The following is a 47,286-nucleotide window of genomic DNA, read 5'->3' as shown; positions in this document are numbered from 1 at the left end:
CTTTTCAAAGGGTTCCCTTTCCCCCTTCCCCCGGCCGCCGGAGGCGAAAAAAAAAGGGTGGACGCGCAGCGCGCGTCCACCCTTTGTATTGGCAATGTTTCCGACTACGACTTGGGCGGGTCGGGGAGGGCGAGGATGGGGGCGATGACTTGTTCCAAGGCTTTGCCGGTGGCGGTATCGCGGTGGACTTTCATGAAGGGGTAGCCTTCGTCGCCGGAGTCGGCCACGGCCGGGTCCAGGGGGATGCGGCCGAGGAAACGGACGCCGGATTCCTTGGCCAGTTCCTCGCCGCCGCCGGATTTGAAGATCTGGTGCACCTTGCCGCAGTCGGGGCAGGCGAAGCCGGACATGTTTTCGACGATGCCGAGCACGCGGTTGCCGACCTCGCCGACAAAGGACACGGAGCGGCGCACGTCGTCGATGGCCACGCCCTGGGGGGTGGTGACGATGACGGCCATGGCGGTGGGTCCGAGGGTCTGGAGGGTGGACAGGGGTTCGTCGCCGGTGCCCGGGGGGCAGTCGACGATGAGGTAGTCGAGGTCGCCCCACATGACGTCTTCGACGAATTGCTTGATCAGGCCGATCTTGACCGGGCCGCGCCAGATGACGGCCTGGCGGTCGTCCTGGAGCAGGAAGCCGAGGGACATGACCGAGAGGTTCTTGCTCCACGGCACGGGTTCCATGACCTGGTCGCCGATGTGGGGCTGCTGGCCCTTGAGGGAGAGGAGCCGGGGAATGCTCGGGCCGTGCACGTCCACGTCGAGCAGGCCGACCTTCTTGCCTGCCAGGGACAGGGCCACGGCGATGTTGGCGGCCACGGTGGACTTGCCCACGCCGCCCTTGCCGGACATGACCACGATCTTGTGTTTGATGCGGCTCAGGGTCTTTTGCAGTTTCTGGTCTTCGGGCTTGTCGCAGCCCGTGGCGCTGGTGCAGGTTCCGTCAGGCGAGGCGGACGCACATCCTTCACAACCACTCATATGCTTCTCCTGGATAAACGGCGACCCGTAGCCGCCTAGAAGTACACGTAGAACCCGGCCGGCGAACGCCCGCGGCCGGGTTACAAAGAAATAATCATAGTGGGAGAAATGTCAAACCGTGACCCCGGGCATGGTCAACTCGGCCAGCCCGCCGCGCAAAAAGCCTTCGAGCACCTGGCAATCGGTGCCGGTCAGCCAGGGGATGACCGTGATTCCGGCCCGCTCCAGGGCGTGCCGGGTGCGGTTGCAGATGGCCCCGCACAGGAAAATGGTTACCCCGCAGGCCAATATGGCGGATGTCCTGTCCATAGGGTCCTTTGAGGGAAGGGATAGGAGGCCTGCGGGGTAAGATTTTTGATCACGTATTTCAAATAGCTTGTATCCGTCCGCGTTCTCGCACACGGAGGCCAGTCGGTCCTGGTAGCACGCCAGGCAAATCACCTTGGCGGAATCCGATCGCATCATCGCTCTCCAAAAAAATCCGGCAGGACCCGCACCGGTTACGTCTTTATGAGCACAGACTGTGCCAAACAAAATAATCAATTAATACGGTATATTATCGGTGAGACGAAAGAATGAAAGGGCGAGTTTTGCGCCCGTTTTGCGCAATCTGGGGCGAATTATTCGCCCGCTTCCGGCTCGGCCAGCAGGCGGCGGAGAGTGTCCTTGGTGATGCCCAGCTCGCGGCAGGCGGCCATGCGCTTGCCATTGTTGCGGCGCACGGCGAGCCTGGCGGCGCGGCGCTTGATGGCGTCCATGGTCCCGGACAGCCCGTCGGGCGCATCGAGGCATTTCTCTGCGGGGTGGAGGTATTCCGGGAGGTGCTCCACCTGGATGAACCCGTCCGGGCAGAGGATGAAGGCGTATTCGAGGATGTTTTCCAGTTCGCGCACGTTGCCGGGGAAGTCGTGGCGCATGAGTACGTGCAGGGCGTCCTCGCTGACACCGAGGATGGCCTTGTTGCGCGAGCTGTTGAACTCCGCGAGGTAGTGGTCGATGAGCAGAGGCAGGTCCTCCTGGCGCTCGGTCAGGGGCGGCAGGGTCAGGGTGACCACGTTGAGGCGGTAGAAGAGGTCCTGGCGGAAGGTCCCTTCGGCCACGGCCTCCTCCAGGTCGCGGTTGGTGGCGGCCACCACGCGCACGTCGGCGTGGACCGGGGCGACGCCGCCCAGCGGTTCGAAGGTCTTCTCCTGGAGGAAGCGCAGCAGCTTGACCTGGAGGTTCTGGGGCATGTCCCCGATCTCGTCCAGGAAGACCGTGCCGCCGTGGGCCAGCTCGAACCGGCCCGGCTTGTCAGTGCGCGCGTCGGTGAACGCGCCCGCCTTGTAGCCGAACAGCTCGGATTCGAGCAGGGTGTCGGGCAGGGCCCCGCAGTTCACGGCCACGAACGGCCCGTCCTTGCGCGGGCTCAAGGAGTGGATGGCCCGGGCGAAGAGTTCCTTGCCCGTGCCGCTCTTGCCCAGGAGCAGGGTGGTCGCCTCGGACCGGCTGATCTGGGGCAGGATGCGGAAGATCTTTTCCAGGGCCTGGGAGCGGCCCACGATGTTCTCGAAGCGGTAGATGTCCTTGGCCTGCTGCCGGGCGACGTGGATGTCGGTCAGGTCGCGGAAGGTCTCCACCCCGCCGACCACGTTGCCCGCCTTGTCCTTGAGCGGCGAGGCCGAGATGGACACGGGCAGGGTGGTGCCGTCCGAGCGGACGATGAAGATGGACTTGTTGACGATGCGTCCGCCCTGGCGGACGCACGCCTTGAGCGCGCATTGACCGTCGCACAGGGACGAGCGGAACACGGCCCAGCACTTGCGCCCCAGGGCGTCCTCCTCGGAGATGCCGGTGATGCGCTGCGCGGCCTCGTTGAAATAGGTCACGTTCCAGTCGGCGTCCACGGTGAACAGCCCGTCGGCGATGGAGGCGAACACGGCCTCGAGCGGTAGGTTCTTCGGAAACGGCATGGGGCCACCGTACAACCGGCGTCCGGGGTTGCCAACAAAAACCGGGCGAAAAATTCGCCTGATGTCAACGGGCCCGACCGGGGCGGATCAGCCGCCGTTCTGCCGCAGGAATTCCTGGATGTATTGGTACAGCCGGTCGTGGATGGCCTGCCGGTCGCTGCCGTAATCCATGCAGACGAACTCCGCGTCCTCCTCGGCCAGGATCTTCAGCGCGCCCGGCTTGCACAGCTGCATGAAACTGAAGTGGGAGGCTTCCGGTATTTCCCTGTAGAAGACCTTGCGCGGGAACTCCGGCAGCCGGGGGTAGAAGTGGGTGGAGGGCGGGATGTTTTGGTCCTTGCCCCCGCCGACGATCAGGACCGGGATGGCGATGGCCTTGATGGACTGGTCCGTGAACGCCTCCACGAATCCCGGCGCGATGGCCACGGCGGCGGTGAACCGCTTATCCCTCAGGTCCCGCGCGGCCTCGGCGAAGTCCTGCTCCGTCAGGCCCGGCAGGGCGGCCTGGAAATAGCGGCACGAGCGGTCCTGGTTCTCGGCGCAGAAAGCGGGGTAGCGGCGCAGGTCGAGCCGGGCCCCGGCCAGTGCCAGGGCGCTGTAGCCGCCCAGCGAATAGCCCACGGCAAAGACCTTGGCCGGGTCGATGTTCTCCTTGAATCGGGAGCGCAGCATCTCCCGCGCCAGGAAGCTGGCGTCCAGGGGCTGGTCCCAGACGCGGATGACCGTGGCCGGGGTCGCGTCGCCCGAGGTGTAGCCCGGATGGTCGGCGGCGCAGACCACCCCGCCGTTCTCGGCCAGGCGCGCCGCCAGCCAGGAGAGATTGCGCCAGTTGCCCGTGGTCCCGTGGAGCAGGATGTACAGGGGGTATCTGCCGGGCCTGAGGGGGCCGTCCTTGACCGCGTCGATCCCCTCGAAGACCGCGTTCTCCGCGAAGCGCGCGGCCGGGCCGCCGTCGCTCGGATACCAGATGTGGGCCTTCAGGGTCCGCCCGCGCTGCGCGTCCTTGAACTCGGCCTCGGTCATGCCCACCCCGGCCAGGGCGGGGGCGGTCCAGAGCAGGCAGAGGAGGAGCGGGAGGGACGGAAAGAGCACCGGTCTTTTCATGGAGTTCTCCTTGGGCGGTTTTCCGGAGCATAGCGCGGGGCGAATGGGCCGGGCAACCGCAAAAGAAAAGGGCCGCCCGTTCGGGAGGCCCTTGAGAGTCGGTGTCGCGCTGCCGCCTACAGCTTTTCGGCGCGTTTTTTCCGAAGCCAGTCGTACCACTGCTCCAGGTTCTCGCCGGTGCGGGCGGAGATGGGCATGACCTCGATGTCCTTGTTCAGCTTCCTGGCGTGGTTCTCGGCCTTTTGCAGGTCGAAGTCCACGTAGGGCAGCAGGTCCACCTTGTTCAGCAGCATGACCGCGGAGATGTGGAACATGAAGGGGTATTTCTCGGGCTTGTCGTCGCCCTCGGCCACGGACAGCAGGGTGACCTTGTAGTCCTCGCCCACGTTGAACTCGGCCGGGCAGACCAGGTTGCCCACGTTCTCGACAAAGAGGATGTCCAGGCCGTCGGTGTCGATGGCCTTGAGGGCGTCCATGACCATGCCGGAATCCAGGTGGCAGCCGCCCTCGGTGTTGATCTGCACGGCCTGGGCGCCGGTGGCGGCCACGCGCTGGGCGTCGTTGTCGGTCTGCAGGTCGCCCTCGATGACGGCCATGTTGAACTCGTCCTTGAGGTCGGTCAGGGTCCGTTCGAGCAGGGTGGTCTTGCCCGCGCCGGGCGAACTCATCAGGTTCAGGCACAGGATCTTCTTGACCCGGAAATTCTTCTGCAGCTCGTCGGCCAAGCGGTCGTTGGCCTCAAGCACGTTGCGGACTATGGTCACTTCCTTGGACATGGTCACTCCTTCTCTTTATTGCTGGTCGTCCACTTCGATGGAGTCGATGAGCAGTTCCTTGCCTTCCAGCACCTTGTGGCCCAGCAGAGCCTCGCACTTGGGGCAGGGCATGCACCGGGTGTGCTCCGGGCTGAATACCTCTCCGCATTCGCCGCAGGCCACCTTCACCGGCACCTCGATGATTTCGAGCTCGGCCCCGTCGAATTCCCCGCCGGGAATGAGCGCCTCCCAGGCGAATTGCAGGGACTCGGTGACCACCCCGGCCAAGCGGCCGTTCTTGAGGGTCACCTTCTTGAGCTTCTGGCCGTCATACTTGACCATCTCTTCGCGCAGGATGCCGAGGATGGATTCGACAATCGACATTTCATGCATGGCTGTGAGCACTACACCGAAAAACGGATGTGGGCAAGGCTGTCGGGCCGCCGAGCCGTCCTGGCCGCACGAAAAAATGCCCTTGATCAGCGGGGGATACGCCCCTGTCCGAGGCCGCCCGAAAAAACCCGCCGAAATGTGCCGGTATTGGTTGACTTGCAAGTCAGTTCGGTCTTATGGCTAAAGCCAACTTGTTCTCAGGGCGGGGTGGAAGTCCCCACCGGCGGTGATCCGGCGTATGCCGGTGAGCCCGCGAGCGCCCCTCCGGGTGGAGGGGGTCCAGCAGACCCGGTGCGAATCCGGGGCCGACGGTAACAGTCCGGAATGAAGAGAATGAGGCAGTCCAGCAGCCGTTGCCGGGCGGTTTCCGCCACGGCCGTAGGTTGCCGCGGCGAGCGCTTGCGTTCGTCCGCCTGTCTATGCGCCCTGATTCATTCATACTCTTTATTCAAAGGAGCTCCATGATGGATCAGCCAATCCTCAAACAGTTCGGCGGCCCCATCTCGAGGGTCGAGAAAGCGCTCAAGTCCCTGCGCAAGGGCAACGGAGTGCTGGTTACGGACAACGCGGACCGCGAAAACGAGGGCGACCTTATCTTCGCGGCCAAGACCCTCACCAACGAGCAGATGGCCATGCTCATCCGCGAGTGCAGCGGCATCGTCTGCCTGTGCTTGACCGAAGACAAGATCAAGTCGCTGGGCCTGCCCATGATGGTCGAAAACAACACCAGCGCCTACAACACGGCCTTTACCATCTCCATCGAGGCGGCCCAGGGCGTGACCACCGGCGTGTCCGCCGCGGACCGGGTGACCACCGTGAAGGCGGCCATCGCCCCGGACGCCACGCCCGCCAGCCTGGCCAGCCCCGGCCACGTGTTCCCGCTCTGCGCCAAGCACGGCGGCGTGCTTGAACGCGGCGGCCACACCGAGGCCACCGTGGACCTGAACCGGTTGGCCGGTCTGGAGCCGTGCGGCGTGCTCTGCGAGCTGACCAACCCGGACGGGACCATGGCCAAGCTGCACGAGATCGTGGCCTTCGCCATCAAGCACCAGATGGCCATGTGCACGGTCCAGGACATCATCGCCTACCGCGAGCACATCGGCGACATCAACGCCGAGATGGTCATACCCGAGAACAGTTCGGCCGTGGTCAAGCCCACCCGGACCTTCCCCCGCAGCACCTTCGCCTCGGGCCGGTAGAATAGATCATAGACCGACAACCTTTAGCCTTCTCCTCCTGAAAACACAGGCCCCGCCGTTTCGCCCGGCGGGGCCTTTTCGTTTCCGGGCCGTCACGGCGCGGCGGGCCTGCCCGTGGCCCAGCCCGCGTACAGGGGGACGTGGGTGTCCGTGGAGAGGCGGTGGAGCTGGCCGGGCTTGGCGTTGACGCCGAAGAGGTCCAGGAAGGTGGCGAAGTCGTTGAACCACTGGCGGGTGGGGCTGAAGGAGTGGACCAGCATGATCGCGGCCCGGGCGTGGAAGCGCCGCGCCTCGATGAGCGCCGAGGCCGCGCGGTGCAGCAGTTGGTAGCGCACCGAATCCGGCAGGGTGCCCGGCAGGCCGAGGAGCGCCTGGAGGTGGCCGAGACGCCGCCGTTTGCCGTCCGAGGCGTTCCGCCGCCACTGGCCCAGCGGCTGGCCGAAGGGTTCGGCCGCCTTGCCCTCGACCATGATCGCCACCGGCCCGGACCCGTTCCCGGCCAGGACGAAGAGGTCGTTCTGCGACGGATTGCCGGGGCCCGGCAGGGGGACCTTGTGTTCGGGGATGGCCAGGGTCATCTCCAGATCGGCGAAGTCGGGGTCGCTCTTGAGCAGCGCGGCCACCTCGGGCGGCCAGCCGTCGGCGGACTCCCAGGCATAGGCCAGCTCCTTGGCCGAGTAACCGGCTTTCCATTGTTTGTCGGGGGACGCCAGGAACTCGCGCCAGTCTTCGGGGGAGTGGGTGGGCTTGTAAATCCGATGCATTGTGTGCGCTCCTTGGGGGAAACAGTGGCAGCCTGCATACCATTATAGACGCATGGGCGCGCAGAAACGCACGGAAAAAAACGGCGGGCGGTTAAAAAAGTTGACAGGCCGCCCTTATCGGTAGTGAACTGACTGCCCGAATTTCCGTAACCCGAGAGGTATTGTGATGCGTAGCAAGAAGATGACTGGTGGATTGGAGAAGGCCCCGCACCGTTCGCTGCTGTATGCGAGCGGGTTGTCCAAGGAAGAGATGGACAGGCCGCTGATCGGCGTATGCAACGCCCAGAACGAGATCATCCCCGGTCACGTGCATCTGGATACCATCGCCGAAGCCGTGAAGGCGGGCATCCGCATGGCGGGCGGCACCCCGCTCGAATTTCCGGCCATCGGCGTGTGCGACGGCCTGGCCATGAACCACGAGGGCATGAAGATGTCCCTGCCCAGCCGCGAGATCATCGCCGACTCGGTGGAGATCATGGCCACGGCGCACCCGTTCGACGCCATCGTCTGCATCCCCAACTGCGACAAGATCGTGCCCGGCATGCTCATGGCCATGCTCCGGCTGAACATCCCGGCCGTGCTCGTGTCCGGCGGCCCCATGCTGGCCGGCCACAAGAAGACCTCGGACCTGATCACCGTGTTCGAGGGCGTGGGCAAGGTCCGCGCGGGCAAGATGACCGAGGAGGAGCTGGAGGAATACACGGCGGGCGCCTGCCCCACCTGCGGCTCGTGCGCGGGCATGTTCACGGCCAACTCCATGAACTGCATGGCCGAGTCCATCGGCCTGGCCCTGCCCGGCAACGGCACCATCCCGGCGGTCATGTCCGCCCGCATCCGCCTGGCCAAGAAGGCGGGCATGCAGGTCATGGAAATGCTCGAGCGCGACATCCGGCCGCGCGACATCGTCACCGAGAAGTCCGTGCACAACGCGGTGACCATGGACATGGCCCTGGGCTGTTCGACCAACACCACCCTGCACCTGCCCGCCCTGTTCGCCGAGGCCGGTCTCGATCTTTCGCTTCAGATGTTCAACGAAATCAGCATGAAGACGCCCAACCTGTGCAAGCTGGCCCCGGCCGGTCCGCACTACATGCAGGACCTGGACGAGTCCGGCGGCATCCCCGGCGTCATGAGCGAACTGGTCAAGAAGGACCTGCTCAACCTCGACGTCATGACCGTCACCGGCAAGACGCTGGGCGAGAACCTCAAGGACCTGGACGCCAGGGTGACCAACCACGAGATCGTCCGGCCCATCGACAACCCCTATTCCAACGAGGGCGGCATCGCCATCCTGTACGGCAACATCGCGCCGGAAGGGTGCTGCGTGAAGCAGTCCGCCGTGGCCCCCGAGATGATGCGCAACACCGGCACCGCGCGGGTCTTCAACAGCGAGGAGGAGGGCGTGGAAGCTATCCTGGGCAACGAGATCAAGCCCGGCGACGTGGTCGTGATCCTCTACGAAGGCCCCAAGGGCGGACCTGGCATGCGCGAGATGCTCACCCCGACCTCGGCCATTTCCGGCATGGGGCTGGGCGAGTCCGTGGCGCTGATCACCGACGGCCGGTTCTCCGGCGGCACGCGCGGCGCGGCCATCGGCCACGTCTCGCCCGAAGCCGCGGCGGGCGGCCCGGTGGGGCTGATCCGCGAGGGCGACAGGATCGAGATCGACATCCCGGCCCGCAAGATCAACCTGCTGGTCGACGAAGCCGAGCTCGAGGAGCGCAGGAAGACCCAAAAGCCCGTGGTCAAGGAGATCACGTCGCCGTTCCTGCGGCGCTACGCCAAGCTGGTCACCTCGGCCTCGCGCGGCGCGGTCTACGAGAAGTAATCCGGCGCGTTACGCCAAAGAAGAAGCCGGTTCGGGGTTGCCCGGACCGGCTTTTTTCGTGCTCAGTTCTTCTTGTCGCGCCACGGGAGCCGCTCGTCCAGGGGCGGCTTTACGCCGGGATACCACTGGCTCAGGATGGCGGCCAGGGTCCCGTCGTCGCGCATGGCCCGGAAGGCCCGCTGCCAGGCCTCCACGGTGCCGGGAGCGGTGTCGCGCGACAGGGCCACGTACAGGTCCACCTCCTTGAGCGGGAAGACCGACTCGAAGCTGTCCGGGTCGATCCCGGCCGCGTCGGCCATGGCCGCCACCCCGGTGTCGCTGCCCACGATGAGGTCCAGCCGCCCGTATTCCAGCTTGCGGTAGTTGGTCGCGTCGCTCGCCGCCCGTTGCAGGTTGGTGAACCCCAGTCCGGCGAGATAGCGGTCCCGCGCGTCGCCGAAATAGGTGCCGATGGACCCGACCTTGCGGGCGTCGTCCAGGCTGTGGATGGCGATGCCGGACCCCCTGCGGGCCAGGAAGCACCAGTGCACCCGGAAGATCGGCCCCACCCAGTGGAAGTGCGGGTCGCGCTCCTCGGTCCGGGTGGTGGGGAACAGGACCACGCCGGGCCTCGCCAGGGCGATGTCGTAGGCCCGCGCCCACGGCATGGCCTCGATGGCCGCCTTGCAGTGCGTCCGGTCCATGATCCCGCGCACGATCGCCACCGCCCATCCGTCCAGTCCGCCGTTCCGAGTCTGGACCGCCCGGCCGTTGGGCTCGGCCAGCACCCGGAGGTCGGCCGAAACGGCAGCCCGGACCGGGTCTGGAAGCGCCAAGAGGGAAAAAACGAGGAAAATAGCCGTGAAAAAGCGTGACAACCAGTTCATGGACGCCTGATAGCAGGAAAGCCGGTTTTCCGCATCCGTAAAATACAGTGGCGGGAAATAGCCCTTCCCAAAACGAGAAAGGCCTCCTTGCGGAGGCCTGTGACTTTCTCGGTGCAAAAGAAGGAAGATGCTTTCCTTATAGCACCGATCGTGCCAAAGCCTTGGGTCTTGCACAGATATTTTTTTATTCATTATATTACAACGTATTACGTACACAAATTGGTTGTGTGTTTCAACGCCGCCGGAAGGGCGGGGGGTACAAGAATTTGGACTTTCCCGCCGGAAGGGGGTGGCGGGACAAAATTTTTTAACCTCGACCGGGCCTCATGAAACGTGCGTTTTAATTCTCAGCCTCTATATCGAAATTGACGAATCTTTATAAAAGTTGGTCGGTTATGAGAGATGTTGTGGTGAATATGCCGCAAGTATGCGTATAGAACAGCAAGGACTATAAAAAATGGAGGGAGGCTATGACGCTTTCGAACATAGGAATCGGGCAACGGTTGGTTGCCGTGTTGGCCCTGCTGATGCTCGCCCTGGTCGTCTTTTTCCTTGTCTCGGTATCCTTCGGAACCAAGGGTCTGACCCTTTCCATCGTCAACAAGACCCTGAGCCAGAACACGCGCAGCGTCACCGCCACCCTGGACGGGTGGATCGAGGACCGGATGCGCTTCCTCGGCCTGGCCGCCTCTTCGGATGAGGTCGTCGAGGCCGCCTCGGACGGCGACTGGCAACGGGCCGAGGCCTGGCTGCAAAAGGCCAAGGCCCAGGACCCCATGCTGGAATCCCTGTTCGTGCACGACGCCAAGGGCGTCAGCGTGGTCACCACCAACGAGGGCGGCCGGGGTAAGGACTACAGCTCGCGGCCCTACTATAAGGCCATCATGACCGACGGCAAGGACGAATACATCTCCGAAGTGACCCTGTCCCCGGCCACCAACAAGCCGAGGATCGCCTTCGTCCGCGCCGTCAAGCGCGACGGCAAGACCGTCGGCTACGTGGGCATGTCCGTCCAGGGCGAGGCGTTTTCCAATTATCTCGCCCCGATCAAGGTCGGCGAGGGCGGCTACTGCTACATGTACGACGACAGGGGCAAGATCCTGGCCCACCCGGATTCCTCCCTGATATTCAAGGACCTGAGCGATACGAGCTTCATCCGGGAGGGGCTGCGCGAAAAGAACGGTTTCCTCGAGTACGAATGGAAGGGCGCCATCAAGTACATGGCCTTCGGCCAGGTCAAGCGCACCGGCTGGATCGTGGCTTTGACCGCCGAACGGTCCGACTTCCTGCATGAGGCCACGCAACTCCAATACCGCCTGATCGTCGGGGGCGGCGTGGCTCTGATCGTCATACTCGGCCTGGTCTTCGTCATCATCCGCAACCTCGTGTCCAGGCCGCTCGGCGTCATCGTCGAAAAGTCGGAACAGGTCAGCCGGGGCGATCTGTCCGTGGACTTGTCCGGCCGGTACTCCGGCGAACTGGCCCGCTTGCGCGATTCCTTCGAAGCCATGGTCGCCAGCATCGGCGAGGTGGTCGAGGACATCCAGTCGGGCAGTGAAAACGTGGCCTCCGGGGCCGAGGAGCTGTCCGCCACGGCCGAGGCCCTGGCCCAGGGAGCCACCGCCCAGGCCGGCGGCGTGGAACGCCTGTCCAGCGCCATCGAACAGATCAGCGCCAGCATCGAAACCACCGCATCCAACGCCAAGGCCACGGAATCCCTGGCCGCCCAGGCCGCCAGGGATGCCCGGGAAGGCGGCGAGGCCGTGGCCGAAGCGGTCGAAGCCATGGGCCACATCGCCGAAAAGATCTCCATCGTCGAGGACATCGCCCGCCAGACCAACCTCCTGGCCCTCAACGCCGCCATCGAGGCTGCCCGCGCCGGCGAACACGGCAAGGGCTTCGCCGTCGTCGCCGCCGAGGTGCGCAAGCTCGCCGAACGGTCCGGCATCGCCGCCAACGAAATCAGCGAGCTGTCCGTCTCGAGCATGGACGTGGCCAACCGGGCCGGGAAGATGCTCGAACGGCTCGTCCCGGACATCCAGAAGACCTCGGAACTCATCCAGGAGATCACCGCCTCCACCCAGGAACAGAACTCCGGCGCGACCGACATCAATACCGCCACCATGGAACTCGACCGCGTCATCCAACAGAACGCCGCGGCCTCCGAAGAGACCTCCTCCACCTCCGAGGAACTCTCGGGACAGGCCGTTCAACTGCAGCAGACCGTCAGCTACTTCAAGCTGCGCCGAAGCGCCGGACCGGCCCGGACGCCCAGGCGCCCGGTGGTCACCCGCACCCCGGCCTCGGCCCTGACCGGCGACGGCGGGAGCGACGAAGGCGACTTCGAAAAGTTCTGATTTCGAAAACCTTCCGCATATCAGGCGCGCCCCGACAACGGGGCGCGCCTTTCGCGTGCGCGAGAGGGGGATGCCTCCGGCGGCCGGGGCGCTGCCCCGGACCCCGCCAGGAACCCTTTGAAAAGGGTTCCCTGGACCCTCCCAAACTTTTTGTGTCGCCTGCGGCGAAGGGGAGGCGGGCAGGGGGGACGGTTGCCTACGCCGCCTGGGCGGACGCGTATTAAGGAGTATCGAGAAGTCGGCGTCTTGGACTGAGGGTATAAGAGCCCCGACTTCTCGCGCTCCCACCCTCCGCGAAGCGGCACAAAAAGTTTAGGAAAAGGAGGGGATGGGGGGCCGGGAGAAGGGGAGGAAACAACCCTTTCCAAAGGGTTTTCCCTCCCCTTCCCCCGGCCGCCGGAGGCAAAAAAAAGGAGTGGCTGCGCGCAGCGCGGCCACTCCTTTTCATTATATCAGGCGGCCAATTATTTGAACTTGGCCAGGGCGGCGGCGAAGCCTTGTTTGGAGCGGGGGATGATTTTGTCTTCCACGGAGAAGGACAGGCGGAAGAAGCCGGGGTAGCCGAAGCCGGAGCCGGGCACGGCCAGGACTTTTTCTTCCTGGAGCGCGGCGCAGAACTTGACGTCGTCGCCGCCGGGCGCTTTGGGGAAGAAGTAGAACGCGCCTTTGGGCATGGTATATTCGTAGCCCGCGTAGTCGAGGACTTCGGCCATGGCCTTGCGGCGGCGGTCGTAGACGGAGATGTCCACGCCCGAGCCGAGGGCGCGGGCCATGAGTTTCTGGGCCAGGGCCGGGGCGTTGACGAAGCCGAGGATGCGGTTGGTCAGGGTGATGGCCCCGACCAGGGCGGCCTTGCCTTCCATGGCCGGGTTGACCAGGGCGTAGCCGATGCGTTCGCCGGCCATGGACAGGTTCTTGGAGAAGGACGAGCAGACCACGGTGTACTCGTAGAGGGGCAGCAGGCTGGGCACGTCCACGCCGTCGAAGGCCAGGAACCGGTAGGGTTCGTCGGCCAGGATGTAGATGGGCCGTTCGCGTCCCGCGTTGTGCTTTTCGAGAATGGCGGCCAGTCCTTCCAGGGACGCCTTGTCGTAGACCGCGCCCGACGGGTTGTTGGGCGAGTTGAGCATGACCACGCGGGTCTTGTCGGTGACGGCCTTGTCCATGGCCTCCAGGTCGAGCTGGAAGGTCAGGGGCTTGGCCGGGACGGTGACGAGTTTCGCGCCGTGGTTTTCGCAGTAGAAGGTGTACTCCACGAAGAACGGTGCCGGGCTGATGACCTCGTCGCCGGGTTCGAGCACGGCCCGGAAGAACGAGTTGAGCGCACCCGCCGCGCCGCAGGTGATGACCAGGCAGTCGGCGGTCACCGGCGTGCCCTGTTCCTTGGAGACCTCGGCGGCGAGCTTTTCGCGCACGTCGGGATAACCGAAGTTGGGCATGTAGCCCATGAAGAACGGTTTGTCGGCCTGTTCGGCCAGCTCCAGGAGTCCCTCCTTGATGGCGGGCGGCGGCGGCAGGTCCGGGTTGCCCAGGCTGAAGTCGCAGACCGCGTCCTCGCCGAACTGTTTCTTCAGGGCAATGCCCTCCTCGAACATCTTGCGGATCCAGGAGGACCGCTCCATGTACCCCGCTATCTGGGTGGAAATAAGCTGCATGGGAAAACTCCTTGGAATTCGGGTGAAGCCACGACCCTACGACAACCCCCGGCCACTTGCAATACGCGATGGCCGGCAAGCCACAGGCGGGCCCCGCCGCCGTTGTCCGCAGCCCCCTTGACAATGATTAGCCGCCTAACTAATATGAGGTCATGTTTTACCTGAAGGACTTTCCCGACGAGGCGATGATCGCCCGGTTCCGGGCCGTACTGCCGCACGTCGACGCGAACGGGGTGCAGATATTCGTCCGGCTCCTGGCGCTGGGCAGCGAATGCCTGTTGCAGCTGGACCGGGTGCTCGCCGAGCACGGTCTGAGCCACGGCCGCTGGATCGTGCTCATGCTCCTGCGGCGCAGGGAGGTCTGGCGGGCCCTGCCCTCGGAGCTGGCGCGGGAGCAGGGCATCACCCGGGCGACCATGTCCGGGCTGATCCGGGGGCTGGAAGGCCAGGGGCTGGTCTCCCGGGAGCCGGACGAGCGCGACAAGCGGCAGACCGTCATCGCCCTGACCGAGAAGGGGGCCGCCCTGGTGGAGCGGGCCCTGCCCGAATGCCTTGAACTCATGGAGCGGACGCTTTCGCCCTTGAGCGGCGGTGAAAAAGACGAGTTCAGAAGGCTGATTGAAAAATTGTTTCCCCTCGGCGGCGCTTGATGCGATAAGGGAGGGAGGCTGCGAAGCCTTGCACCACAACAACAGGAAGTCATTACGGTATGCGTAGGATCGTCATAATCATCTTGGCCGTGGTCCTCCTCGGGGGAGGCGGCTACTGGGCGTACAGGATGTTTTGCCCCGAATGCGCGGACACGGGCCCGCTGGTGCTCTACGGCAACGTGGACATCCGCCAGGTCAACCTGGCCTTCAAGGACAGCGAGCGGATCCAAAACGTCCTGGTGGAGGAAGGCGACGTGGTCGAGCAGGGCCAGGAGCTGGCCCGGCTGCAGACCCAGCGGCTGGAGGCCCAGATCAAGGCCGTCCAGGCCGGGGCCGACGCCCAGAAGTACGTGGTCATCCAGCTGGAGAACGGGTCCCGGCCCGAGGAGATCCAACAGGCCCTGGCCGAGGAGCGGCAGGCCCTGGCCGAACAGAATCTGACCAAGCGGACCTTCGATAGGCAGTCGCGGCTGCTCAAGAGCGGGGCCAACGCGCAGCAGGACCTGGACGACGCCCGCGCCCAGTACGACGTGGCCAGGGCCAAATACCAGGTGGCGGTGCAGAACCGCATCCTCATGGAGAAGGGGGCCCGCTGGGAGGAGATCGCCTCGGCCAAGGCCTCCCTGAACAAGCTTGAGGCCGACCTGGACGTGCTCAACGTGCAGCTGGCCGAGAGCAAGCTCTATGCGCCCACCAAGGCCGTGGTCCGCAGCCGCAACCTGGAGCCCGGCGACATGGCCTCTCCCCAGAGCCCGGTCTTCACCCTGGGCGTCATGGACCCCAAGTGGGTCAGGGCCTATGTGCCCGAGGACAAGCTCGGCCTGCTCAAGCCGGGCATGCGCGGCTACGCGACGGCCGACTCCTGGCCCGACAGGCGGTTCGAGGGCTGGGTGGGGTTCATCTCGTCCACCGCCGAGTTCACGCCCCGGTCCGTGGAGACGCCCGAGCTGCGCACCTCCCTGGTCTACGAGGTCCGCCTGAACGTCCATGACCTCGAAAACGTGCTCCGGCTGGGCATGCCGGTCACGGTCCATTTCGAACCCCAGGCCGATTCCGCCGCGCAGCCCGCCGACGGGAACTAGGCGGGGACATGCCGGAAACAAGCGGTTCCCTGCCCCTGGAGATCAAGGGGTTGCGCAAGTCCTTCAAGCGGGGCAAGGGCCGGGTGGAGGCCCTGCGGGGCGTCTCGTTCGCGCTTGAGCACGGCAGCGTCAACGCCCTGCTCGGTCCGGACGGCGCGGGCAAGACCACGCTCATCCGCCTGGCCACCGGGATCATGGCCCCGGACGAGGGCAGCGTGACCGTGCTCGGCATGGACTCCATCGGCCGGGCCCAGGACATCCAGTCGGCCATCGGCTACATGCCCCAGCGGTTCGGCCTGTACGAGGATTTGACCGTGCAGGAAAACCTCGACCTCTACGCGGACCTGCAGGGGGTGGGGCGGCAGGAACGCGGCGAGCGCTACCAGTCCCTGATGGAGATGACCAACCTGGCCCCGTTCACCAAGCGGCTGGCCGGGCGGCTCTCCGGCGGCATGAAGCAGAAGCTCGGCCTGGCCTGCTCCCTGCTCAAGACGCCGCGCTTTCTGCTTCTCGACGAGCCCACCGTGGGCGTGGACCCCCTTTCGCGGCGCGAGCTGTGGTCCATCGTGGACACCCTGGTGCGCAAGGACGACATCACCGTGCTCGTCAGCACCGCCTACCTGGACGAGGCGGCCCGCTGCGACCAGGTTTTCATCCTCCAGGACGGCGAGCTGATCGGGCAGGGCGCACCGGACGCCTTTGTCGAGCGGGCGCGGGGCCGGACCTGGCGGGTCACGCCCGATACCACCCCGCGCGTGGTCCAGAGCCGCCTGTTCGGGAAGCCGGGTATCGCCGACGCCACCCTGGAATCGGGCCGCATCCGCGTGGTCACCCGGGACGAGGTCATGCCGCAGTCCCTGTTCCGCGAGGCCGGGGCCGAGGACCCGCAGGCCGTCGATCCCATCTTCGAGGACGGCTTCATGCTCCTGCTCAACCGGGAGACCCAGGCGGACGCCCCGGCCCTGAAGGTGTCCAGGGTGCGCGGCGGCGACGACGGCGAAGCCCTCAGCGTCAACGGCCTGGAGCGGCGGTTCGGCGACTTCTACGCGGTCAAGGGGCTGACTTTCTCGGTCCGGCGGGGGGAGATCTTCGGCCTGCTCGGGCCCAACGGGGCGGGCAAGTCGACCACCTTCCGCATGCTCTGCGGCCTGCTGCCCGCCACGGGCGGGACCCTGGAGGTGGGCGGGCTGAACCTGCGCCGGGCCGCGGCCAAGGCGCGCAAGAACCTCGGCTACATGGCCCAGAAGTTCTCCCTGTACGGCCAGCTCTCCGTGCGCGAGAACCTGAATTTCTTCAGCAAGGTCTACGGGCTGTCCGGCTCCCATCGCGAGGAGCGGGTGCAATGGGCCCTGAACGAACTGGATCTGGCCGGGCAGGCCGAGACCACGTCCGGGGAGTTGCCCTTCGGCTTCCGCCAGCGGTTGTCCCTGGCCTGCGCCCTGATGCACGAGCCCGACATCCTCTTTCTGGACGAGCCCACCTCCGGCGTGGACCCCCTGGCCCGGCGGCAGTTCTGGGCCCGGATCAACTCCCTGGCCGAGCAGGGCGTGACCGTGGTGGTCACCACCCACTTCATGGAGGAGGCCGAGTACTGCGACCGCATGCTGATCATGATGGCCGGGGAGCTGCTGGCCCAGGGCACCCCGGACGAGATCCGCAGGCACGCCGGGACCGACGGCGACGCGACCATCGAGAAGGCGTTCATCGCGCTCGTGGAAGAGCAGCGGGCGCGGCAGAAGGGGGCATGACCATGAGCGGCCGAATCAACTACACCCGCCTGCGCGCCCTGCTCGCCAAGGAGTGGCTGCAGATCGTCCGGGACCCGTCGAGCATCGCCCTGGCCTTCGTCATTCCCATCGTCATGCTCCTGCTCTTCGGCTACGGCATCAGCCTGGACCCCAAGCAGCTGCCCGTGGCCTTCGTCATGGACAAGCCCGACCCCACGGCCTCGTCCCTGCTGGCCCGCTTCCGCCATTCCGAGTATTTCGGCATGGTGCCCACGACCTCCTGGGAGGAGGCGCGGCAGATGCTGCTCGACAGGGAGGTGGACGCGGTCATCCGGTTGCAGTCGGATTTCACCCGCCGCCTGATGACCGGCGGCCAGGCCCCGGTGCAGCTGATCGTCAACGGGGTGGACTCCAACCGGGCCCTGCAGGTCCTCGGCTACGTGACCATGACCTGGAACCGCTGGCTGGCCGGGGTCTCGGAGACCCTGCCCGGGGCGAAGAACCTGACGCGGGTCGGCCTGGTGGACCTGAAGCAGCGCATCTGGTTCAACGAGGCCATCCGCAGCGAGAATTTCCTGGTGCCCGGCCTCATGGCCATCATCATGACCCTGATCGGCACGCTGCTGACCGCCATGGTCATGGCCAGGGAGTGGGAGCGGGGGACCATGGAGGCGTTGCTGGTCACCCCGGTCAGGCGGCTGGAGATCGTCCTGGGCAAACTGATCCCCTATTTCATTCTCGGCATGGGCGGCCTGGTCCTGTGCATCGTCATGGCCGTGTTCCTGTTCAACGTCCCGTTTCGGGGCTCCCTGGTCCTGCTCCTGCTGCTGGGAGGCGTGTTCATGACCGGGACCCTGGGGCTCGGCCTGTTCATCTCGTCCACGGCCAAGAACCAGTTCGTGGCCGGGCAGATCGCCCTGCTGGCCGCCTTCCTGCCGTCGTTCTTCCTGTCCGGGTTCATCTTCGAGCTGAGCAGCACGCCGATCTTCATCCAGGTGCTGTCCTACATCGTCCCGGCCAAGTATTTCGTGAACATCGTCCAGACGCTGTTCCTGGCGGGCAACGTCGCCTCGGTCCTGCTGCCCAACCTCGCGGGACTGGTCGTCCTGGCCCTGGTCTTCATGACCCTGGCCTTCCGCAAGACACGCAAGAGCCTGGAGTGAGCCCCATGGAGAGCGTCCGCCGCATCCTCGCCCTGATCGTCAAGGAGTTCCTGGCCCTGCTCAAGGACCCCAAGAGCCGCATCGTGGTCATCGGCCCGCCGATCATCCAGCTGATCCTGTTCGGCTACGCGGCCACCTTCGACCTGACCGACATCCCCTACGCCTTCGAGGACCTCAGCCGGTCCGCCGAGTCCCGGGAGTTCTTGTCCGGGGTGTCCGGGTCCCCGTACTTCCACCTGGTGGGCGAAATCCGGGGCGAGTCCGTCATCCGGGACATGATCGACAGCCGCAAGGTGCGTTTCGTCCTGCGCATCGGGCAGAACTTCGCCAAGGACCTGAAAGCGGGCCGCAGCGCGCCGGTGCAGGCCCTGCTCGACGGGCGCAACTCCAACACCGCCGGGATCATCGGCAACTACCTGAGCAACGTGGTCGGCCAGTACAACACCATGCGCCTGTCCAGGGCGGGCCGGGCCAGCCCGTCCATCCTGGTCTCGCGCATCTACTACAACGAGAACGCCATCAGCCGGAACTTCTTCGTGCCCGGCATCGTCGGGGTCATCGCCATGGTGGTGACCCTGCTGGTGACCGCCCTGTCCGTGGCCCGCGAGCGCGAGCACGGGACCTTCGACCAGGTGCTGGTCACGCCGCTGTCGCCCATCGGCATCCTCATCGGCAAGGCCGCGCCGGGGTTGATCATCGGCCTGTTCGAGGCCTCGCTGATCATGCTGGTCGCGGTCTACTGGTTCGAGGTGCCGCTGCGGGGCAACGTCGGGATGCTCTACCTCGGGCTGTTCTTCTTCATCTTCGCGGCCGTGGGCGTGGGGCTGATGATCTCGTCGCTCTCCGTGACCATGCAGCAGGCCCTGCTCGGCTCCTTCCTGTTCCTGATGCCGTCCGTGCTCCTGTCCGGGTTCGCCACGCCCATCGAGAACATGAGCCGGGTGGTCCAGTGGATCACCCTGGTCAACCCCCTGCGCTACGTCCTGGTCCTGATCCGGGGCGTGTTCATCGAGAACTCCCCGACCTACGTGCTGCTCATGCAGATATGGCCCCTGGCCCTGATCGGGCTGGCCTGCATGGCCCTGGCCGTGGTCATGTTCCGCAACCGCATCTATTGACCGTCCGCGCGGCTCGTCGATAACGCAACGACAAGGCCCCGGCTCCATGTGGAGCCGGGGCCTCGATGTGTCCGTGCCGGGTGCGGTTTAGCGCGTGACCCCGCCTTCCCAGACGTAGCAGAAGCCCGCCCGGGGGGGCAGGATGAAGCTCGCGTCCACGCCGAGCAGGCTCGGCTTGAACGGCTCGGCGGCGTCCAGGGTGTTGTACGGGTTGTCGTCGGGGTAGAGGTCGCGGCGGTAGGTGACCACCTTGCAGTTCGGGTCCAGGCGGGCCATGGAGCGGGCCTTGGCGAAGGCGTCCTGGATATAGCCGATCTGGTCGATGAGGCCGATGGACAGGGCCTGACTCGCGGTGAACACCCGCGCCGTCTTGACCGTTTCGAGGTTGGCCGGGGTCAGGTGGCGGCGAGCCTGGACCAGGGAGTAGAAGCGCGCGGCCATGTCGTCTATGATGCCTTGGAACAAGGCTTTTTCCTCTTCAGTGGTGGGCCTGAAGGGCGAGCCCATATCCTTGTCGCGGCCGGACTTGGAGACCTCGACGCCCACGCCGACCTTGTCCATGAGGCCGCTTAACTTGGGCCGCATGAAGACCACGCCCACGGACCCGGTGATGGTCGTCGGGTGGGCCACGATCCAGTCGGCGGGCAGGGCCGCGTAGTAGCCGCCCGAGGCGGCCACGTCGAACATGGACACGACCACGGGCTTGCCGGTGCGTTTCTTGAAGTCGGTCAGCTCATGGTAGAGCACGTCCGAGGCGGTGGTGGTCCCGCCGGGCGAGTCGATGGCCACGACCACGGCCCCGACGTCCTTGTCGGCCTCGGCCAGCTTGAGGTCGTTGACCATCTCCTGCACGGCGCTCGGCTGGGAGCGGAGCATGCCCTGGGCCGGTTCGGTGGACAGGAAGCCGTGCAGGTGGATGAGCGCAATCTTGCCCGCGCCCTCGCCGTCGACCACGTATTCCTTGAGCGGTTCGGTGGCCTGGGAGGCGAATATCTTGATTTTGGGGGCGCAGCCCGGCAGCAGCAGGAACAGGGCGAGCAGCAGGGCGGATATGGACGGGAGTCGGTTCGGCATGAAATCCTCCGGGATGTCGGTTTATGGGAGCATCCTACCGGGGCCGGGGATTCTTGCCAAGTGGAGATCGGTTTTGCCACCCATCTCTCTATTTCCATTGAGAAATATGACGTGGGGCGGGCCTTTCCGGCGACTCGCCGCGCGGGGCTACATGACCAGGGCGAAGCCCAGCCCGGCGGCCAGCTCGCCGAGGATCACGGCGCAGCCCAGGAAGTCGCCGTTGGCCCCGCCCACCTTTTCCGCCAGCCGGAACAGGCCGAGCAGGACCAGGGTGGCGATGACCGTGGAGGTCAGGGTGGCGGGCAGTCCGGCCATGATCCAGCCGGCCGCGAAGGTCAACAGGGTGGCCGCCAGCGCCACGCCCAGGGTGGCCCCGTCGATGTACAGCTTGCCCAGGCCGGGGCGGACCAGATGGCGCACGTGGTAGCCGAGCCAGACCGCGGCCGCCCGGCCCAGGACGAACGCCCAGGCTGCGGCCCAGTACTCGCCCCGGGCGAGCATGGCGTGGAACAGGATGACCTGTCCGGTCAGGGCCATGACCAGCCCCATGGCCCCGAAGGCGCCGGTGCGGCTGTCCTTGACCACCACCCAGAACCGCTCGGGGTCGGTGTGCGTGGTCACCGCGTCGCACACGTCGGCCAGGCCGTCCATGTGCAGGCCGCGCGTCAGGTAGATGGAGGCCGCGACCATGAGCCACGCCTGGACCCACGGGGAGGCGGCGAACAGGCCGAGCCAAAGCGGCAGGACGATGAGCAGGCCGAGGACCAGCCCGACCAGGGGCATCCAGCGCATGCACCGGTTCATGGCCGATTCCGGGATGACCCGCGCCGGTGCCAGCCGGGTCAGGAAGCCGAGGGTATCGAAAAAGTCGCGCATCGGATTACGCCTCCCAGGACATTTCCACGGCGTCGCCCATGGACAGTCCGAATCGTTTCGCGGCGGACCGCTGGTTTACGGCCAGTTCCAGGAACCCCTGGCTGCCTTCGAGCAGGCCGGGTTCGCCCTCGGGCATGTCCGCGTACTTGGCCGCGTAGGCCAGGGGGCCGCCCGACGGGGATTCCATGCGCAGCCCCCTGGGCGCGCCCAGGCAGCCCGCCTCCAGGTTGAGCACGCAGTTGCCGAAGCGGTCGATGTGGACCACGTGGCCGAGGACCCTGTGGTCACCGATCTCCGGGCGCGACCAGGTCTGCGTGACCAGGTCCGCCGGGTCCAGCTCCCTGCCGAATCCCTCCAGCCCGCCACCCAGGGCGAGCCAGGCGGCCAGCGGGGCGAACACGTCCCGGGCGTGGAAGGTGTGGGAGACCTTCTTGGGCGCGTCCATGGCCCTGGACAGGTCGTAGGCGCGCACCTCGGACCAGGCGCGGTTCAGGGCCAGGGTGAGCAGCCCGTTGTCCGGGGCCACCAGCCGCCGGTTGCCGATCTCCAGGCAGACGATGCGCCGATCCGTGCCCACGCCGGGGTCGACCACGGACAGGATGACCGCGTCGTTCGGGAAATGTTCGTAGCTGGCGGCCAGGAAGAACCCGGCCTGGGCCACGTTGAACGGAGCCACGTGGTGGGAGATGTCCACCACCGGGCATTTGGGGGCCTTGCGCGCCAGGACCGCCTTGACCTGGCCCACGTAGGGGTCGGTCAGGCCGAAGTCCGTGATCAGCCCGATGGTACGGGGCGGGGGCGTCTTCTTTCTGGCGGAGAGGATCATCTAGTAGACCTTCCTCGACGAGAACCCCTGGCCCTGGACGTGGAAGCCCGAGCCCATGATGAAGAACGCGTCCGGGTCGATGTTGTAGACCACCTCCTCCAGCTCCTTGAGCTGCATGGACGAGATCATGGTCATGACCACTTTGCGCGGTTCGCCGGTGTACCCGCCCGTGCCCTCCAGGATGGTCACGCCCCGGTCCAGGTCGGTCAGGATGGCCGCGTTGATGGCGGCGTGGTGGTCCGAGACGATCATGACCATCTTGCGCTCGGAGAACATGCCGAGCACGTACTCGATGCCGAAGGCGATGACGAAGGTCATGGCGATGGAGTAGAAGACGATGTTCATGTCCAGGTAGACGAACCCGGCCACGAAGCCGAGCATGTTGAACCAGAACTCGAAGGCGCCCATGGACATGTTGAACTTTTCCTTGCAGATCACGGCCAGGATGTCGGACCCGCCGGTGGAGCCGAGCGAGCGCAGGGCGATGCCCACGCCCGCGCCCATGATCCCGCCGCCGGTGATGACCGCCAGCCAGATGTCCTTCATGTGCAGGGCGTAGGGGATGGCGTCGATGAACACGGACGAGGCGACCATGCCGTACAGGGAATAGAAGAAGAATCGTTTGCTGACGAAGACCCAGCCGAGGACGAACACGGGCAGGTTCAGGGCGAAGTACCACTGGCCCGTGGTCAGCCCGCCGAAGGCGTAGTAGCACAGCAGCGAGATGCCGGATATGCCGCCCGTGAGCAGGCCGTGGGGCACGGCGATGGCCTTGACCGAGAAGGCGATGAGAAAGGAGCCCAGGGTGAGCATGGCGAGGTTCCACGGCACCCCGAAGGTCATGCCGCGCAGTGTGTCCTTGAACGTGTTGGTCATAGTCGATCTCCGCCACATGTTCTAGCGGTTTTCGGCCGGGCTGCAAACCAAAATCCTTCCGGCCCGCGCCCTTGCGCGGCGGCGCGATTACCGGTAAACGGATTGGGGCTTTTGCCCAACAACACCAGTCGAGGGAAGTGCTCCACATGACGCTCAAGGATTTGATTTCGGAAGAGGACCTGGCCGCTTTGCAGCGGGAACTGCACGACCGTTTCGGACTGAACGCGGACATCACGGACGGCGAGGGCCACCGGCTGCTCGGCAACACCTGGGGCAACGACCTGTGCCGGGCCATCCGCAACGACGAGAAGGGGTTCGGGGCCATCTGCGCCACGGCCGGGCAGATGTTCACCCGGCTGATGCAGAAGGGTGAGCCGTTCGTCGAGTACTGCGACGCGGGCATGGTCCGGGTCAGCGTGCCCGTGGTGGTCAAGGGCGAGGTCGTGGGCGCCGTGGGCGGCTGCGGGCTGGTGCCTGCCGACGAGGAGGTGGACGCGTTCACCATCGGCATGATGAGCAGCCTGGACGAGGCGGCCATCGCCGAGCGGGTCAAGACCGTGCACGCGGCCGACGAGGCCCGGCTGGCCGAGATCCAGGCCTTCATCACGAAACGGCTGGAGGCGCTGCTGACCTAGCCGGTTCGGGCGTTTTTTCCAAGCCGCCTCAAGGTGGCTTTACCTTATTCGCCGGACGCGACCGGGGCGGGCGGAGCCCGAAAGATATAATTGCTCAGCAAGACGGGCCGTGGCTAAGGGGAGATGATGCGGCGGTAAAGCGCGAGGGGGTGATGGGGTGAAGGAGAATGTGCGGGTGTTCCCTGGCGTGGCCGCGGTCCTCGGGGCCGTTCTCGCGTGCCTGTTCGTCCTGTGCCTTGCCAGCCCGATCTGGGCCGCGCCCGCCTGGGCCGGTCCGCAGGCCCTGCTTATCAGCTCCTACCATCCCGGTTTTCCGACCTTTTTCCGTCAGATAGAGGGCATTGAATCGGTCTTCGATCCGGCGGGCGTGGGCCTGGACGTGGAGTACATGGACTCCAAGCGGTTCGGTTCGCCCGAAAACACCCGCGCCTTCCGCGCCATGCTCGCCGACAAGCTGGCCCGCCTGCCCCGCTACGACATCATCCTGACCGCCGACGACAACGCGCTGCGCTTCGCCGTGGCCAACCGGAAGGACCTGTTCCCGGACGTCCCGGTGGTTTTCTTCGGGGTCAACGATCAGGTTCTGGCCCATGCCCAGGGGCACGACGACAATTTTACCGGGGTCATCGAGGCGGTCTCCATGGAGGGGACCCTGCGGGTCATCTTCCGGCTGCAACCGAAGGTGCGGACCGTCTACGCCGTGGTGGACGGGACCCCGAGCGGCGGGGCGGACCTGCTGACCTATCTGTCCAAGCGGCCCCTGTTTCCGGACCGCAAACTGGCCGTCCTGTCCCTGACCGACCTGACCTGGGCCGAGCTGGCCGGACGGACCCGCGCCCTGGGCCCGGAGGACGCCCTCCTCCTGCTCTCCGCCTACCGCGACGCGGCGGGCGAGCCCGTGCCCTTCGAGGAAGGGCTCAAGCGCATCCTGGGCAATACGGCGGTCCCGGTCTACGACCTGTGGGAACACGGCCTGGGGCTGGGTGCCATCGGCGGCAAGATCGTATCCCATTTCGACCAGGGCCGCCGGGCCGCGAGCATGGCCCTGGACATCCTGGGCGGAACGCCGGTCCGGGACATCCCGGTGGTCGAGGGCACCGAGGCCAACCGCTATGTCTTCGACTACCGCGTGCTCAAGCGGTTCCACATTGACCCGGACGACCTGCCCGAGGACAGCCGGATCCTGAACCAGCCGGGCTCCCTGTGGAGGGCGCACAGACTGGGGCTCCCCCTGGGAATGGGCACGCTGGTCGTCCTGGCCGTCCTGGTCTTTCTGCTCCTGGCCTACGTATCGCGCCTGCGCCGGGCCCGGATCGGGCTGCGGGAGAGTGAGGAGCGGCTGCAGACGTCCCTGGAGGCCACCAGCGACGGACTGTGGGACTGGTCCTTGGAGAACGACAATGTCTATTTCAGCCCCGGCTACTACACCATGCTCGGCTATGAACCGGGGGCCTTCCCGCCCGCCTACGAATCCTGGCTCGAACTGCTCCATCCCGACGACCGGGACAGGGCCGCGGACGTGGTCACCACCCACGTTCAGTCCGGCGAGGAGTTCCGCATCGAGTTCCGGCTGCGCAACAGCGAAGGGGGCTGGACCTGGGTGATGGCCCGGGGCAAGGCCATCGAGTGGACCCGCGACGGGCGCGCCCTGCGCGTGGTCGGCACGCATACGGACATCAACGACCGCAAGCTGTTCGAGGAGCGGCTGGTCAAGGCCAAGGAGGCGGCCGAGACAGCCAACCGGGTCAAGGACGAATTCATCGCCAACATCAGCCACGAGGTGCGCACCCCGCTCAACGGGGTCATGGGCATGCTCCAGCTCATGCAGACCTCGGGCCTGAACGACGAGCAGCGGGACTACGTGGACACCGCCCTGCACTCCTCGCGCAACCTCCTGCGCGTGCTCAACGACCTGCTCGATTTCAGCAAGATACAGGCAGGCAAGCTGGACATCCGCGAGGCCCCCTTCGACCTGGCCGGGCTGGTGGAGGAGAGCCTCGACTTCTTCAAGCTCCAGGCGGGCGACAAGGCCCTGGAGCTCAGGGCGGACATCGACCCCTCGGCCCGGAAACACTACCTGGGGGACGCCGGGCGCATCCGCCAGATCTTCTTCAACCTGGTGGGCAACGCGGTCAAGTTCACGGACCGTGGGGCCATCACCGTGGAGGCCTGCGAGCTGTGGCATCCCGAGCCCGGCCGCAAGCGGCTGCTCTTCACCGTGCGCGACACCGGCATCGGCATAGCCGAGATGGACCTCTCGCGCATCTTCGCCCCGTTCGCCCAGGTGGACGGCTCCCTGACCCGGACCTACCAGGGCACGGGCCTGGGCCTGCCCATCGTGCGCAAGCTGGTGGACCTCATGGGCGGCAACTGCGAGGTGGAGAGCGAGCCGGGCAAGGGCACGTCCATCCGCTTCTTCCTGGTGGTGGGCGAGCACGCCGGAGCCGCCGTCGAGGCCGACGCCGCCCCCGGCGCCGCCGAGAGCCGCTCCCTGCGGCTGCTCCTGGTGGAGGACGAGCGCGTCAACCGGGTCATGGCCCGCCGCCTCCTGGAGCGCATGGGCCATACCGTGGTCGAGGCCGAAAACGGCCAGGAGTGCCTGACCCTGCTGCGCGGCCAATCCTTCGACGCCGTGCTCATGGACGTCCAGATGCCGCTGTTGAACGGCCTGGACGCCACCCACGCCATCCGCATCGCCCGGGAATTCTCCCATGTGGCGACCATCCCCATCATCGGCCTCTCGGCCCACGCCGCCCGCCAGGACCGCAACCGCGCCCTTGAAGCGGGCATGGACGAGTACCTGATCAAGCCGTTCGAGCAGCGCGACCTCGAAGCGGCCCTGCGCAAGGTGACGGGCGGCCTGCGATAGCAGGCTGTCTGTACCGTATCCGCCCGCATTCCCTTGTTCGGGATTGTTCCCCGTTTTCCATCGTCACAAAAGGTGGATGCCGCCGTTTTGCCGGACGCCGTATGGAGTCGTTGTCGGCAATGATTGCGGCCGTTGTTTGACCGATTCCATTTTTCGTGTATTATTATGGCAGTGCGGTGTGGATTGAACAATGCGTATGAATGGAAAACATGAAGGAGTTATTATTCATGTCGACTCGCGATGAATACATCCAAAAGATGAAGGCCAAGCTGGACGAGCTCAATGCCGAGATATCCCGGCTGGAGGCCAAGGGCCGTGGGGCGAAGGCCGACCTGCGGCTCCGGTACGAGGACGAGGTCCGGAAGCTGGAGACGCGGCGGGAAGAGGCCGAGGCCCGGCTCGCCGAGTTCCGGCAGGCGGGCGAAAGCGCGTGGCAGGACCTCAAAATCGGCATCCAGGGCGCCTGGGACATTTTGGAAGAGTCCATCCAGTCCGCCAAGGAACGATTCTAGCCATCCCCGGCGGGCGAGCGCCGGTTTTTCGGATATTCAAGGAGGCTCCATGCTCTCTATGACATTGACCTTTCTGATCATCGCTTTGATTGCGGGCGTTCTGGGCTTCGGCGGCATCTCGGCCGCCGCGGCGGGCATCGCCAAGATCCTGTTCTTCATCTTCCTGGTCGCGTTCGTGGTCTCATTGATCATGGGACGCCGCAGGCCCCGCTAAAGCAAAACTCCAACACAAAAAAGGAGACATCAATGGCAATATTCAAGAAATTCATCTACGTGGCCCTGCTGCTGGGTTTTGTCACGGTCGCCTTCGGCTGCCAGAACGAAGGCCCGGCCGAGAAGGCGGGCAAGCAGATCGACCAGACCATGGAAAAGGCGGGCGACGCTCTGGAGAACGCCGGCGACAAAATCGAGGATGCCGGGGACAAGGTCGAGGACGCCGTGGACAAGTAGCGCTCCGGCCCCGACATCCCGCATAGACGATAAGCGGCTGCGGCGGGGCGCCGAAATCGGCGCCCCGTCCGGCCTACCTCGACAACCCGGCCGGCAACCACAAGGAGGCCGAACATGGAACTGAACGTGGCCCTGCAACCGATCCTCGCCCTGATAGCGGGCATCCTGATCCTGGTAATGCCCAAGCTCCTCAACTACATCGTGGCCGTCTACCTGATCATATTCGGCGTGCTCGGATTGATGCACTAGGACAGCCCCATATCAATCGAAAGGGCCCCCTTCCACGGAAGGGGGCCCTTTTTTGTTATGAGGGGAAGGCCTCTTATGTCGAAGGGAGCAAGCGGCGCTTTCGCACGCGGCTTGTCTGGTGACGCCTACCCCCACCGGCACTCCGGCTGTTCTCTTCCAATCGGGCTGAACACGAACTGCCAGAGTTGGATGTCCCTGGCCCGGAAGGCTCCGGCGCAGGATTGTAAGTAATACTCCCACATGCGTTTGAAGCGGTCGCCGTATTTGTCGCGCAGGCTCGGCCAGGCGTGGCGGAAGTTGCGCAGCCAGCTCATCAGGGTGCGGTCGTAGTAGGGGCCGAAGTTGTGCAGGTCTTCCAGGACGAAGTGCTTTTCCGCGGCCTTGGAGACCTCGGCGATGGACGGGAGGCAGCCGTTGGGGAAGATGTAGGTGGCGATCCACGGGTCCAGGCCCGGGCCCGAGGTGTTGCTGCCGATGGTGTGCAGCAGGAACAGGCCGTCCGGCTTGAGGCAGCGGTCCACGGTGCGCATGAAGGCCGGGTAGTTCTTGGGGCCCACGTGCTCGAACATGCCGACCGAGACTATTTTATCGAAGGGCTCGTCCAGGAGCCGGTAGTCCGTTTCGCGGATTTCCACCGGAAGGCCCGCGCAGAACTCGCGTGCAAAGGCGATCTGCTGTTTGGAGATGTTCACGCCCACCACGGAGCAGCCGCGCTCCTCGGCCATGAATCGGGCCAGCCCGCCCCAGCCGCAGCCGATGTCCAGGACCCGGTCGCCGGGCGAAAGCTCCAGCTTGTCGCAGATGAGCCGCATCTTGGCCTCCTGCGCCCGCTCCAGATCGCGGGAGACCTCCTCGTCGCTCTGGGTTTCGGGGCAGCCGTTCATGCCCTTGTAGTAGGCGCAGCTGTATTGCAGGTGGGGGTCCAGGAACCCCTGGAACAGGTCGTTGCCCAGGTCGTAGTGGCGCTCGGCCACCTGTTTGGCGCGCGACAGGTTTTGCAGGTTGCAGACCAGGGAGGGCAGCGCCTTGGCGATGAGCCGCCAGGAGTCGCGCACCCGGTTCTCCGTGCCGGTCCTGAGCACCCGGCAGATGAACTCGTCCACGCGCTCGCAGTTCCACCAGCCGCGCATGTATCCCTCGCCCAGGCCCAGGTTCTTCCTGAGCAGGATGTCGTGGAAAAGGCGTTCGTCCTGGACCCGGATATCCCACGGGTCGCTTCCGTTCACGGCCACGCCGGCCTCGGCCAGCAGGTCGGACAATATCGCTCTGCTTGCAGACATCTCGAAGACTCCTTGCACAGGGTGCCCGGCTCCATCCCTCCCGCGCTCCGGGCACGTTTTTCGCGTTTATGGCCTACGTAACACTATGCCAGGCCTGGAACAAGAGGGGGAGGGCGGAAAAAATGACTACTCTCCAATGTGTCTGAAAAAACATGATACTTCCGGTTTTATTCAGGCCGATCCGGGCCGGTCCGGGCGGGCAAAGCCGGGCGAATCACCCGCGCCGCTTGCCGTCCGGCCTCCTTGGGCCATATATATTGGACAGCCGGGGGCAAATGCCTTACAAGACCATTCCGGCGCCCGGTAGACGGGGTCTTGTCCCCTGCCCGGCGGAAAATTCCCATTACGAATGGAAATCATGAGTAAGATCGATAAAATACGCAATTTCAGCATCATCGCCCACATCGACCACGGCAAGTCGACGCTGGCCGACCGCATTCTCGAGATCACCGGCATGGTCGGCGACCGCGAGAAAAAGGACCAGTACCTGGACAAGATGGAGCTGGAGCGAGAGCGCGGCATCACCATCAAGGCGCAGACCGTGCGCATCCCGTACACCGACCGCGACGGGACCAAATACATCCTCAACCTCATCGACACGCCGGGCCACGTGGACTTCTCCTACGAGGTCTCGCGGTCCCTGGCCGCCTGCGAGGGCGCGCTCCTGGTGGTGGACTCCACCCAGGGCGTGGAGGCCCAGACCCTGGCCAACGTGTACCTGGCCCTGGACAACGACCTCGAGGTCATCCCGGTGCTGAACAAGATCGACCTGCCCAGCGCCGACCCCGAGCGCATCGGCAAGGAGATCGAGGAGGTCATCGGCCTGGACTGCTCCAATCCGATCATGGTCTCGGCCAAGACCGGCCTGAACGTCCAGGAGGTTCTGGACGCGGTCGTCCACCTGCTGCCGCCGCCCAAGGGCGACCCGGACGCGCCCCTCAAGGCGCTCATCTTCGACTCCTGGTACGACTCCTACCAGGGCGTGGTGGTCCTCTTCCGGATCATCGACGGCACGCTGAAGAAGGGCAACCGGATCAGGATATTCTCGAGCGGCAAGTCCTTCGAGGTCACCCGGCTGGGCGCGTTCATGCCCGAGGCCAAGGACATCAAGGATATGGGGCCCGGCGAGGTCGGCTTTCTGTGCGCCTCCATGAAGGAGCTCGGCGACGCGCCCGTGGGCGACACCATCACCCTGGCCGACAACCCGGTGGACAAGCCGTATCCCGGCTTCAAGCCGGTCAAGCCCATGGTCTTCTCCGGCCTGTACCCGGTGGAGCCCGCCGAATACGAGACCCTCAAGCAGGCGCTCGAAAAGCTCCAGCTCAACGACGCGGCCTTCACCTACGAGCCCGAGACCTCCCAGGCCCTCGGCTTCGGGTTCCGCTGCGGCTTCCTGGGGCTTCTGCATATCGAGATCATCCAGGAGCGGCTCGAACGCGAGTTCGAGGCCCGGCTGATCACCACGGCCCCGTCGGTCATCTACAAGGTCACCACCGTGACCGGCGAGGACCTGGTCATCGACAACCCGTCCAAGCTGCCGGACCCGACCCGCATCAAGGCCATCCGCGAGCCCTACGTGCGCCTGGAGGTGCACGTGCCCAACGAGTTCGTGGGCGCGGTCCTGGCCCTGTGCGAGGAAAAACGGGGCATCCAGAAGAACATCGCCTACATCACCTCCACGCGCGTGGTCATCACCTACGAGATCCCGTTCGCCGAGGTCATGTACGACTTCTTCGACAAGCTGAAATCCTCCACCAAGGGGTACGCCTCCCTCGACTACGAGGTCATCGACTACCGCGAGGCGGACCTGGTCCGGCTGGACATCCTGATCAACGGCGACCCCGTGGACGCCTTCTCCTGCATCGTGCACCGTGAGAACTCCGCCCGCATCGGCCGCTCGCTCGCGCTCAAACTCAAGCGCAGCATACCGCGCCAGATGTTCGAGGTGGTCATTCAGGCCGCCATCGGCAACAAGATCGTTGCCAAGGAACGCAATGCTCCCTTCCGCAAGGACGTCACCGCCAAGTGTTACGGCGGCGACATCACCCGGAAGCGCAAGTTGTTGGAAAAGCAGAAGGAGGGAAAGAAGCGCATGCGCCGCATGGGCAACGTGGAAATCCCCCAGGAAGCGTTCCTGTCCGTACTGAAAGCCGACGAGGATTAGTCGGCCCTCCCAACAAGGAATCCCATGACTCAAAGCTCTCTCAAATCATTTCGTGATACCCTCGAGGCCATCGTGGTGGCCCTGCTCCTGGCCTTCGTCATCCGCGCCTTCATCGTTCAGGCCTTCAAGATCCCGTCCGGGTCCATGCTCGAGACGCTTCAGATCGGCGATCACCTGCTGGTCTCCAAGTTCGCCTACGACGTGCGCCTGCCGTCCGACATCTGGCTCGACACCACGGACGGCAAGGTGCTGATGAAGACCGGCGACCCCAAGCGCGGCGACATCGTCGTCTTCCTGTTCCCGGAGGACGAGACCAAGGACTTCATCAAGCGCGTCATCGGCCTGCCGGGCGAGACCCTGGAGGTGCGCAACAAGGTGGTCTACATCAACGGCCAGGCCCTGGACGAGCCGTACGTGCTGCACACCAAGGCCGACACCCTGCCCGTGCGCGACAACTTCGGCCCGGTGGTCGTCCCGCAGGGCGAGTACTTCGTCATGGGCGACAACCGCGAGGGCTCCTACGACTCCCGCTGGTGGGGCCCGGTCAAGCGCTCCAAGATCGTGGGCAAGGCCCTGGTCATCTACTGGTCCTGGGGCTCCCTGACCGACATCCGCTTCAACCGCATCGGCACCCTGCTGAACTAGGGGCCTGCGAAATACGGAATGAAAAAGCCGCTCTTCGGAGCGGCTTTTTTGTGCAAGATACAGCCGGTGCTTGCTTTTTTCGGTTCCGGTGCTATCCGGGGGGCGATCGGGGTGACCGAAGGGCGGGATGGTTCCGTCCGCGGCCCCTGCCGTCTTGGAGGACGCATGGCCAACCACATACTCAAGCCCCTTGTCGACAACCTGCTGACCGTGGCGATCGCCCTGGTGCTCGCCCTGTTCATCCGCACCTTCCTGGTGCAGACGTTCTGGATTCCGTCCGGGTCCATGCTCGATACCCTGTGGGTGGACGACCACCTGCTGGTCTCCAAGTGCGCCTACGACGTGCGCCTGCCGTCCGACATCCGGCTCGACACCACGGACGGCAAGGTGCTGATGAAGACCGGCGACCCCGAGCGCGGCGACATCGTCGTCTTCAAGTTCCCGGAGGACGAGACCAAGGACTTCATCAAGCGCGTCATCGGCCTGCCGGGCGAGACCCTGGAGGTGCGCGATAAAGTGGTCTACATCAACGGCCGCCCGCTGGAGGAGCCGTACGCGCGGCACACCAAGTCCGACACCCTGCCCGTGCGCGACAACTTCGGCCCGGTGGTCATCCCGCCGGACCGGTACTTCGTCATGGGCGACAACCGCGAGGGCTCCTACGACTCCCGCTGGTGGGGCCCGGTGAAACGCTCCAAGATCGTGGGCAAGGCCCTGCTCATCTACTGGTCCTGGGGTTCGCTCACCGACATCAGGTTCGACCGTATCGGCACGTTGCTGAACTAGGGGCCGGTCGTTTCCCGGAATGAAAAAGCCGCTCTTCGGAGCGGCTTTTTTCGTTTGCGTTTTTTCAGCCCAATTGTGAATTCCAAAGCTAATTGCGACTGAACATCGATGACTGCGTCTGGAGTAAACGATCCATCAACCGGGCCGCACCCTCCGTTGGTTCCGCGCCTTCAACGCGCAGAACCACATGCACATTACCCGACTTCTCGCCACCGCCGCCATCGATGTCCGCAGACACGGTCTGAGGAGGCTTCCTCCTCTTCCCTTCCTGGGGTTCTATGACCGCTCCCGCCAGGCCTCGATCAAATTGTTCAGAGGAGTGTTAGCCATACTCGATCTCCGTCGCCAAAGGCACCCTATTGCCGGTTCAGCGTACCCTGTCCCCAGGGCCGACTGTGCTCATCCATAATGATTATCTCAACCACGCCAACCTGAGACTTTTGTAGAATCAATCGACCGTTCCACAATTCGTCACAACGCCCCCCCGAGCAATTGTCAACTCCGGCCATGTACTTGGTATCACTATCCATCATCGGGTATTCCAATTCAACAAGGCAATTGAACGGGGACATAAAATGGATAACTGATGATCCGTTTTCAACCGTCATTTCAGCGGGGACAGACTTCTTATCAACAGTAACTGCACCACGCCATTTTCCATTAAACTCTCCAGCCGAAGCCATTGCTCCCCAACCTAAGACCACAGTCAGAACAACCGACAATAACCAAAAACGGTTCAAACCCGCAATTTTCATATATTCACCATCCGTGTTTGTATTTTCCACTGTTAGCTCGAAAAGTGCCCATTCCCATTGACCCCGGCCTGCCTGCTCAGGACTGAGAAAAAACATCTCCCTGCCCCTGCCAAACAACATTGCCATAAACGCCCGAACCGTGATTGAGCGAGCCTCTTACCATCTTCGTGGTTCACGTCCTGCTGATCCCACGGAAGAGTGGAGAACAGAACCTCATTCAACCGGACCTCTCCTTCAGGGCGGGGCGCCCCCGTGAAGATAATCCTGACCCGCACCAAGGACCGCAGAAGTGGGTGGACTCGAATGGCGCAATGTCTATCGATTCTTTATGCACAGCAATCCCCGTCACATTGCCGTAATTTTTGGGAATTCTTCTTGCTGACATGTTGAACCGGTCGCGGTTGGCGTTGTGAATTTTGTTCATAGTGTTATCCATGTGCCCTTCAAGTTGTCAACTGCGATGTGGAGAGAGGCGGGAAGGGGGCTGGTTGCGATGAGCGTTGGAATTCACATCCGGAATGAAAAGCCGCTTCTCGGAGCGGCTTTTTTTGCGTTTTTTTCAGCCCAATGCTGGAAAGATCACCAATCGGTCTTGCGGCCGAAGAAGGGCTTGCCGTCCAGCCAGTCGGCCGTGCCGTCGATCAGCCCCTGTTCGGGATCGTCCGCGAGGAGCAGGGCCATGGCGCGGGCCATGAGCAGGTAGCCCGCCTCCAGGCCGAGGGAGCTTGCGCCGCGCAGGAGTCCGCTCTGGATGGAGTCGGCTATCTGCCGCATGATCGGATGGTTTTCGATGGGGGCCATGGCGTCCTGCGACAGGTTGCTGCGCAGGCACATGGTCTCGTCCACCGAGTTCCACCCCCGGCAGGCCAGGGGGCGGGCCGGGTAGACCGAGCAGCCGCCGTCCTCCAGGAACAGGCAGGGCAGCCGGTGGCGGATCATGCCGATTTCCCGCCAGCTCTTGCCCCTCAGGCCGTTCGTCAGGGCCCGCGCCCGGTCCGCCAGGTCCCGCAGCCGCTCCGGGGAGCGCGTCCCCAGCAGGTGCAGCCCCAGGAAGAGGGCCTCGGGCTCGGTCACGGCCACCTGGTTGTAGCAGCAGTGGATGCAGCCGCGCTTGCAGGCCGGGGGCGGGTCCAGCTGCAACTCGTCCAGCATGGACTCGCAGACGTCATACGCCTCGCGCACGGCGTCGTGCAGCGCCTTGACCGGATGGTCGGAAGATTCTCCCTGCGGGCGCAGGGCCGCTTCGAACGCCTCCATGCGCTCCCGCGAGAGACGGTCGGCCAGGGCCTCCCGCTGCGCCGCCGGGGACGCCAGGGGGAGTGCCGGGCCGCTGCGTGCCGGACGCCGTAACGAACGCTTTGCCTTGCCGGTCTTGGAACGTGAGCGGGCGGCCATGGGTCACCTCTGAAGTTCTCGGTGGATCGGGAGGGGGCTTCCCCCCACCTTCCTCCATCGGGTCAGAGGGGCCGGGTTGTCAAGAGATTGTTGGCCGGGCGGCGGGGCGCGGAGGGCCTTTCGGAGGCCGGGCAAGGGCGGGGCCGCAACACCGGCAGCAAAGCGGGAGGCCGTGCGGCCGTCTACATCCTCAGAAAGACGGCCTCGCCGGTCTCGTGGATGCTGAACATATCGGGCCTGAGCTTGAAGGCATAGAGAGAAAAGGCGTTGTTGCGCGGCCTGTCGGTCTCGTAGTCCCACCAGGGTATGGCGTCCGACGAGGGGACGGAAGGTTCCACCTCTGCGGCCGCCACCCACGCCCGGACAAAGGAATAGCCGGGGCCGAGGGCGTCCGCGAAGGACTCGGGCGTGACAGTCCGCAACCCCGTCGGGGTATCGGCGTCGGGCAGGAGCAGCATGGCCGGTGTGGAGCGGTTCGAGAGCAGGAGCCGGGTGATCCCGCCGCTTGCGTCGATGTATATGTCCAGCGGCTTCCGGCCCAACTGGCCTCTGAGGAAGCCGGACGTATCGAACCGGCCCAGGGGTGAGAGCAGGGTGACGAGCGTCCTGTCCGGGCCGATGGTCGCGATACGGGCCTTGCCCGTCATGGAGAGGGAGCCGCTGTAATAGTGCTGAAGTCGCCGGATCGGGTTGCGCCGGTCCTCGACGGTGATGTGGTTGACCAGGGTGACCGGGCCGTCCTGGGTGCGCATCTCGAAGCCCACGCTGTATACCTGTGTGGTGGCGCACAGGTTCGCCAGCGCGAAGGAGACCCCGGCCAGAACGAACGGCGCGACGAAAAGGTAGAGGGTGAAGGCGGCGAAATATCGGTACGCCGCAGACCGGAAAAAAGGGATCGTGACCAGCAGGACGACTGCGGAGACGGCGACCAGCGGCACGGCGATGTAGGCGAACATTGTCCCGGAATAGATCCATCCGGCCCAGGCGAGGGCGGCGAGAAACAGGTGTATGACCGCCTTTTCCTACCGGGGCAGCCGGAGGTCGGACGGGGGATGGATGTCTGGGGAGTGCATGTCTTTTGTCGTTCTCCGGTTGCATGTGCTCGTGCGGGATTGGGCGCGAGTGTAACGCCAATGTCGGAGAAAGGCCATGCCCGGTCGATGCGGCCGCCCCTTGCCAACCCGGCCCGCATGCCTTACTTCGTCCTTGCGTACCCCGTACGCGGGAATGATTATGAACAGCACCATACGGACCATATTGGTGGACGACGAGCCGCCCGCCCAGGACGAGCTGAACTATCTGCTCTCCTCCCACGCCGACATCGACGTGGTGGGCGCGGCGGGCAACGCGGCGGACGCGGTCAGGACCATCGCGGCCAAGCGGCCGGACCTGGTCTTCCTCGACATCCAGATGCCGGGCCGGGACGGGTTCTCCGTGCTCCAGGAGGTCATGGCCATGGAGCGCCAGCCCCTGGTCGTCTTCGTCACCGCCTTTGACGAGTACGCCATCCGCGCCTTTGACGAGAACGCGGTGGACTACCTGCTCAAGCCCGTGGACCCCAAGCGGCTGGCCGACAGCCTGGACCGGGTGCGCCGACGGCTGGCCGCCAGCGAGCACCGGGAGTCGAGTGAGGTCCTGCGCAGGCTGCTGGCGGGCGCGGGCATCAAGCCGGGCGTGACGCGCATCAGCGTGGAGCACTCGGGACGCAACATCCTCCTGAGCCCGCAGGAGATCGTCTATTTCAACTACGAGAACCGCAGGGTCCACGCCGGGACGCGCAACGCCGTGTACCCCTGCGCCTGCGACCTGACCCTGGACCGCCTCGAAGAACGGCTGGAGGGGTTCCCCTTTTTCCGGGCCAACCGCTCCCAGCTGGTCAACCTGGCCCTGGTGCGGACCTACGCCCCGTGGTTCAACGGCAAGTACGTGCTGACTATGCGCGACGAGGCCGAGACCGAGATCACGGTCAGCAAGGCGCGGGTCCGTCCGTTCAAGGACGCCATGGAACTGTAGGGGAGTGTGGGAGAACGCGGTGAACACTTTTGAAATCATCCTGACCCTGGCCGAGCGGTTCGGCCTCATGGTGGGCGTGGTCTTCCTGTTCATGACCATCATGCCCGTGCGGCGCATGCACTTCACCAGCGAGAGCTCCAGGCTGCGCACGGTCCTGGTGACCATCCTGTTCGGCCTGCTCGGCATCCTCGGCACCTACACCGGCAACGCGGTCTTCGACTCCGTGGCCAACCTGCGCGCCATGGTGGTCATCTCCGGCGGCCTGTTCGGCGGGCCGGTGGTCGGCATCGGCGCCGGGCTCATCGCCGGGGTGCACCGCATCGTTTTCGACCTCAACGGCTTCAGCGCCTATCCCTGCGGCATCTCCACCGCGCTGGAAGGCTTCGCGGCGGGCATGATCGCCTGGAAATACGGCGAAAAGGCCATGAACTGGCGGATGGCCTCTGCCCTGGCCCTGGTGGGCGAGGTCATGCACATGGGCCTGCTCCTGCTCATGTCCCGGCCGCTGCCCGAGGCGTGGGAGCTGGTCAAGCTCATCGCCCCGCCCATGATCCTGGTCAACGCCTTCGGCGCGGCCCTGTTCGTGGAGGTCATCAACCTGTTCTCCCGCGACCGCGAGCGGCGCGAGTCCCTGCACGCCCAGATCATCCTGGACATCGCCAACATGGCGGTCAGCTACCTGCGCCTGGGGCTGTCCATCGAGACCGCCGCGGCCACGGCCGAGATCATCTACAAGCGGGTGGGCGTGGCCGCCGTGGCCATCACCGACACCCGCGACGTGCTCGCCCACATCGGCGCGGGCGACGACCACCACCTGGCCGGGTGCGGGATCCGCACCAACGCCACCCGCGAGGTGGTCCGCACGGGCCAGTCCACCTTCCTGCACAGCGCCGACGACATCGGCTGCAACCACGCCGACTGCCCCATGACCTCGGCCATCATCGTGCCGCTGAAGAAGAACGACGAGATCGTGGGCACCCTCAAGTTCTACGGCAGCCGCGAGCGGCCGCTCAACGCCACTCTGTTCGAGGTGGCCAACGGCCTGGCCAACCTCTTCTCCACCCAGGTGGAGCTGGAGGACATCCAGATCAAGGAGCAGATGCTGGCCCACGCGGAGATCCGCCGCCTGCACGCCCAGATCAACCCGCATTTCCTGTTCAACTCCCTGAACACGATCACCTCGTTCTGCCGGACCAACTCCGAGCGCGCCCGCGAGCTGCTCATGGACCTGTCCCTGTACATGCGCCGCAACCTGGACCTCAGCCGGGGGTTCATCCCCCTGAGCGAGGAGCTGGAGCAGGTGCGCTCCTACCTGGCCATCGAGCAGGCCCGCTTCGGCGACCGCATCCAGGTGGTCTCGGACGTGGAGGCCGGGTGCGAGGACTGGCCCATCCCGCCGCTGACCATCCAGCCCCTGGTGGAGAACGCCATCCGCCACGGCGTGCTCGGCCGGGAGCAGGGCGGCACGGTCCGGCTGACCGCCCGGCGCGAGAACGGCTGCCTCGAGGTCCGCGTGGCCGACGACGGCGTGGGCATGGACCGCGAGACCCTTGATCGCGTCCTGAACACGGAGTGCGCCGACTCCGTGACCGGCGGCATCGGCATGCGCAACTGCCTGAGCCGCATGGAGCACATCTACGGCCGCCAGTTCGCCCCCGAGGTGGACAGCACCCCCGGCCTGGGCACGACCATCGTGCTCCATGTGCCGAACCGTGCCTGATCGCTCAATCAGGCGATACGTTTTTTCAGACCGGGAAAAGGTCGGTTCAGGCGGAAACCGTCGCATCCCCCTCAGGCAATCTCCTATATGAAAGTCGCCGCCCGGCGGCGTAACTTTTCATCGGAGGTTGTGAAACATGCTATTCTTCTTCGGCTGCATAGCCCTTCTCATCGCGGGGTACTTCGTCTACGGCACGTTCGTGGACCGCATCTTCGGTTCGGATGAGAACCGCGTCACTCCGGCCATCGCCATGGCCGACGGCATCGACTACATGGTCATGCCCAAGTGGAAGCTCATCTTCATCCAGGTGCTCGACATCGCGGGCATCGGTCCCATTTTCGGCCCCATCCTGGGCGCGCTCTACGGCCCCGTGGCCATGATCTGGATCGTCATCGGCTGCATCTTCGGCGGCGCGGTGCACGACTATTTCTCCGGCATGCTCTCCGTGCGCAACAACGGCGCGTCCATCCCCGAGGTCGTCGGCGAGTACCTCGGCATGCCCGCGCGTCAGGTCATGCGCCTGTTCTCGTTCATCCTGCTCATGCTCGTCGGCGTGGTCTTCGTGCTCTCCCCGGCCAAGCTCCTGAACGGCCTGACCGGCATCAACACCGGCCTGCTGGTCGCCTGCATCTTCGGCTACTACTTCCTGGCCACCATCCTGCCCATCGACAAGATCATCGGCCGCATCTACCCGCTGCTCGGCTTCCTGCTCCTGGCCATGACCTCCGCCCTGTTCGTGGCCCTGATGTTCTCCGGCCACCAGGTCCTGCCCAACCTGAACTTCAGCAACATGCACCCGGCCGACAAGCCCATTTGGCCGCTGCTCTTCATCACCATCTCGTGCAGCGCCATCTCCGGCTTCCACTCCACCCAGTCGCCGCTCATGGCCCGCTGTGTGGAGAATGAGCGCCAGGGCCGCGCCGTGTTCTACGGCTCCATGATCATCGAAGGCATCATCGGCCTGATCTGGTGCGCGCTCGGCGTGTCCTTCTACGACAACCCGCAGGCCCTGTCCGCGGTCATCGCCGCCGGCTCTCCGTCCGCGGTCGTGGCCGAGATCTCCCACTCCCTGCTCGGCACCGTCGGCGGCGGCCTGGCCATCCTGGCCGTCATCGTCCTGCCCATCACCAGCGGCGACACCGCCTTTAGGTCCACCCGCCTGATCGTGGCCGAGACCTTCAAGATCAAGCAGGAGGCCATCAGCAAGCGTCTGCTGATCTCCGTGCCGCTGTTCGTCATCGGCTTCGTCATCTCCACCCAGAACTTCTCGACCATCTGGCGGTACTTCGGCTTCTCCAACCAGTGCCTGAGCGCCCTGGTCCTGTGGGCGTCCGCCGCCTACCTGGCCCAGCGCGGCAAGCTGCACTGGATCGCCACCCTGCCCGCAATCTTCATGACCGCGGTGTGCGTGACCTTCATCGCCAACGCCAAGATCGGCTTCGGCTTGGATTACGACACCTCCGTGATCATCGGCCTGATCGGCGCGGCGGTGGCGTTCGCCATCTTCCTGTTCAAGTACGTCTTCTCCGGAAAGACCGTCGTGGAGACCTCCGCCTAGCCGCCGCAACAGGCTCGATAGGCATTGCAATACGAAAGGGCCCGCTCCTTCCGGAGCGGGCCCTTTCCCGTCCGGCACCCTGCATTGGAGAGGGCGTTGCGCAAGAACCGACTACCGGGCCCCCCATGCCGTGGCGGGAACGACTGACGATCCAGGTGGACATGGACCGCGAATACGACGCGGTGCGGAGCGTCGGGCCGGTCGGCCGGGAAGACGTCCACGGTCCGGCTCCTCGACTTCATCGGGCGGAACCTTGAGCGCGGTTGACCCGTCGAAGAGAAGCGGGCCGCCGCTCCCGCCGCGGGGCTACGCCCCGGCCGTGAGGGCCTGTTCCAGGACGCGTCTTGCGAACTCCGTTCCCCGGGCCTTGGTCTCGGCGGTCATGTCGCCGGGCTCCCGGCATTCGCCTATGTGCAGCTCGCCGACCAGCCGGGCCTGCAGGGCCTTGGCGGTCTTGCGGAAGGCCGTGAAGACCAGTTCGTTGTTCTCGTAAATCCCCCCGCCGGTCGCCAGCAGGGCGAACCCCTTTCCCCGCACCAGGGAATTTTGCTCCGGTTCCCCGTACCGCGTGATGAGCGCGTTGGTCCGGTCCACCAGGGCCTTGAGCTGGGCGGTCATGCCCCAGTAATACACCGGGGTCGCGAAGACGATGGTATCCGCCTCGATCATGCATTCCAGGGTTTCGATAGCATCGTCATGCTGCACGCAGCCGATGCGGTCGGGAACCTTGCGGCATGCTCCGCATCCGAGACAGCCGCCGATCATCTTGCGGGCGACGTGAATCCGGCGCACGCGGTGCCCCTGCTCCCTGAATTCCGATTCCGCCTTCTCCAATATCGTGGCCGTGTTCCCCCTGGCCCTGGGGCTGCCGAGCAACGTCAGTATGTTCATTTTCGCTCCTTGCGGTTGGTGTGAATGGAGATTGACGGCAACGCTAAGCCCGCATAAATGATATGTGAAATGAATTGTTTTCTTTAAAATGATGAACAGGACGCATTCAATGCAGTTGCCCACCGAGTATTTACGGACCTTTTTGGCCGTGGCCGGCACCCGAAGTTTCACCAGGGCGGGTGAGCAGGTGAACCGCTCGCAATCGGCCGTGAGCGTGCAGATCAGAAGGCTTGAGGAGGAAGTGGGCCGCCCCTTGTTCGTCCGGGACGGGAAGACGGCCAGGCTCACCCCGGACGGGAAGCTGTTGATCTCCCATGCGCGGGATATCGTGCAGCGGCATGACGCCGCCGTGCTGGCGCTCTCGGACGCGCATCCGGAGGGGATCGTCCGGTTCGGTGCGCCCGAACACTACACCATGGGGCTGTTGCCGAGGCTGCTCGCCGGGTTCGCGGAGAGCGATCCGGGCGTTTTCGTGGAGGTGCACTGCCGCACGAGCGACGTGATCAGGAAGGGGCTGGACGAGGGGGAGCTGGATATCGGCCTGTGCACCGACGACTATGAAGGCGGGCAGGTGATCTGCCGGGACAGGCTGGTCTGGGCGGCCCGCCCGGGCTTTGACCTGAACCGGGCGCTTCCCCTGGCGGTGGAGGAAGGGTGTATTTTTCACGAATGGGCGCAGCGGGCCTTGGCGGATGCCGGGCGCGCCTACCGGATCGTCTACGAGAGCAGGGGGCTGTCCGGCGTTCTTGACGCGGCCCGCGCGGGGCTGGCCATAACCCCGGCCATCGGGCGCACGCTGCCGTCCGACCTGGCGGCCTTTGGCGCGCGGCACGGCCTGCCCGCGCTGCCGCCGTCAAGCATCGTCCTGCATACCCGGGACAATCCCCCGTCCGGGCACGTCGCCCGCTTCAGGGAGCATCTGGTGGCCGCCTTCCTCGAAGAGGACGAATCCTCCCGGTAAGCGGCGTCCTTTAACGCTGGATGTCCAGCTCGCGTTTCTTGGTGTAGATGAAGCGGACCATCTCGTACTCGAAGGGCGAGCCGGTGGAGTGGTAGCTGAAGGCGGTGTTGGCCCGGATGTTCAGGCCGCGCAGGACCAGGTCGGTCATGTCCAGGGGGGTGCCGTCTTCGATGCCCGCGGCCTGGTAGAGCATCTCCACCTCCACGTAGAGGATCAGGATGTCCCCGCCGAAGCCCACGGCGTCGCGCACGTTGGACGGGCCCATGATCGGCATGACGAAGTACGGGCCGGGACCGAGCCCCCAGTACCCCAGGGTCTGGCCCACGTCCTCGTTCTGGCGCGGCAGCTTCTTGTTGCGCGAGGCCAGGTCGCGCACGCCGAGCAGGCCGAAGCTGGAGTTGATCAAAAAGCGCGAGAACGAGATGGCCACCTTCCTGAAGCGGCCCTGCAGCAGGCTGTTGAACGCGGTGGGCAGCTCGTTGAGGTTGGCGAAGAAGTTCTTCACCCCGGAGCGCACGGGCGCCGGGAGCACGAGCCGGTACACGTTGGCCGCCGGGAGCATGACGTACTTGTCCAGGGTGGCGTTGACCTCGTACAGGTTGCGGTTCATGGGCTCCCACGGGTCGTAGATGTCCAGGAAGCGCAGGGACTGCGAGTTCTCCTCGGGCCAGTGGTGCACCGTGGTCCGGAACCCGGAGGGCGCGAGCCCGGCCTGCGGGTCGGTCACATCCACGACTTTGGGGCCGCACCCGCTGACGAGGAACAGGGCCAGAACGGCCGGGAAGAGCAGGAACCCCACGCGCGCGTTCACGGCTTCACCAGTTCCTTCATCACCCGGACGAACGCCGGGTGCATCATGTTGCCGCAGTGCCCGCCGTGCTCGAAAAGGTGCGCCCGCTTGCCGAAGACCGTCTCCAGGAAGCGCAGGTCCTGCGCGTCGAGGATGACGTCGTCTTTGTTCCCCGCCACCACGACCTTGTCCGTCTTCGCCAGCCAGTCCCGAATGGATTCCAGGCTGGAGCGCCGGATCGCCTCGGCCCGGGTGATGGTCGGGTCGTTGTAGTGCAGGTAGGGCAGCAGGTACTCGTCCAGGTAGCTCTCGAACGGGATGTCGAAGGCCTGCCGGGCATAGGGCAGCAGCGGGCTGGACGTCTTGAGCGGATAGTTCTCCGGCGGGACCAGGTACTCGGCCTGGAGGCAGACGTCCGAGGAGAAGATCATGGATGCGGACGAGACCCGGAACGCGGCCCCGATCAGGGTCTTGAAGTCGCGTTCATTCAGCCCGATGTCCGTGATCATGTCGTACAGGAAATCGTCGTCCAGGTCGGTCACGTCGGCGTGCAGGTAGTAGTCGGAAAAGCGGTCGATGAACCCCTCGATCTCCCGGTGCACCGTGGTCCGCCCCAGGTTCTCCTCGGTCAGCCAGGCGTCCAGCCGGGTCACCGAGCGGTACAGGGACACGGGCGGGTTGATCATCAGGACGTGCCGGAAGTCGAACTCGCGGGTCTCGGCGTCCCGTTTGGCCAGGAAGGCCGCGTGCAGGCCGCCCAGGCTGTACCCGGCCACGCTGTACCCGGTGATCGTGCACTCCTTGGCCAGTTCCTCGCGGATCCAGCCCATGACCCGGTCCAGGTCGGCCACGTCATAGGGCACGTAGCCCGGCACCCCGTGCTCCGAGGCGCTGATGACGAAATTCATGTGCGTGGGCGAGGACAGGGCGACCACGTGGTACCCGGCCTCGTGGAACACCTGGGTCAGGAAGGACATCTTGCCCGAGTTGTGCTCCGCGCCCGTGCCCGCGATGACGAACATGAGCGGGGCGGGATGGTCCTGCAGCGCGGTGGTGAAGAACATGTCCCGGCTGTAGGAGAAGACGTCGGGCACGCGCCGCCCCTCGATGCGGATGGCCCGGACGTCCGGCCGGACCGGGTTCTCGAACTGGTAGCGCAGCTTGGCGGGCGTGCCCAGCACCGTGGCCCGGTACGGGTCCGCGAAGGGATACGGCTGCTCCTCCTCGGCCGCCGGGGCGACAGTGGGCAGGAGCAGCAGGGCAAGGATAAGGGCTAGGACCGTTCGCATATTCTCGCGGGTAAAAATGACCGGCAGGGCCAGGATTGCCCATCTTACTAGCCCGAGGCCGGGGGAAAAGCAATGATATCGGAGAATACTCGCGGTTTTCCTCGAATTTCGCCGGGCTGGAGACGAGGATGATTTTTTGCCGGATACATGCTGCCGGAACGGGCACAATGTGGTAAGAGTGGCGGTAATCGGAATACCAGGGCGTCGCGGCGCTCTTCTCCAACCAGCCAAACCTTTGGAGGGAACATGATTGTCATCAACGTGAACGGCAAGGACCGACAGGTCGACGTCGACCCGGACACCCCCCTGCTGTGGGTCCTGCGGGACGATCTCGGGGTCACCAGCGTCAAGTACGGCTGCGGTGAGGGCATGTGCGGGGTCTGCACCGTGCTCATCGACGGCGCGGCAGAGCGGTCCTGCGTGACCCCGGTCTCCAGCGTGGGCAAGGGCAAGGTCGTGACTATCGAGGGCCTGCCCGAGGACCATCCCGTGAAGCTGGCCTGGATCGAGAACCAGGTGCCCCAGTGCGGCTACTGCCAGCCCGGCATGATGCTCCAGGCCGTGGACGTGCTGACCCACGGCAAGGACCTGTCCGAGGCGGGCCTGGCTTCGGCCATGGACGACTTCACCTGCCGCTGCGGCACCCATCCGCGAGTTCTTCCGGCCATGAAGCAGGCCGCCGCAACCATGAAGAAGGGGAGCAAGTCATGACCGCATCACTGACCCGACGGCAATTTCTGAAGAACGGCTGCCTGGTCCTGGCCGTGGCCGCCGTTTCCGGCGGCGTGACCCTGGTGAACCTTTCCCCGGCCTCGGCCGCCGCGAACTTCAAGCCCCACGCCTTCCTGGAGATCGCCCCGGACGACACGATCACCGTCTGGGTCGGCCAGACCAACCTGGGCCAGGGCACCCAGACCGGCATCGCCATGATCATCGCCGACGAGCTCGACGCGGACTGGAACCGCGTGGGAGTGCGCATGGCCCTGGCCGCCGACGTGTTCAAGGACCCCAAGTGGGGCGTCCAGCTGACCGCCGGGAGCACCAGTATCCGGCACCGCTGGGACCTCCTGCGCACGGTGGGCGCCGCGGCCCGGCTCATGCTCCTGCGCGCCGCCGCCGAAGAGTGGAACGTCGACCCGGCCAGGTGCTCCACCAAATCCGGCAAGGTCCACGGTCCGGACGGGCGCAGCTTGAGCTACGGCCGACTGACCGACGCGGCCTCCAGGCAGGAGGTCCCCAAGGACTCGCCGTTCAAGAACGCGCGGGACTACACCATCATGGGCACCTATCGCCGCCGGTTCGACATGGTCGACAAGGTCCAGGGCCGTACCCAGTTCGGCCTGGACGTCCGGATGCCGGACATGCTCATCGCCGTGCTGGCCCGCCCGCCGCGCTACGGGGCCAAGCCCGAGTCCTATGACGAGAAGGCGGCCATGGCGGTCAAGGGCGTGCGCAAGGTCCTGCCGTACGACGGCAAGGTCGCCGTGTTCGCCGAGACCACCCACGCCGCGCTCAAGGGGCGCGACGCATTGGCCGTCAAGTGGTCCAAGGGGGACGTGCCCGACCTGAGCGACAAGTACATCGCCGATCTCTTCGGCGAGAAGATGTCCGGCCCCGGCGCGATCCTCAGCCAGGGCGACGCGGAAAAGGCCCTGGCCGGCGCGGCCTCCGTCATCGAGGCCTCGTACTCGGTGCCCTTCGTGTCCCACGCCCAGCTGGAGCCGACCAACTGCACGGCCTTCGTCGAAGCGGACCGCTGCCGCGTCTGGGCCCCCACCCAGGGCCAGACCGCCTCGCTCCAGGCGGCCGCCGAGGCCACCGGGCTGCCCGTGGACAAGATCGAGGTCATGACCACCTTCTGCGGCGGCGGGTTCGGACGGCGCATCGAGTCGGACGTGGTCACCGAGGCCGTGGCCCTGTCCAAGGCGGTCGGCCGCCCGGTCAAGGTCATGTGGACCCGCGAGGACGACTTCTCGGACGACGTCTACCGCCCGGCCAGCGTCTGCCATATCCAGGGCGGCCTGGACGCGCAGGGCGACATCACGGCCTGGCGGCACAAGATCGCCTCCCCGTCGATCTTCTCGCGCGTGAGCCCCGAGGCGGTCAAGGACGGCATGGATTCCTCGTCCATCCAGGGGCTCGACGACATGCCCTACAAGCTGCCCAACCGGCTGATCGAGTACGTGCTGGTGGACCTGCCCATGCGCGTGGGCTGGCTGCGCTCCGTGGCCTATTCCTACAACGTCTTCACCGTGGAATCCTTCATGGACGAACTGGCCCGCAAGGCGGGCAAGGACCCGGTGGCCTTCCGCCTGGCCCTGCTCGAACCCGGCTCCCGGCCCCACAAGCTGCTCACCGCCCTGGCGGAGAAGTCCGGCTGGAACACCCCGGTCCCGCCCGGCCGGGGACGCGGCGTGGCCCTGACCGACTGCTTCGAGTCCGTGGCCGGACACATGGCCGAGGTCTCGGTGGACCGCGCCAGCGGCAAGGTCACCGTGCATCGGCTCGTCTGCGTGGTCGACTCCGGCGTCTCGGTCTACCCCGACGCGCTCACCGCCCAGATGGAGGGCGGGGCGATCATCGGCCTGTCCATGACCTTCAACGAGGCCATGCGCTTCGCCGACGGCGGCGTGGCCTCGACCAACTACAGCGGCTACCCGCTCCTGAGCATGACCCAGGTCCCGGAAAAGGTGGAGGTGCACATGATCGACAGCGGCGCCAAGGCCGGCGGTATCGGCGAACCCAGCGTCCCGACCGTGGCCCCGGCCGTGGCCAACGCCATCTTCAACGCCACCGGCGTCCGCCTCCGCGACCTCCCCCTGGACACCAGCAAGTTGAAAAAGGCCTAGCCACACTGTCAGAGGTTAATCAAAAAAGCCGCCCATCGGGCGGCTTTTTTGATTGCCTCCGGCGGCCGGGGGAAGGGGAGAAGGGAACCCTTTGAGAAAAGGGTTCCCTGTGCAACCGGAAACATGGGTAACACTTCTGCCCGGGTACATGGGTAACACTTTTATTGTTCGTCCACCGGTTCCGGGGGCCTGATCAGGCCCCCGGAACCGGTGGCGGGCAGGACGCCGAG

General features: G+C 65.2%; 43 protein-coding genes and 1 riboswitch. Of the genes, 23 read left to right on the top strand and 20 right to left on the bottom strand.

What is annotated here, in order from left to right; all coding sequences use genetic code 11:
- Positions 1-104: 104 nt before the first annotated feature.
- The 6 genes from AB6M95_RS11020 to AB6M95_RS10995 form a co-directional block, all read right to left on the bottom strand.
- Complete coding sequence (locus AB6M95_RS11020; protein ID WP_371386803.1) at positions 105-980, bottom strand: P-loop NTPase; 876 nt, start codon at positions 978-980, stop codon at positions 105-107.
- A 111-nt stretch (positions 981-1,091) separates the two neighbouring features.
- Complete coding sequence (locus tag AB6M95_RS11015; RefSeq protein ID WP_371386802.1) at positions 1,092-1,289, bottom strand: NifB/NifX family molybdenum-iron cluster-binding protein; 198 nt, start codon at positions 1,287-1,289, stop codon at positions 1,092-1,094.
- Between the two features lie 311 nt (positions 1,290-1,600).
- On the bottom strand, positions 1,601-2,932 hold the full coding sequence (locus tag AB6M95_RS11010) for a sigma-54 interaction domain-containing protein (protein WP_371386801.1): 1,332 nt from the start codon (positions 2,930-2,932) through the stop codon (positions 1,601-1,603).
- Positions 2,933-3,019: 87 nt separating this feature from the next.
- The gene (locus AB6M95_RS11005; protein ID WP_371386800.1) at positions 3,020-4,036 is read right to left on the bottom strand and encodes an alpha/beta hydrolase family protein; all 1,017 of its coding nucleotides are present in this window, start codon (positions 4,034-4,036) and stop codon (positions 3,020-3,022) included.
- 116 nt (positions 4,037-4,152) lie between these two features.
- Positions 4,153-4,812: a hydrogenase nickel incorporation protein HypB gene (gene hypB / locus AB6M95_RS11000; RefSeq protein WP_371386799.1), complete on the bottom strand. Its 660-nt coding sequence runs from the start codon at positions 4,810-4,812 to the stop codon at positions 4,153-4,155.
- 15 nt (positions 4,813-4,827) lie between these two features.
- The gene (locus AB6M95_RS10995) at positions 4,828-5,175 is read right to left on the bottom strand and encodes a hydrogenase maturation nickel metallochaperone HypA (RefSeq protein WP_084641181.1); all 348 of its coding nucleotides are present in this window, start codon (positions 5,173-5,175) and stop codon (positions 4,828-4,830) included.
- A gap of 198 nt (positions 5,176-5,373) precedes the next feature.
- Positions 5,374-5,523: riboswitch (FMN riboswitch) on the top strand.
- A gap of 125 nt (positions 5,524-5,648) precedes the next feature.
- Here AB6M95_RS10995 and ribB point away from each other — a divergent pair.
- Entirely contained in the window at positions 5,649-6,383 is a 735-nt protein-coding gene (gene ribB, locus AB6M95_RS10990) for a 3,4-dihydroxy-2-butanone-4-phosphate synthase (protein WP_371386798.1), read from the top strand.
- A gap of 92 nt (positions 6,384-6,475) precedes the next feature.
- Here ribB and AB6M95_RS10985 read toward each other — a convergent pair whose 3' ends face one another.
- Complete coding sequence (locus AB6M95_RS10985; RefSeq protein ID WP_371386797.1) at positions 6,476-7,147, bottom strand: DUF6946 family protein; 672 nt, start codon at positions 7,145-7,147, stop codon at positions 6,476-6,478.
- A 166-nt stretch (positions 7,148-7,313) separates the two neighbouring features.
- Here AB6M95_RS10985 and ilvD point away from each other — a divergent pair, with 166 nt between their 5' ends.
- Positions 7,314-8,975: a dihydroxy-acid dehydratase gene (ilvD, locus tag AB6M95_RS10980; protein WP_371386796.1), complete on the top strand. Its 1,662-nt coding sequence runs from the start codon at positions 7,314-7,316 to the stop codon at positions 8,973-8,975.
- A 62-nt stretch (positions 8,976-9,037) separates the two neighbouring features.
- On the opposite strand, the gene AB6M95_RS10975 is transcribed toward ilvD, so the two are convergent.
- Positions 9,038-9,790, bottom strand: a complete 753-nt coding sequence (locus AB6M95_RS10975) for a substrate-binding periplasmic protein (protein ID WP_371386795.1) — start codon at positions 9,788-9,790, stop codon at positions 9,038-9,040.
- A gap of 521 nt (positions 9,791-10,311) precedes the next feature.
- On the opposite strand from AB6M95_RS10975, the gene AB6M95_RS10970 reads away from it, so the two are divergent.
- A complete protein-coding gene (locus AB6M95_RS10970) occupies positions 10,312-12,198 on the top strand; it encodes a methyl-accepting chemotaxis protein (protein ID WP_371386794.1) in 1,887 nt (628 codons plus the stop codon).
- A gap of 464 nt (positions 12,199-12,662) precedes the next feature.
- Here AB6M95_RS10970 and AB6M95_RS10965 read toward each other — a convergent pair whose 3' ends face one another.
- Positions 12,663-13,853: a pyridoxal phosphate-dependent aminotransferase gene (locus tag AB6M95_RS10965; RefSeq protein WP_371386793.1), complete on the bottom strand. Its 1,191-nt coding sequence runs from the start codon at positions 13,851-13,853 to the stop codon at positions 12,663-12,665.
- A 152-nt stretch (positions 13,854-14,005) separates the two neighbouring features.
- On the opposite strand from AB6M95_RS10965, the gene AB6M95_RS10960 reads away from it, so the two are divergent.
- From AB6M95_RS10960 to AB6M95_RS10940, 5 genes are read left to right on the top strand one after another with little or no spacing between them, the layout of a single operon-like run.
- Positions 14,006-14,503, top strand: coding sequence for a MarR family winged helix-turn-helix transcriptional regulator (locus tag AB6M95_RS10960; protein WP_371386792.1), 498 nt, complete (start codon positions 14,006-14,008; stop codon positions 14,501-14,503).
- Positions 14,504-14,562: 59 nt separating this feature from the next.
- Complete coding sequence (locus AB6M95_RS10955; protein WP_371386791.1) at positions 14,563-15,585, top strand: HlyD family secretion protein; 1,023 nt, start codon at positions 14,563-14,565, stop codon at positions 15,583-15,585.
- A gap of 8 nt (positions 15,586-15,593) precedes the next feature.
- Positions 15,594-17,333: an ATP-binding cassette domain-containing protein gene (locus AB6M95_RS10950; RefSeq protein WP_371386790.1), complete on the top strand. Its 1,740-nt coding sequence runs from the start codon at positions 15,594-15,596 to the stop codon at positions 17,331-17,333.
- A gap of 2 nt (positions 17,334-17,335) precedes the next feature.
- Positions 17,336-18,475 (top strand): ABC transporter permease, encoded by a 1,140-nt coding sequence (locus AB6M95_RS10945; protein ID WP_371386789.1) that lies wholly within the window; start codon positions 17,336-17,338, stop codon positions 18,473-18,475.
- 5 nt (positions 18,476-18,480) lie between these two features.
- Complete coding sequence (locus tag AB6M95_RS10940) at positions 18,481-19,593, top strand: ABC transporter permease (protein WP_371386788.1); 1,113 nt, start codon at positions 18,481-18,483, stop codon at positions 19,591-19,593.
- Between the two features lie 87 nt (positions 19,594-19,680).
- On the opposite strand, the gene sppA is transcribed toward AB6M95_RS10940, so the two are convergent.
- From sppA to AB6M95_RS10920, 4 genes are all read right to left on the bottom strand, one after another.
- A complete protein-coding gene (gene sppA / locus AB6M95_RS10935) occupies positions 19,681-20,667 on the bottom strand; it encodes a signal peptide peptidase SppA (protein WP_371386787.1) in 987 nt (328 codons plus the stop codon).
- A gap of 147 nt (positions 20,668-20,814) precedes the next feature.
- Positions 20,815-21,543 carry an adenosylcobinamide-GDP ribazoletransferase gene (locus AB6M95_RS10930; protein WP_371386786.1) on the bottom strand — a complete coding sequence of 243 codons (729 nt, stop codon included), beginning with the start codon at positions 21,541-21,543 and terminating at the stop codon, positions 20,815-20,817.
- A 4-nt stretch (positions 21,544-21,547) separates the two neighbouring features.
- Positions 21,548-22,369 (bottom strand): SAM hydrolase/SAM-dependent halogenase family protein, encoded by an 822-nt coding sequence (locus AB6M95_RS10925; RefSeq protein WP_371386785.1) that lies wholly within the window; start codon positions 22,367-22,369, stop codon positions 21,548-21,550.
- Positions 22,370-23,245 carry a YitT family protein gene (locus AB6M95_RS10920; RefSeq protein ID WP_371386784.1) on the bottom strand — a complete coding sequence of 292 codons (876 nt, stop codon included), beginning with the start codon at positions 23,243-23,245 and terminating at the stop codon, positions 22,370-22,372.
- Positions 23,246-23,391: 146 nt separating this feature from the next.
- On the opposite strand from AB6M95_RS10920, the gene AB6M95_RS10915 reads away from it, so the two are divergent.
- The 6 genes from AB6M95_RS10915 to AB6M95_RS10890 all read left to right on the top strand — a co-directional run bounded on the left by AB6M95_RS10915 (position 23,392) and on the right by AB6M95_RS10890 (position 27,960).
- Positions 23,392-23,880, top strand: coding sequence for a PocR ligand-binding domain-containing protein (locus tag AB6M95_RS10915; protein WP_371386783.1), 489 nt, complete (start codon positions 23,392-23,394; stop codon positions 23,878-23,880).
- 169 nt (positions 23,881-24,049) lie between these two features.
- Positions 24,050-26,749: an ATP-binding protein gene (locus tag AB6M95_RS10910; protein WP_371386782.1), complete on the top strand. Its 2,700-nt coding sequence runs from the start codon at positions 24,050-24,052 to the stop codon at positions 26,747-26,749.
- 227 nt (positions 26,750-26,976) lie between these two features.
- Entirely contained in the window at positions 26,977-27,261 is a 285-nt protein-coding gene (locus AB6M95_RS10905; RefSeq protein WP_371386781.1) for a sll1863 family stress response protein, read from the top strand.
- Between the two features lie 49 nt (positions 27,262-27,310).
- Entirely contained in the window at positions 27,311-27,475 is a 165-nt protein-coding gene (locus AB6M95_RS10900) for a DUF1328 domain-containing protein (protein ID WP_371386780.1), read from the top strand.
- Positions 27,476-27,507: 32 nt separating this feature from the next.
- Positions 27,508-27,711: a hypothetical protein gene (locus AB6M95_RS10895; protein WP_371386779.1), complete on the top strand. Its 204-nt coding sequence runs from the start codon at positions 27,508-27,510 to the stop codon at positions 27,709-27,711.
- 114 nt (positions 27,712-27,825) lie between these two features.
- A complete protein-coding gene (locus tag AB6M95_RS10890; RefSeq protein ID WP_371386778.1) occupies positions 27,826-27,960 on the top strand; it encodes a DUF3096 domain-containing protein in 135 nt (44 codons plus the stop codon).
- A 125-nt stretch (positions 27,961-28,085) separates the two neighbouring features.
- Here the strand turns inward: AB6M95_RS10890 and cfa are convergent, their stop codons facing one another.
- Positions 28,086-29,240, bottom strand: a complete 1,155-nt coding sequence (gene cfa, locus AB6M95_RS10885) for a cyclopropane fatty acyl phospholipid synthase (protein ID WP_371386777.1) — start codon at positions 29,238-29,240, stop codon at positions 28,086-28,088.
- A gap of 358 nt (positions 29,241-29,598) precedes the next feature.
- On the opposite strand from cfa, the gene lepA reads away from it, so the two are divergent.
- From lepA to lepB (AB6M95_RS10870), 3 genes are all read left to right on the top strand, one after another.
- The gene (gene lepA, locus AB6M95_RS10880) at positions 29,599-31,404 is read left to right on the top strand and encodes a translation elongation factor 4 (protein WP_371386776.1); all 1,806 of its coding nucleotides are present in this window, start codon (positions 29,599-29,601) and stop codon (positions 31,402-31,404) included.
- Positions 31,405-31,428: 24 nt separating this feature from the next.
- The gene (gene lepB / locus AB6M95_RS10875; protein WP_371386775.1) at positions 31,429-32,049 is read left to right on the top strand and encodes a signal peptidase I; all 621 of its coding nucleotides are present in this window, start codon (positions 31,429-31,431) and stop codon (positions 32,047-32,049) included.
- A 165-nt stretch (positions 32,050-32,214) separates the two neighbouring features.
- Positions 32,215-32,835, top strand: a complete 621-nt coding sequence (lepB, locus tag AB6M95_RS10870) for a signal peptidase I (protein ID WP_371386774.1) — start codon at positions 32,215-32,217, stop codon at positions 32,833-32,835.
- A gap of 356 nt (positions 32,836-33,191) precedes the next feature.
- Here the strand turns inward: lepB (AB6M95_RS10870) and AB6M95_RS10865 are convergent, their stop codons facing one another.
- From AB6M95_RS10865 to AB6M95_RS10855, 3 genes are all read right to left on the bottom strand, one after another.
- Positions 33,192-33,686, bottom strand: a complete 495-nt coding sequence (locus AB6M95_RS10865; RefSeq protein ID WP_371386773.1) for a hypothetical protein — start codon at positions 33,684-33,686, stop codon at positions 33,192-33,194.
- Between the two features lie 483 nt (positions 33,687-34,169).
- On the bottom strand, positions 34,170-34,985 hold the full coding sequence (locus AB6M95_RS10860; RefSeq protein ID WP_371386772.1) for a YkgJ family cysteine cluster protein: 816 nt from the start codon (positions 34,983-34,985) through the stop codon (positions 34,170-34,172).
- 182 nt (positions 34,986-35,167) lie between these two features.
- Positions 35,168-35,941: a hypothetical protein gene (locus AB6M95_RS10855; RefSeq protein WP_371386771.1), complete on the bottom strand. Its 774-nt coding sequence runs from the start codon at positions 35,939-35,941 to the stop codon at positions 35,168-35,170.
- Between the two features lie 277 nt (positions 35,942-36,218).
- Between AB6M95_RS10855 and AB6M95_RS10850 the strand changes: the two genes are divergently transcribed.
- The 3 genes from AB6M95_RS10850 to AB6M95_RS10840 all read left to right on the top strand — a co-directional run bounded on the left by AB6M95_RS10850 (position 36,219) and on the right by AB6M95_RS10840 (position 40,276).
- Positions 36,219-36,998: a LytR/AlgR family response regulator transcription factor gene (locus tag AB6M95_RS10850; protein WP_371386770.1), complete on the top strand. Its 780-nt coding sequence runs from the start codon at positions 36,219-36,221 to the stop codon at positions 36,996-36,998.
- Between the two features lie 19 nt (positions 36,999-37,017).
- On the top strand, positions 37,018-38,718 hold the full coding sequence (locus tag AB6M95_RS10845; RefSeq protein ID WP_371386769.1) for a LytS/YhcK type 5TM receptor domain-containing protein: 1,701 nt from the start codon (positions 37,018-37,020) through the stop codon (positions 38,716-38,718).
- A gap of 136 nt (positions 38,719-38,854) precedes the next feature.
- Positions 38,855-40,276 carry a carbon starvation CstA family protein gene (locus AB6M95_RS10840; protein ID WP_371386768.1) on the top strand — a complete coding sequence of 474 codons (1,422 nt, stop codon included), beginning with the start codon at positions 38,855-38,857 and terminating at the stop codon, positions 40,274-40,276.
- A 306-nt stretch (positions 40,277-40,582) separates the two neighbouring features.
- Here AB6M95_RS10840 and AB6M95_RS10835 read toward each other — a convergent pair whose 3' ends face one another.
- Positions 40,583-41,167 (bottom strand): flavodoxin family protein, encoded by a 585-nt coding sequence (locus AB6M95_RS10835; RefSeq protein ID WP_371386767.1) that lies wholly within the window; start codon positions 41,165-41,167, stop codon positions 40,583-40,585.
- A gap of 109 nt (positions 41,168-41,276) precedes the next feature.
- Here AB6M95_RS10835 and AB6M95_RS10830 point away from each other — a divergent pair, with 109 nt between their 5' ends.
- The gene (locus AB6M95_RS10830) at positions 41,277-42,128 is read left to right on the top strand and encodes a LysR family transcriptional regulator (protein ID WP_371386766.1); all 852 of its coding nucleotides are present in this window, start codon (positions 41,277-41,279) and stop codon (positions 42,126-42,128) included.
- Between the two features lie 10 nt (positions 42,129-42,138).
- Here the strand turns inward: AB6M95_RS10830 and AB6M95_RS10825 are convergent, their stop codons facing one another.
- Positions 42,139-42,939 carry an MlaA family lipoprotein gene (locus AB6M95_RS10825; RefSeq protein WP_371386765.1) on the bottom strand — a complete coding sequence of 267 codons (801 nt, stop codon included), beginning with the start codon at positions 42,937-42,939 and terminating at the stop codon, positions 42,139-42,141.
- Positions 42,936-44,207, bottom strand: a complete 1,272-nt coding sequence (locus AB6M95_RS10820) for an alpha/beta hydrolase (RefSeq protein WP_371386764.1) — start codon at positions 44,205-44,207, stop codon at positions 42,936-42,938. The genes AB6M95_RS10825 and AB6M95_RS10820 overlap by 4 nt, the downstream gene beginning before the upstream one ends.
- 246 nt (positions 44,208-44,453) lie before the next feature.
- Here AB6M95_RS10820 and AB6M95_RS10815 point away from each other — a divergent pair, with 246 nt between their 5' ends.
- Together AB6M95_RS10815 and AB6M95_RS10810 are read left to right on the top strand one after the other, a co-directional pair.
- Positions 44,454-44,918: a (2Fe-2S)-binding protein gene (locus AB6M95_RS10815; protein WP_371386763.1), complete on the top strand. Its 465-nt coding sequence runs from the start codon at positions 44,454-44,456 to the stop codon at positions 44,916-44,918.
- Positions 44,915-47,056 carry a xanthine dehydrogenase family protein molybdopterin-binding subunit gene (locus AB6M95_RS10810; protein WP_371386762.1) on the top strand — a complete coding sequence of 714 codons (2,142 nt, stop codon included), beginning with the start codon at positions 44,915-44,917 and terminating at the stop codon, positions 47,054-47,056. Before AB6M95_RS10815 ends, AB6M95_RS10810 begins: the two co-directional genes overlap by 4 nt.
- Positions 47,057-47,286 lie beyond the last annotated feature (230 nt).

Origin of the sequence: Pseudodesulfovibrio karagichevae, assembly GCF_041414475.1 — a bacterium.
Taxonomy (GTDB): Bacteria; Desulfobacterota; Desulfovibrionia; order Desulfovibrionales; family Desulfovibrionaceae; genus Pseudodesulfovibrio; species Pseudodesulfovibrio karagichevae.
The sequence above is the reverse complement of the archived record's forward strand: the minus strand, read 5'-3'. Positions and strand labels throughout refer to the sequence as shown.

Excerpts from the sequence above, each read along its gene's own strand:
- AB6M95_RS10840 (WP_371386768.1), top strand. The coding sequence starts at position 38,855 with ATGCTATTCTTCTTCGGCTGCATAGCCCTTCTCATCGCGGGGTACTTC.
- AB6M95_RS10830 (WP_371386766.1), top strand. The coding sequence starts at position 41,277 with ATGCAGTTGCCCACCGAGTATTTACGGACCTTTTTGGCCGTGGCCGGC.
- AB6M95_RS10945 (WP_371386789.1), top strand. The coding sequence starts at position 17,336 with ATGAGCGGCCGAATCAACTACACCCGCCTGCGCGCCCTGCTCGCCAAG.
- AB6M95_RS10815 (WP_371386763.1), top strand. The coding sequence starts at position 44,454 with ATGATTGTCATCAACGTGAACGGCAAGGACCGACAGGTCGACGTCGAC.
- sppA (WP_371386787.1), bottom strand. The coding sequence starts at position 20,667 with ATGCCGAACCGACTCCCGTCCATATCCGCCCTGCTGCTCGCCCTGTTC.
- AB6M95_RS10835 (WP_371386767.1), bottom strand. The coding sequence starts at position 41,167 with ATGAACATACTGACGTTGCTCGGCAGCCCCAGGGCCAGGGGGAACACG.
- AB6M95_RS10955 (WP_371386791.1), top strand. The coding sequence starts at position 14,563 with ATGCGTAGGATCGTCATAATCATCTTGGCCGTGGTCCTCCTCGGGGGA.
- AB6M95_RS10915 (WP_371386783.1), top strand. The coding sequence starts at position 23,392 with ATGACGCTCAAGGATTTGATTTCGGAAGAGGACCTGGCCGCTTTGCAG.
- AB6M95_RS10995 (WP_084641181.1), bottom strand. The coding sequence starts at position 5,175 with ATGTCGATTGTCGAATCCATCCTCGGCATCCTGCGCGAAGAGATGGTC.
- AB6M95_RS10855 (WP_371386771.1), bottom strand. The coding sequence starts at position 35,941 with ATGTTCGCCTACATCGCCGTGCCGCTGGTCGCCGTCTCCGCAGTCGTC.
- AB6M95_RS10850 (WP_371386770.1), top strand. The coding sequence starts at position 36,219 with ATGAACAGCACCATACGGACCATATTGGTGGACGACGAGCCGCCCGCC.
- hypB (WP_371386799.1), bottom strand. The coding sequence starts at position 4,812 with ATGTCCAAGGAAGTGACCATAGTCCGCAACGTGCTTGAGGCCAACGAC.
- AB6M95_RS10895 (WP_371386779.1), top strand. The coding sequence starts at position 27,508 with ATGGCAATATTCAAGAAATTCATCTACGTGGCCCTGCTGCTGGGTTTT.
- cfa (WP_371386777.1), bottom strand. The coding sequence starts at position 29,240 with ATGTCTGCAAGCAGAGCGATATTGTCCGACCTGCTGGCCGAGGCCGGC.
- AB6M95_RS10930 (WP_371386786.1), bottom strand. The coding sequence starts at position 21,543 with ATGCGCGACTTTTTCGATACCCTCGGCTTCCTGACCCGGCTGGCACCG.
- AB6M95_RS10860 (WP_371386772.1), bottom strand. The coding sequence starts at position 34,985 with ATGGCCGCCCGCTCACGTTCCAAGACCGGCAAGGCAAAGCGTTCGTTA.
- AB6M95_RS10920 (WP_371386784.1), bottom strand. The coding sequence starts at position 23,245 with ATGACCAACACGTTCAAGGACACACTGCGCGGCATGACCTTCGGGGTG.
- lepB (WP_371386775.1), top strand. The coding sequence starts at position 31,429 with ATGACTCAAAGCTCTCTCAAATCATTTCGTGATACCCTCGAGGCCATC.
- AB6M95_RS11010 (WP_371386801.1), bottom strand. The coding sequence starts at position 2,932 with ATGCCGTTTCCGAAGAACCTACCGCTCGAGGCCGTGTTCGCCTCCATC.
- AB6M95_RS10810 (WP_371386762.1), top strand. The coding sequence starts at position 44,915 with ATGACCGCATCACTGACCCGACGGCAATTTCTGAAGAACGGCTGCCTG.
- AB6M95_RS10950 (WP_371386790.1), top strand. The coding sequence starts at position 15,594 with ATGCCGGAAACAAGCGGTTCCCTGCCCCTGGAGATCAAGGGGTTGCGC.
- AB6M95_RS10865 (WP_371386773.1), bottom strand. The coding sequence starts at position 33,686 with ATGTTTTTTCTCAGTCCTGAGCAGGCAGGCCGGGGTCAATGGGAATGG.
- AB6M95_RS11005 (WP_371386800.1), bottom strand. The coding sequence starts at position 4,036 with ATGAAAAGACCGGTGCTCTTTCCGTCCCTCCCGCTCCTCCTCTGCCTG.
- AB6M95_RS10940 (WP_371386788.1), top strand. The coding sequence starts at position 18,481 with ATGGAGAGCGTCCGCCGCATCCTCGCCCTGATCGTCAAGGAGTTCCTG.
- ribB (WP_371386798.1), top strand. The coding sequence starts at position 5,649 with ATGGATCAGCCAATCCTCAAACAGTTCGGCGGCCCCATCTCGAGGGTC.
- AB6M95_RS10820 (WP_371386764.1), bottom strand. The coding sequence starts at position 44,207 with ATGCGAACGGTCCTAGCCCTTATCCTTGCCCTGCTGCTCCTGCCCACT.
- AB6M95_RS10925 (WP_371386785.1), bottom strand. The coding sequence starts at position 22,369 with ATGATCCTCTCCGCCAGAAAGAAGACGCCCCCGCCCCGTACCATCGGG.
- AB6M95_RS10985 (WP_371386797.1), bottom strand. The coding sequence starts at position 7,147 with ATGCATCGGATTTACAAGCCCACCCACTCCCCCGAAGACTGGCGCGAG.
- lepB (WP_371386774.1), top strand. The coding sequence starts at position 32,215 with ATGGCCAACCACATACTCAAGCCCCTTGTCGACAACCTGCTGACCGTG.
- AB6M95_RS10900 (WP_371386780.1), top strand. The coding sequence starts at position 27,311 with ATGCTCTCTATGACATTGACCTTTCTGATCATCGCTTTGATTGCGGGC.
- AB6M95_RS10970 (WP_371386794.1), top strand. The coding sequence starts at position 10,312 with ATGACGCTTTCGAACATAGGAATCGGGCAACGGTTGGTTGCCGTGTTG.
- AB6M95_RS10965 (WP_371386793.1), bottom strand. The coding sequence starts at position 13,853 with ATGCAGCTTATTTCCACCCAGATAGCGGGGTACATGGAGCGGTCCTCC.
- AB6M95_RS10890 (WP_371386778.1), top strand. The coding sequence starts at position 27,826 with ATGGAACTGAACGTGGCCCTGCAACCGATCCTCGCCCTGATAGCGGGC.
- AB6M95_RS10905 (WP_371386781.1), top strand. The coding sequence starts at position 26,977 with ATGTCGACTCGCGATGAATACATCCAAAAGATGAAGGCCAAGCTGGAC.
- ilvD (WP_371386796.1), top strand. The coding sequence starts at position 7,314 with ATGCGTAGCAAGAAGATGACTGGTGGATTGGAGAAGGCCCCGCACCGT.
- AB6M95_RS11020 (WP_371386803.1), bottom strand. The coding sequence starts at position 980 with ATGAGTGGTTGTGAAGGATGTGCGTCCGCCTCGCCTGACGGAACCTGC.
- lepA (WP_371386776.1), top strand. The coding sequence starts at position 29,599 with ATGAGTAAGATCGATAAAATACGCAATTTCAGCATCATCGCCCACATC.
- AB6M95_RS11015 (WP_371386802.1), bottom strand. The coding sequence starts at position 1,289 with ATGGACAGGACATCCGCCATATTGGCCTGCGGGGTAACCATTTTCCTG.
- AB6M95_RS10960 (WP_371386792.1), top strand. The coding sequence starts at position 14,006 with ATGTTTTACCTGAAGGACTTTCCCGACGAGGCGATGATCGCCCGGTTC.